The sequence below is a fragment of the Oceanicaulis sp. HTCC2633 genome, from assembly GCF_000152745.1.
In the GTDB taxonomy this organism is placed as follows: Bacteria; Pseudomonadota; Alphaproteobacteria; order Caulobacterales; family Maricaulaceae; genus Oceanicaulis.
The window spans coordinates 1,153,145-1,204,731 of sequence record NZ_CH672428.1; the positions used below are offsets into that span (position 1 = coordinate 1,153,145).

The window sequence follows — 51,587 nt, forward strand, 5'->3', positions numbered from 1 at the left end:
TAGCCGCCCTTGTAAGGCACGCCCTGACCGCGATCGAGTTCGAGAGTCCAGGTGGTGATGGCGTCCAGGAAGTAACGGTCGTGGGTGACGATCAGAACGGCGCCGGGATAGTTCTCCAGGTGATTCTGGAGCCAGGCGACGCTTTCGGCATCGAGGTGGTTGGTCGGTTCGTCGAGCAGCAGCATGTGCGGCTTGGACAGAAGAAGCTGGCAGATCGCCACGCGGCGGCGCTCACCGCCCGAGAGGTTCGTCACATCCGCATCCGGCGCCGGGCAGCGCAGGGCGTCCATGGCCATCTCGATCTTGGAATCGATGTCCCACGCATCGCGCGCGTCGACCTGCTCCTGCAGCTCGGTCATCTTCTCCATCAGCTCGTCGGAGTAATCCTCAGCAAGCTGCATGGCGATGGCGTTGTAGGCGTCATAGATCTGCTTGTCCTCAGACCCCTCAATGACGTTCTCCCACACGGTCTTGTCGGGGTTGAGCTTGGGCTCCTGCGGCAGATAGCCCACGCGCACGCCCTTTTCCGCCCAGGCCTCGCCGGTGAAGTCATTGTCCTGACCGGCCATGATGCGCAGCAGCGAGGATTTACCCGCGCCGTTGACGCCCACGACGCCGATCTTGGCGTCCGGCAGGAAGTGCAGCGAGATGCCGGAGAAGACCTGTTTCCCGCCGGGATAGGTCTTCGCCAGATTGTCCATGTGATAGACGTATTGATACGCGGCCATAGGCGCAGCGCTCCATTGATGAGGGGCTGAAACTTTGCGCCCGCTATACCGGAGATAGGGGGGCGGATGCAATCGGGGCTGTAGGCCAGACCGCGCAACGCTTTCCAGAGTGTAACGTGAAACCGCGCGAGCGACGTGTCAGGCTTTCCCCAAACGGGGGAGATGCTCATGAACGCCTTGATCGCGCTGGCGCTGGCCGCCGCGCAGCAGACCGCCCTGCCGAACTCGGTTTCGGTCAGCCGGACCGGGGAGGACTGGAGCACGGTCACCCTCACGCTGGGCTTTGACGCGGAGGCGGGCGACAGCCTCGCCTTGCGCTTCCCCGAGCAATGGGGACCCGCGGAAAACCTGACGCAGCTTGTCAGCGATGTGGCCGTCAGCGGCCCGGATGGGCCTCTGGCGTTCGAGCGGGCTGGCGCGTCCCTGTCTGTAACCGCCCTGCCCGCTGGCCCGATCGAGGTCCGCTATGACATAGCGCAGGATTATGAGGGTGAACCGCAATGGGGCGCACAGCGCCTGCCCGGCATGCGGCCCGTCCTGCAGCCGGACTACGCCTTCTTTGCGGGCGGCGCGGTGCTGCCGTCTTTTGACGAGGCGACAGATGACGTCCGCGTCATCCTGCCAGACGGCGGCAGGATCAACCGCCCCGTTGATGAGGCAGGCGAAAGCGCGCCTGTCTCTTACGCCGCGCTGACCAACGGCCTGTTCGCTTTTGGGGCGTTCCGGATGGAGACAACCGATGGGGACGGCCTCGCTTTGCGCTCGGCGATCCGGGGCGACTGGGCGCTCGATGACACGACCTTGCATGCCGTGACAGCGGACACGCTGGGCCAGGCGGCGAGCCTGTTCGAGGACCCGGCGTTTGCGCAATACTTCGTCATGGTGACGCCGCTGCCGGAGCTGCCTCAGGGCTCGGCGGTGATCGGATCGGGCTTTGATGAGGCCTTCTTCCTGCTCGCCACGCCCAATGCCGATCCTGAAAACCTCATCCACACGATCACCCATGAAGTCCTGCACGAATGGATTCCGCGCCGGGCCGGTCAGACCGATGAGGCGACCGATCCTGCCCGCGCCTGGTTCACCGAAGGCTTCACCGAGTATTTCACCCAGCGCCTGCTCCTTCAGACCGGCCGCATCACGCTTGATGAGTTCGCGGCCAACATGGACGCGCTTTGGACGGCCTACAGGACATCGGACGTGAACACACTGCCCGCCGAGGCGCTCAATGAGCGCCTGTTTGAGAGCGAACAGACCGAGCGCCTGCCCTATCAGCGCGGCGCCTTGCTGGCCCTGCATTGGGATACGATCCTGAAAGCGGAGGGCGATGAAGGCCTGACCCGCGTGCTCGCCACTCTCATTGACCGCGCCGACGCGCTGGAAGGGGACGGACACGCGCGCACCCTCTCAGACGCCGCGCTGCACGCCGCCCTGCGCGACGCGCTCGGCCAGCAGTTCGACGCGGATTACCAGCACTACATTGTCGAGGGCGGGCTGATCGATCTGCGCACGCTGACCCTGCCGGAGTGCCTGGAAGCCGACGCCCACGCCCATCTGCGGATCAAGCCGGCTTCTGAAGCGCTTGAGGCGTGTGCGGCAGGGATTGTGGGGAAATAGTCGCGAGCCACTCAGGGCATTCTCAAGAGCCGAAAATGGCGTATGGTTTCTCCAATAGGGGGAAATCACATGAAACGGCTCATTCTTCCAGCCCTGCTTCTGGCCAGCCCGCTCCTTGCCGCCTGCGAGCCTGAAACGCCGCGCACGGTGACAGTGACCGCCGAAGGGTGGGCAGTGGAACCCGCGCACTATGCTGTGGTCGAAGTTCACCTCGGCGCACGCGCGGAGACTCAGGCTGAGGCTTTAGAACAAGCGCAAGCCCTTTTCACGACGTTAAACAGTCAATTGCCCCGATTAGAAGGCATGGAGAGCTTCGCCCTGAGCACTCAAGAACTTGATATTCAGCAAGACTGCCCAAGGGGCCAGAACCGCAATATCTACAGGGGGACACCATGCGAGGCGGAGGGATATGTGGTGACTCAACGCATCACAATTACAATTTCGCCGGCAGCTCTAGCTGGAAACATGGCGAGCCTTGCCAACGAGCTGGGCGCAGCCGATGCCAGCATTTACGACTTTCTCGCTGGAGATGCGGAGAGCGTTGACAGAAGAGCGTTGCAGGATGCCTTGGCGAACGCCCAGCACAGCGCCAATGCCTTGGCTGAGGCCTCCGGTCTCGAGCTTGGGGACATCATCTCCATTCAACCCGCATACGGGCGCGTAGATGTGAATCGCAGGCGTGTTGATGAGGAAACAATCACCGTAACCGCGCAGATGCGCGCGCCCGTTCAAGAATTGGATATCTCGCCCTCGGATATCCGGGCAGGTTCAGAAATCACCGTCGTCTTCGAACTCGCCGATCCGGTCCCAGCCTCTAACGACTAACCCCTACTCCGGCCGCTCCACATTCGCGCAGGCGTATTCGGCGATATGGCCGGAGATGGCGTTCGGGTCGATGGGCTCGAAATGGTAATTGCGGTGGTCCGCGTTCATCTCGTCCACCGTATGGCCCTGCCCCAGATAACGCACGAGGCCCTCGCGGCAGTTGATCTCGCGCTGCACGAAGGTCTCCCCGCGACGGCCCACGCGGCGGGTGACGATCTCCAGATTGCCGCCGCGGATCGGCACCAGCATCAGCACGTCATAGCGCGCCGCCGGATCATTCGGCACGTCGATCACGGGGAAACGCTGGGCCTGCGCACTGACGGCGAGGCTGGCGGAGAGGGCGAGAGTGACGAGTACAGGCATGGACGCCTCCCAGAAATTGAACGCTTCCGGACATTCTCAGTCTCGCCGAAGAATGCTTAAGATCAGTTACGAGGCCGCCCCGACATTGTCCCCCGCGCGCCCTGCCTGTAGCTTCGCGCCCGACAGAACAAGAGAAGGGGAGTTCTCATGCGCCACGCCCTGTCCACCTGCGTGTGCCTGCTGGCCTTGATCGCCTGCGCGCCATCCACAGACATCCAGGCCTCCGAGCCCGCAGACCCGGCGGCCCTGAGCATTGATGATGTGTTCGGCAGCGCGAACCTCGCCGGCGCCACGCCGCGCGGCCTGCGCTTTTCACCTGATGGCGAGCGCGTGACCTTCCTGCGCCCCAAGGATGACGACCGCACGGTGACCGATCTCTGGGCGATGGATCTCAGCGATGGCCGGACCTACATGCTGGTTGATTCCGCCGTGCTGGCGCCCGATGAGCGGGAGCTGTCCGAGGCCGAGATCCAGTATCGCGAGCGCGCCCGCATCTCCACCTCCGGCGTCGTCAGCTATGACTGGGACGAGACGGGCGAAGCCATTCTGGTGCCGCTCGATGGTGATGTCTTCTACGTCGATGTGAACACCGGCGAGGCCGAGCGCCTGATGCAGACCGAGGCGTTCGAGACCGACGCCCGCGTCAGCCCGGACGGGTCCTATGTGAGCTTCATCCGCGACCAGAACCTCTGGGTGCACGATCTTGAAACCGGCGAGGAGCGCGCCCTGACCACCGAGGGCGGCGATGCGATCAGCTGGGGCGTCGCCGAATTCGTCGCCCAGGAAGAGATGAGCCGTTACACCGGCTATTGGTGGAGCCCGGATGGCCGCTATATCGCCGCGGCGCGCATTGACGAGACCCCGGTCGAGATCGTGCCCCGCTTCGGCATCAACGCCGAGGGCGTCACCGTCACCGACCAGCGCTATCCGCGCGCGGGCACGCCGAACGTGCTGATCGAGCTGCATGTCATCGATGTGGCCACCGGCGAACGGACGCAGGTCGATCTCGGGGAAGAGACCGACATCTATCTCGCCCGGGTGAACTGGAGCCAGGACAGCGGCACGCTGTACGCCCAGCGCCAGAACCGCGCCCAGACCGTGCTCGACATTCTGGCCGCGAACCCGGAGACCGGCGCGACCGAGACCGTCCTCACCGAGCAGAACGACGCCTGGATCAACCTCACCAATGATTTCCGCGCGCTCGAGGATGGCGGCTTCCTGTGGACCTCCGAACGCACGGGCTTCCGGCACATCTATCATGTGAGCGCGGACGGCGCGGTGCGCCCCCTGACCTCGGGCGAGTGGGTGGTCGATGATATCGCGGGCCTGTCTGAAGACGGCGCGACGGTCTATTTCGAAGGCTGGGTGACGAGCCCGCTCGAGCGTCATCTGTACGCCGTGCCCTTTGAGGGCGGCGAGCCGGTCCAGATCACCGAAGGCGAAGGCCGCTGGAGCGTGAGCCTCGGTCAGGGCGGCACGGGCTTTATCGGCAGCTATTCCGATCCCGACACCCCGCCCCAGACGGCGCTCTACGACATTTCCGGCGAGCGCGTGGCCTGGATCGAGGAAAACACCATCAATGAAGACCACCCCTATGCGCCGTTCCTCGCGAGCCATCTGGTTCCCGAATTCGGCACGGTCCTCGCCGATGACGGGGAGACCGAGCTCTACTGGTCCATGCTCAAGCCGGACCATTGCTCGGCGGCCAATCCCTGCCCGGCCATCGTGCAGGTCTATGGCGGACCGCACGTCCAGACCGTGTCCGGGGGCTGGGTCGGCGCGCGTGATCAGCTGTTCGCGGACGAGGGCTATATCCTCTTCAAGCTCGACAATCGCGGCAGCTGGAATCGCGGCCTCGCTTTTGAAGCGGAGCTCCATGACCGTATGGGCACGGTCGAGGTGCGCGACCAGCTGACGGGGCTCGATTACCTTGAAAGCCTGGATTTCGTGGACAATGACCGCATCGGTCTGTGGGGCTGGTCCTATGGCGGCTACATGACGCTGATGACCACGCTGCAGGCGCCGGGCCGGTTCGACGCCGCGGTTTCGGGCGCGCCGGTGACCGACTGGTCGCTCTATGACACCCATTACACCGAGCGCTACATGGACACCCCGCAGAACAATGAGAGCGGCTATTATGAAGGCTCCGCCTTCGCCCATCTCGACGGGTATGAAACCCCGACCCTGCTGATCCATGGCATGGCGGATGACAACGTCACCTTCGACCATGCCACCCGGCTCTATGCCGAGCTGCAGGAACGCGGCGAGCTCTTCGAGATGATGACCTATCCCGGTCAGCGTCACGGTGTGCGCCCGCCCGCCCTGCAACGCCATCTGTGGACCACGATCTACGACTTCTTCGGCCGCGAACTGGCCGAGGAGGACCAGGAGTAAGTCTATCGGCGGACCAGACGCGAAAACCCCGGAGCCAAGCTCCGGGGTTTTTGTTTGCGCAGGCGCAAGCCGCCTCTAGAGTGTGCAAGCACACGCAATAGGGGATGCGAAACATGATGAAGACGATGGGTGTAACGGTTCTGGCAAGCTGCCTGCTCTGGGCTGCACCTGCACCCGCACTCGCTCAATCGGCCAGTTCAGCGCCAACCTTGGACATTATGGTCAGAGGCAAGGGCTCAGTTTCTCAAGAGGCGCAAGAAGGGGTTCTTCTTATTAGTGGTAACGTTAGTACAGATTTTGATTGGGGCGCGTTTCGATCTGGCCTGATAGAGCAAACAAATGTCACGGCGTTAGAACGAAGCAATGGATGGGTTTTGTACCCACCACTGAGCTCGGCAGATGAAGCTTCAGAGCAAACTCCTGTTTTCAGTTACTTTGAAGGCTCCGCTGATGAAATTTCAGCAGCTCTGAGTTACATCTCCGATGCTGACCTGGATGTTTCCACATCCATTCAATGGATCACAAACCCAACACCAGAGACTGAAAGCCGAGCTGTTGAACGAGCGACAGCTGATGCCCGCAACAGAGCCGTCATCGTAGCTTCGTCTGCTGGATGCAACTTGGTCCGCCTCAGCTCGATAGAACTCATCAGAATAGAACCAAGTGAAAACAGTGAAAACAATGATGACGCGCTCATCAGCCCTAGCAGCTTGAGTGAATCGTCTGAGCATTCAACGCACGTCACGGCCACACAACCACTCGCTTTTTTTGAAGCTCATATTTCAGCGTCATTCTTGGCCCAGTGCCCATAAACAAATAAACCCCATTACAGCCTTCCCTCACTTCTGCATTCTGTCATCCCGGACGCGAAGCGATCCGGGATCTACCGAAACCGCTCTGTTTTGATCACAGCAATGAAACCGGTAGATCCCGGCTCAGGGCCGGGATGACACTCAGAGGGAATAGAAGAAGCACCCCCATCCCCGCCGCAAGACGGCGAGGGCATGAGCAGGGCGCGCGGGAGCAGTCCGGGCGATTATGGGTCTGTTGGTTTTGTTATGGAGCCCGATAAGGCTCCCGCGCGCGGTGGTGTTTTCTACGGCCTCGACCGGCTTGCTGACGCCATTTCTACGCAGCCTGTCCAAGCTGGACGTTTGTCAGACGTCCGCCCAAGGGATTCCTGCCCCAGGGGCGCGGCTCCAACAGGATCGCCGGAATGTACGAAGTCCCGCCTTTTCGCTGCAGCGCGGTGCGTTAAACCGCGCCCGCTCGGGACACCACCACCCCTCCCGAACCCAACGCGCCGGCCGCCCGCTCTGAAGGAGTGGGGGCAGTATGGGGGAAGAGCGGGAGGGGGAGGATAAGTTGAGGGTTGTCCTCGAAGAGTGCGGATGAAAGCAGCGTCGCATGGGCCTCCGGATCAAGTCCGAAGGCCGAGTGGTTCAGGCTCTACTCTCGGTCCTCGGGCTTGACCCGGGGACCCATGAGCCCCTACCCCGCCTGCGCTTCGAGCCATAGATCGAAGCGGTCATGGCCCCAATACTTGTCCGCGCCATCAATCAGGAAGGGCACGCCGAAGACGCCGTCTGCGTCGGCTTGCTCGCTATAGCCGTCCAGGATCGCGTTGAGCGCCTCGCCGGTCGGCAGGGCATCGGGATCAAATCCCTCCCATTCCGCCATCATCGCCGCTTTGCCGAGCACGTCCGGCTTGGAGATATCGAGCCCCTGCCCCCAGCGCAGGTCGGAGACCGCCAGCGCGAACGCCATGCCCTGCCCAGCGGCGCTTGCAGCGTGAAAGGCAGCGTTTGAAGGCGCGTAGTCAGGATCAAAAGGGTCGGGCAGCGCCAGCGGCAAGCCCTGACGCACCGTCATGCGGTAGACGTCCTGCACCAGGTAATCGCGCTTTTTCGGATTGGACAGCGGATCGACGAAACCGCTCTCCGGGCTGAGGATGAAGGGGATCAGGTCACCCGTGAACCCGGCCCGCGCCAGCTTGTGCAGGCCCAGGCGTGAATAGGGGCTGCGGAAACCGAAATAGCATCGCAGGCCTGAGGCGGTCGTGTCGTTCATGTCGCAAATTCCCGGGCGCGAGGAGAAATTGATCATCTGCAGCTTAACAGCCACGCCGCAGGGCGCTAACGTTCTGTTAACAGCATCGCGTATGGCGGCCAGTCACATTTGAATGAGCCGCGATGCAGGTCGAGGGGGCCTCTGCCATGGGCGTCAGAACCGAGGGGGATGAGCGGCGATGACATCGGAAGTCATGATCATGAACCGGCAGGCCGTGGTGCTGGCCGCGGACAGCGCCGTCACCTATGGCGGCGGGCCAGGCTCGGTCGTCACGCTGGAAGCGGAGAAGATCCTCCAGCTCGGCCCGAACATGGCGCTGATGGTGTATTCGCGCGGCGACGTGCTGGGCCGGTCCTGGTCGCATATCGCCCACGCCTTCAAGCGCGCCCAGGGCGAGCTCGACTTTGACAGCGTGCAGGCCTGTGCGGACGCCTTCTTCGCCTTCATCGACAATAACCGCCAGCTCTTCCCCGAGAAGGAGGAGCGCGAGGAGCTCGAGGACCTGATGCGCGCGGCCATGCTGACCGTGCTCAATCACGCCCGCAATCTTCGCACCCATGCGCCGGGCCAGTACGAGACCGACGCCGCAGCCTTCGAGGGCGCGCTGGATCTGTATCGCGCGCACCTGCTGCAGGATGAGGGCGGGGCGGAGCGACCAAGCCTTGAAGTCTTTGCGGCTCTGGATCGCGACCGCTTCTACCAGCAATACGCCAGCATGCTCGACAGCCTGATCGGCGAGGCCCTCGGCGAATTCGGCATGCAGGAGAGCATCCGCAACAAGCTCTATGACTTCGCCTATCTGATCATCACGCGCCCCGCCTTCCTCGAGCCCTATGCCGGGCTTGTGTTCGCCGGATTCGGCGAGGGCGACGTCTTCCCCGTCTATTGCCACTATTATGCGTCGATCATGGTCGATGGCGTCATCAAGCGCGCTCATGACGAGACGACCCAGGTCGGCGTGGAGAACGGGCCGAACGCGTATCTGCGCACGTTTGCGCAGGCGGAGATGACCCATGCCTTCCTGCGCGGGGTCCATCCGTACATGTTCGATGTGATGGCCTCGATGAACATGGTGACCAATGAGGCCGCCAGCGAGATCGCCCTGCGCAAGGCCGGCCTCGACGAGGCCGAGATCAGTCGGGTCATGGGGGAAATGCGCGACTCAGAACTGCTGTCCCTGTCCGCCGAATTCATCCACACCGCGCGCACGATTTCACAGGAAGAATTCATCGACCCGTTCATCGCCGTGGTCGCCGCTTCGGGCAAAAAGCAAATGGGCGAAACCGCCAAGGCTCTGGTGGAGCTCAACATTCTCAAAAGCGACCTGCACCAGACCCAGACCGGCGTGGGCGGCGAAGTCGATGTCGCAATGATCTCGCGCACCGGCGGATTTGAGTGGTATGCTAAAAAATCGTAAACTGCCCCTCCACCCTCACACGTCCTTGAGGAGGTGATGATGAGCGAAGACCCCACACGCCTGAACATCGAACGGGCCCGCGAAGCTCTGGCCCGCGCCCGCCTTGATGATGTCGCCATGGCGGTGCGCGCCCCGCGCCCGGCGGACCTGTCCCGGCTTGAGGAAACCCAGGCGCGGGCTGAAAATCTCAGCGCCCGGGCGGACGCCTTTCGCGACACGGTGCGCTCGCGCATGGGCCTGTCCGCCTATACAGGCGGCGCGGCCAGCTTCACCTCGGGACTGTCGGGCATGGACGCAGCGCTCTGCGACGCTGATGTCTGCGCTCCGGCTCCGCCTGCCATGACTGACGCCTCGCGCGCCGCGCTGATGGGAGAGGTCGAGCGGGCGCCCGCGGTCGCACAACCCTCCGTCGCCGACAATGCCAGGGAGTCCCGCAGCGCCGAGCCCCGAGAGCCGCGTCGCCGCCGCTTCTTCTGGCTGTTCTAGGCCGTCAGCAGGATCTTGCAGATCGCTTCAAGACCCGCCTGATCCTCGGCGTCAAACGCGTCGAGTTCGGCTGAGTCCACGTCCAGAACGGCAGCGAGCGCTCCATCGGCGTCAAGGACCGGCACGACGATTTCCGATCGAGACCGGCTGTCGCAGGCGATGTGGCCCGGAAACGCTTCGACGTCCCGCACCAGCTGGGTCTCGCCGCTCTGCGCAGCCGCGCCGCACACGCCGCGACCGAACGGGATCCGCAGACAGCCCAGCGTCCCCTGATACGGGCCCACCACAAGCTCCTGAGGTTTCTGCGGATCCACCACGTAGAAGCCGGTCCAGAAAAAGCGCGGGCCGAAATTGTGCGCCAGCAGACAGGCCGCCGTGGCGTATCGCGCGGTCCGGCTGGTCTCACCGGCGACGATCGCGGCGATCTCCTTGCCGATCCGGACATAGGCTTCGGCCTTGGTTTCACCCTCGACCGCGGTGCTCATTTCTTCGGCCATAACAGGTTCCTGCATGCTGTGACGTCATTATTGCGCGCACATCTAGGCGCAGGATCGTCCTGACGCCAGCACCCGTCTGTAAAGAAGTGTGATCACGTCTTTCTCACGCGCTCGTGCAAAGCTGTGTAAAGCGGTAAACGGATACATCGCGTATGCCTGCCCTGACCGGCGATTGTGCCGATGAGATGGGAGTTGATCATGCGTAAAGCCTTGTTCCTCGCCGCCGCTCTGGCGGCTGCCGGCGCCGTCCTTCCTGCGGACGCCGCCTGGGCGGAAGACCCGATCTATACCGGCCGATTCAGCAATACCGCCGTCGGCGGTTACGACGCCGTCGCCTACCATACCGAAGGCCAGGCGATCCGCGGCGAGCGTGAATTCTCAACAGAATGGCGCGGCGCCGAGTTCCGCTTCGCCAGCCAGGCCAATCTCGACCTGTTCCTGTCCGACCCCGAGGCCTATGCCCCGGCCTATGGCGGGTATTGCGCCTGGGCGGTCTCGGAAGGCTATACAGCCAAGGGCGATCCCAATGTCTGGAACATCGTCGATGGCGTTCTCTACCTGAACTACAACGCCCAGATCCAGGACCGCTGGAGTACCGACATTCCCGGCCATATCGAGCGGGCGAATGCGAACTATCCCGGCCTTGTGGACGAGTAGGGAACGGATATGGCCGGCTCACTCCTGCGCAAAATCCCCGCTTACGTTCTGGGCGTCTGGATCTCCGCGATCTTCCTGGATTCCCTGCGCTTCAAGTTCACGGGTCACGAAACGCCCCGACACATCTTCGAAACCCTGCGCGACTGGTCGGGCATCGCGCTCTTCTATCCCGCGGGTCCCTGGATCATCGGACTGGCGGAGCTGACCGCCTCCTTGCTGGTGCTGGGTGTTCCCTTCATCATCCTGCTGACCACGCGAAAACCGGTCCAGGCCGCGCTGAGTCAGACCCTGGGCGGTCTGCTGGCCCTCGCGGTCATGAGCGGGGCGATCGTGTTTCACCTCTTCACGCCGCTTGGGATCGAGACCCCGACCGCCTGGGACAACGGTCAACCGACCGATTGGAGCCCCGCCCTCTTCATCGCCGCTTGCCTCACATGGGTCGCAGGCGCGATGCTGGTTCTCCTGCGTGGCGGTGAAGCCCTGCGCATCCTGAAAGGAAATCCTGACTGATGAGCCCCGCCCCCGCCTCCGACACGCAGACCCGGGACAGTCACAGCCTGTTTGCGGCGCTGGAGGCGGAACTGGCGCAGGGCGCAAGCCGCGGCGCGGACAAGCTTGCGCCACATGCGGCTGGCGGGCTGGAACGGGCGGCGAGACATCTCGCTCAATCCCGCAGCCCGCTCGCCCTGTTCACAGGGTTTTACGTCGCCCACGCTGCAAAACCCGCAGCGGAAACCGACGGGCCGCTGACCGTAATGGCGATCGCAGAAGCGCTCTTCGCCCTGGGACGCGAGGCGGTAATCATCACCGATGCGCCCTGCGCGCCCGTGCTCTATCGCCTGGTGGCCGAAGCCGGCCTGCCGGCGGATGTGCTGTATGTTCCCGAAACGCCAGACATGCTCGACCCTGCACTCAGGGCGCGTGGGGTCGACACCGTGTTCGCCATTGAGCGCCCCGGACGCGCGATCGACGGACGCTGTTACTCCATGCGCGCTCAGGACCTGACAGCCCATACGCTCGCCTTTGACGCGGTCTTCAGTCCCCGGTCTGGCTATACGCGTCTGGCGGCGGGGGATGGCGGCAATGAAATCGGCATGGGCGCCCTGCCGAAATCTGCGCTTTTCAGCCATATCGCCGATGGCCAGACCATCGCGAGCGCCACCGGCGCCGACGCCTTGATCGTGACCGGCGTCAGCCACTGGACCAGCTACGCGCTCGCCGCCGCCATGGCCGCTGTCGCGCCGGGCGATTCCGCGGTCTGGCGCGACGCTGTCAGCGATGCCCGCGAATGCCACCGTCTCTCAGCAGCGCTCAGCGCAGGCGCGGTGGATGGCGTGACAGCCGAATCCGCGCCGACGATTGACGGCCTGCCCCTCGAAATTCACCTCGCCAAGCGGGACCGCCTGTTCGCCCTCGCACGCTGACTGGACGCGCCGTCAGAGCCTCCCGCTCCTGCGATTATGTCACGCACGATGGAACAACCGGTCAGGGTGTCTCGTTGATCCCGTAATGCGAATGCGCAAAACGAGGACCCTCCCCATGGCTCAACTCACCACCATCAACCCCGCCACCAACGAAACGCTCAAGCAGTATGACCTGATGTCGGATCAGGACGTCGAGCAGGCCATCGAACTCTGCCATGCGGCCTATGAAGACTGGCGGCTGACCTCACTGGCCAAGCGGGCCTCGGTCATTCGCGCCATTGCGGACGCCCTGCGCGCCCGCAAGAACGAGTACGCCGAGCTGATGACCCGGGAGACCGGCAAGCGTTTTCAGGACGGACAGGCCGAGATCGAACTGTGCGCCAGCATCTGCGAGTACACGGCGGATGAAGGGCCCTCGGAACTCGCCGATGAAACGCGTGAACGTCCGGACGGCAAGGGGCTCGTCACCTATTCGCCCATCGGGGTCATCTATGGCATCCAGCCCTGGAATTTCCCCTGCTACCAGGCTGTGCGCTATTCCATCGCCAACCTCATGGCGGGCAATGGCGTCCTGCTCAAGCACGCGGAAAGCTGCACCGGAAGCGGGCTGTTGCTCAAGCAGATCTATGAGGAGGCCGGCTTGCCCAAAGGCCTGTTCACGGTGCTGCTGATCGACCATGACCAGTCCGATGACGTGATCGCCCATGACAAGGTGCGCGGCGTGACCCTGACCGGCAGCGAGGGCGCCGGCAAGACCGTCGCCAGGAAGGCCGGGGAACACCTGAAAAAGACCGTGCTCGAACTGGGCTCCAATGACGCCTATGTCGTTCTGGAGGACGCGGATCTTGATCTTGCGGTTGAGACCTGTGTTCAGGCGCGCCTGTTCAACAACGGCCAGACCTGTGTGAACGGCAAGCGCTTCATCGTCACGGACAAACACTATGACGCCTTTGTCGACCGTTACGCCACGGCCATGGCCGAAATCAAAATGGGCGACCCCATGAAAGAGGAGACCGAGCTCGGCCCCATGTCCCGTGTTGAGCTGCGCGACCAGCTTCACGACCAGGTCCGCAAGAGCATCGAGAACGGCGCCCGGGCTCTGTGCGGCGGTGAAGTGCCGGACAAGGACGGCGCCTATTATCCCGCAACCGTGCTGGTGGACGTCAAGCCGGGTCAGCCCGCCTATGATGACGAATTGTTCGGTCCGGTCGCATCGGTCATTCGCGCCAAGGACGATGAAGACGCCATGCGCATCGCCAATGACAGCCGCTACGGTCTGGGCGGCGGCATCTTCTCGCAAGACAAGGACAAGGCGCTCAAGCTGGCGCGCGACCATTTCGACACCGGCATGGTGATGATCAACGGCTATGACATCGCCACGCCCAACCTGCCCTTCGGCGGGGTCAAGAATTCCGGCTATGGCCGCGAGCATGGCGGCTTCGGCATGAAGGAGTTCGTCAACGCCAAGGCCGTCTCGGTCCTGAACTAGACCCAGAGCCTAACAGCAGAATCAGGCCCGCCCGCACGATCCGGGCGGGCCTTCTCATGGGAGCGATCCAGTCGGCCGCTCGCACCATGACCAGCGCATCATTGATCTGTCGGTTGTGATTGAGCTGATGCACGATCACGACGTCATGCTCGGAAACTGCGTGCTGGGCTACAAAGTCGGGATACAATTCCAGGGACCGCCCCGCCCCTTCAAGCGTCGGCGTGGATGGGGCGGCGTCACAACCTGTCAGAGCCAGGGCCGCAACGCCCGACAACAATCCGTATCCAAGCTTCATGTGCTGACCTTCCATGCTGGGGGACAGTCTAGCCTCCAGCACGGAAAAATCCTTGCGATTGCACCGGTCAAAGCCCGCCTGAACGCATAATCCCCCCGGCGCGGAGGCCGGGGGGATCAGCGGAACGCAGACAGCTCAGGATGGGTGGAGCTAGAAGCTGGTCTCCCAGCTCAGCAGACCGTTCGTGCCGGCGAAGAAGAGCACCATCGCCACCGAGGCGATGATCACAACACTCCACAGCTTGGCGAACCAGCTCTGGGCGCTGGTCCAGACCACGAAGGCGTTCCAGACCGTCGCCGCCAGCGCAAGATACAACAGGAACTGCGCGGCGATGGCGATGTAGAGCTGGCTGATGAAGCCCGAACCCAAGCCCGTCAGGTTCGCGAACATGGTCTGGAAGGTCAGCCCCCAGATCAGCAGAAAGGCGAAGACCAGCACAATGCCGCCGCGAGCGGCGCGATAGGCCAGCGCCTCCCGCCCCGTCAGCGGGAAGGCCCGCTTGTAGCGCCAGCGCACGATTGCGCGGACCGGCCAGAGCGCCAATGTCGCCAGAAGCGCCAGGATCGCCAGAATCAGGACCGGGGTCACCAGTGAAGCCGTGCGCCACCAGGGCGCAGGGATCAGATGCATGATCGGAGAGACCGGCTCGAAGGTCACATATTCGACCTGACCGTCCTCATCGAGAACGGCGGCCATGCGTTCATACCCGCCCACATGTCGCCAGACGAACGGCTCGACCTCTCGCCAGACCACGGGTGGGCCGAACAGCGGAAAGACCAGATCCCCGTCTTCATTCTGCGTAATCGTCGATTGCCCGGCGAAACGCAGGATGGCGGCGAAATTGGTCTCGATGGTGCGCGAGCTCTCATAGGTCCCGGCGACCAGCGCGCCGTGCTCCATCGCCGTATCCAGGCGCGGCCCGACCGGCTGGGTGACTTCGGGGAAATAGCGTTCCTCGAACCGCGTGGTCACGGCGAAGCGCAGCGCCCCCGCTTCACCGGCCGGCCCGGTGCTGTACACCGTGACATAGATGCCCACGCCGTCATCAAGCATGACGTTGAGGTCGGAGTGGAAGAAATTGGTGTCGCCGCCATGCCCGCGAATGCGCAAATCGCCCTTGTCGAGCTGCCAGAAGCCCAGCGCCATCGCGTTCAAGGGGGGCGTCAGCGGGTAGAGCGTCTCATACATCTGCTCCCAGGTTTCCGCCGACATGACCTCGGGATTGCGCTCGAGCAGCGCAATCATGAACCGGCCCATGGCCTCGCCGCTCGCGGCGACCGAGCCGGCGGGCGACATGGGCACCAGCTCGTAATACTGGGCCACGCCATCAGATGCGCTGGCATACCCATTGACCATGAAAGGCTCGAACTCGGCCGGCAGAGGCTGGCGGAAGGTCGCCCGCTCCATGCCCATGGGGGCGAAGACATGCTCGTCCACATAGTCCTCAAAGCCCTGCCCCGTGACGCGTTGAACGATATAGCCTGCGAGCGCCGTGCCGTAATTGGAATAGCCCGGCGTTTCACCCGGCGGGAAGATCCGTGAGGGCGGCGGCGCCTGTTTGAGAAACTCCTCCAGCGACAGGTTGAGCGCAGGATCCCCGATGATCAGGTTGTAAAGCCGTTCCTGGAAACCGGCCGTATGGGTCATCAGGTTCCGCATGGTGATCGGTGCGTCGAATGCGTCGGGAATCTCGAAATCGAGATAGGTGTTCACATCCGCGTCGAGATCGATCCGCCCCGCTTCCACCTGCTGCATGACCGCAATCCAGGTAAAGAGCTTTGAGATAGAGCCCGGCCTGAACATGTCTCCAGACCCGTCCACCGGCGTGCGCGCCTCGAGGTCGGAGTACCCGAAGCCCCGGGCCGTCAGGATCTCGCCATCCTTCACCACCACAACCTGAGCGCCGACAATATCGGCCACGCTCATGGCATTGGGCATGAAGCCGTCCAGCCAGGCGTCCACATCGGTGCGGGTCAGACTGGCCGGCCCCTGCGAGACAGGCTCTGGCGTTTCAACACGCGGAACCGGGCTGTCGAGCGGTTGCGGATCGGCCCCGCCCTCCTGCGCCAGCGCGGTGGCGCAACTGAGCGCCAGCACCAAGCTTCCAAGCCATTTCATCTGCGTTCTCAAAGACATCAACGCCTCCCGACATTTCAGGTGAAAGCTCATGGGGCGCCGCCCTGGAGCAGGGTGAACAGACCCACGCCGGCGAAATTGCCCAGCACATAGCCAAGAATCCCCGTGAGGATTCCGGGCGCGACCAGGTTTCGCCATTTGAAAAGAATTGCGATCGCCGCCGCGATGGGCGGGCCGGCGATACAGGCCAGAGAGGCGGTGACCATCTCGGCATAGTTCAACTTCAACAACCGCCCGACGGCCAGAACGGCCAGGGCATGCACCACGAAGATGCAGCCCACCATCACGAACATGCCCGGCGCGGCCTGCAGCATCTCGCCCAGATCCGCCCCGGCGCCGATGATGGCGAAGAACAGATACATGAACATCATGGCGATCACGTCCTCGCCCTTCAGTCCTGCGAGCACTGAGCGACCGAGTGTTGCAAGGACGGTCACGATCACCGTCAGGACCAGCATCTCGTAATTGGCGATGCCCAGCGCGGTTGAAACGGCGCCGCTGACCGCAACAGCCGCCGCTGAAACCGCAAGCGCGGACAGAAGACCGAACAGGCTGGCGCCGCCAGCGTCTGCGTCCTCTACGGGAAGGAGGCGTTCGCCAAGCCGGTCCGCCCGCCAGCCATACCAGCGCTGGAACAGGCTCCAGCCCGCGGCAAGATTGAGCAGGAGGATGAAGCCGACGCCGAAGATATTGTCGATGGCGAGCGCAGCCGAGAGCTGGGAGCTGTCCTGCAGGCCCACCGCCTCCGCCACGGCGACGAAATTGAGGGAGCCGCCGGTATAGGTGGCGGCGAACACGCCGGCGATCCGGGCTTCATTGACGCCCAGATCAACGATCAGCGCCGCGAGCGCCGCACCGGCGATCGTGCCCGCCATCCCGGCCAGGAACGCGATCAGGACGCGCCCGCCTTCGGTGAAGACCTTGATCAGGTCCGCCTTGAGCAGAAACAGCGCGATCGCCAGAGGCACCAGATAGGTCCAGATCGTTCCATAGAGCGGCGCGCTTCTGGGAATGACGCCGAACTGCGCCGCGAGCAGCGCCGTCAGCAGGATGATCCCCGCTCCGGAGATGCGACGTCCCCAGGCTGTGCGTTCCAGACCCGCGGCCAATGCGCATATGCCCAGAAGCGCCGCCATGAGACCGAAGATGTTCTCCGCTCCGATCATGAGGCCGCACTCCCACGCTCACGCGCGAACAGGCAGGGGGGGGGCAGGGTCACGCACACCCCCAGAAATTCCGGGTCGGCGCCTCGACCAGCCCCTCATGATAGCGCATGGCCGGCGCAGTATCGGATTTGAGATTGAGCGGTCCGTCCAGATCGACGAAGTCGCAAAGCTGGGCGATGACAAAGGCTGGCGCCATGGACAGGGATGTGCCCAGCATATTGCCCACCATCAGGCCCTTGCCCGCCGCCCGCGCCTCGCGCGCCAGCAGGAGCGCTTCCGTCAGCCCGCCTGTCTTGTCGAGCTTGATATTGATCATGTCATAGCGGCCCAGAGCCTGAGCCAGCTCGCCGCGATGCAGGCAGCTTTCATCCGCGCACAGGGGGATCGGGGACTTGAACCCTTCCAGCGCCGCGTCATCGCCGCGCGGCAAGGGCTGCTCCACCATGGCCACCCCCAGCGCCGCAAAGGGCTCGAGCACGGACTGCAGCATGTCGAATGTGAAGCCCTGATTGGCGTCGATGATGATCTGGACATCCGGGCGCGCCTTGCGCACCGCCATGACCCTCTCTACCGGATCCACGCCGTCGAGCTTGATCTTGATGAGCTTGAAATCCCGAGCGCGTGTGGCCTGTGCGGCCATGAGATCGGGCTGCTTCTGAATGCCCAGCGTGTACGCCGTCCGGCACGGCTGAGGGCGGATGTCCGCCATGTCCCAGACCGATTGACCGGTGCTCTTGGCCTCCAGGTCCCACAAGGCGCAATCAACCGCGTTGCGCGCCCCGCCGGCCGGCATCAGATCCAGCAGCCCTTCCCGGGTGATCCCGGCCTCGATCTCGGCTCGCACCGCCTCGATCTGGTCCAGCATTTCGACGGCGCTTTCCTGAAGATAGTAGACCGGCACGCCCTCTCCCGATCCGCAGACGCCCTCACGCTCCAGGGTCACGACCACAGCCTCGAGACTGTCAAAGACATGCCCTGTGATGACGAAAGGCGCCGTCATGGGCCAGCTTGTGCGATGCACGCTCAAACGCATGGGGAAGTCCTATTCTTCAAGCAGTTTGTCGACGATGCGGGCCGTGCCGTCCCGGATCGGATCGGCGACCGGAAGGCCCGTCTCGCGTTCATAGCGGGTAAAGAGCTCGCGCCGCTCGGCATCGGAGAGCGAGGAGCTGTTCACCGACAGCCCCACAAAGCGCGCTTTGGGATTCACCCGGCGGGCGAAGGTCAGGCATTGCTCGATGGCTTCCGGGATCGGCAGGATCGGAAATTCCTGACGGTCCTGAGCGCCCAGCAGATAGGTGCGCGACGGGTCGTGACAGAGCACCAGCGCATCAGGCTGTGCGCCGTGAAGCAGGCCCAGACTGACCCCGGCGAAGCTGGGATGAGACAAGGCGCCCTGACCTTCGATGACGTCCCAATGGTCCGACGCAGCCGCCGGCGAGAGCATCTCGGCGGCGCCGGACAGGAAGTCGGACACCACGCAATCCATGGGCACGCCCGTTCCGGCGATCATGATGCCGGTCTGTCCGGTGGCGCGGAAATCGGCGTCGAGTCCGCGCCGACGCATTTCCTGTTCAATCGCCAGGGCGGTGTACTTCTTGCCGACGGCGCAATCGGTGCCCACGGTCAGAAGTCGCTTGCCCGGGCGCTTTGTCCCGACCCCGATCGGAATGGTCTTTGGCGGCGTCCGCACATCGATCAGCCGCGCGCCGGACGCGCGCGCCGCCATGGCGATTTCCGGAAAATCTGACAGGCGCACATGCATGCCGGACACGACATCGAGACCGGCGCGCGCCGCTTCAGCCAGATCCTTCACCCAGGCGCGCGGAATTGAGCCGCCCTCGGAGGCGACGCCGATTATGATCGAGCCCAGCCCCTGGGCGGCCGCCTCGGTCACGCTCATATCGCGCAGACCGCCATCGACCTGGCATCCGGCAGCGCGCAACTGCCCAGCGCAGAGCTCGCGTCGCCACTGGATCAGGCCGAGACCTGTCTTGGCGTGACCGTAATCGCGGACATCCCCGAAATAGATCAGATAGGGAGGCTTGAGCTGGACCGCGCTGAGCCCGTCCGGGGCGACGGCTTCGCCGTGGAGTTCGTCATGACTGGCGAGAGACACGGGGTTCCTCCGTAACTGGATTGTCAGACGCTGCGATCCTGAAAATGCCGAGCGTCAGCAATGGCGCGACGACCACTGCGATGAAGGCGTAAGAAAGGGCGCCATAGCCGCCCGCGATGAGGTCGATGATCCCGACGGCCTCGGCCAGGAAAATCGCGATGGCGAGAAATCCGGTGGCGAGCACGAAGCGCGCCCATTGGGGGAGACGGCGTCCGCTGGCCTTGAGCGCGATGGCGACGCGTTCGTTGATGGCGTGGATGATCCCGACCCCGGTTTCCACGAAGGTGCCGAAGAGAACGACCTGGAAGGCCGCCGCGAGCCAGACCGCATTGAGCGAGCCCAGAAGGACCACCACCGGAACCGCTTCGGTCTCGATGCCGGGAAACCGGGCCAGCATGGCGATGAAGACAAGAACGCCGGGCAATATGCTGACCGCCCCGGCGATGGCGCCGGACGTCACCGCTTCCCGCCGCGTCTTCAGGTTCGGAAGGACGAACAGGACGGCGGCGAATGCGACCAGATTGTAAGCGGCGTAGCGCACGCCATCGAGCACCCAGTTGCCCTCGGCGCTCGCGCCTGAAAGGGCGGAGGCTATGGCCTCGCCCTGGGAAACGCTGACCCAGACAAAGAACACGCCGTACAGGCTGAACAGCAGCACGGACCACCAGGTCATGACCTTCGCGATCGCGCCGCCTCCGAAAAAGGCGAGGACGCCAATGGTCAACAGCAATCCCAGCGCGCCAACCACGGTGGGCGCCCCGAAAGCGGTGGCGATCATCTGCCCGGCGGCGGAGCCCAGCACCGACAGGACCAGCAGGGCGATCAGAAGATACAGGATTTCAAACAGACGCCAGAACGGCCCCAGCAGAGCCGAGAAGAAAGTCTTGTAGTCATAGCCCTTGAACACCCGGGCGAACTCGAAGCCGACAGCGAGCAGCACGGCCCAGGTCAACGCCGTCACGCCAAAGCCCAGCAAGCCGCCAAGCGCGCCATGAGACAGGAAGTATTCCGCGATTTCCCGTCCCGTGCCGTAGCCGCCGCCAATAATGACGGACTGGAACACCAGGCCTGGCAAAAGGTAGGTCTTGAAAATGGAGGTCATGTCATTCGCTAACGCATTCATGTCTGGACCCGGCTCGACTGCCGCGCCCCGGTCCGGCGAGCCCAGGGGAAAGCTCGCCGGACACATGTCGCCGCGTCCCCTAGTAGCGCAGGGAGAGGCTCAGCCCGACCGCACGCGGCCGGTTGACGCTCGCGGCGATGATGGGCGCATCAAGCGCGCCGTCCGCCGTCACGAACTGCTGGAGCGGGTTCGATCCGATGCTGACCGCCTCGACATCATTCAGCAGGTTCGTGCCGTACAGGTGCAGACCCCACCGATCATTCGAGACGCCAATCCGCAGGTTCAGCAGCTCCAGGGAATCAAGTTCCGCGGACTCAAAGTTCTGAACGTTGGAGAAGCGTTGCCCGACATACTGGAAGGAGCCGTTGGAGTTCAGGCTCCAGCCTGACGCGCCGATCGGCCGCTCGAAGGAGTAACCGGCGGCAAGCGTGTATTCGGGAATATTGGCCGGAGCATTGCCCTTGCGCAGGTCAAACTGGCCATAGGTCCCGCCGGGCGCGGAAGTGATCAGCTTGCCCTGATCGAACTCGGCGTCGATGACCGAGAGGTTCAGGAAGGTCGACAGGCTGTCATTGACCTGCAGCCGGGTTTCCAGCTCAAGACCCAGAATGGTTTGTTCAGGCCCGTTCACCGTGTTGTTGGCCGGCGTGTTCACCTGGATCTGGGTGTCTTCATAAGTGGTGTGGAAGACGCCGAGATTGGTGATCAGATCACCATCGAACCAGGAGGCTTTCACCCCTGCATCCACCGACAGCACCTGATCATCGTCGAAGGTCAGGTTCTGGAAGAACACATCCTGGCTGCCGCCCGATGCGCCCAGGGCGGCAATGGCGTTGCCGATGCCGCCATTGCGCGCGCCCTGCGCAATGTTGGCGTAGAGCAGCATGTCTTCGGACAGCTCGAACTCCACGCCGGCACGCGGCAGGAATTTTTCAAGCTCGAACTCGAACTCGGTGCCGAAGCCGGCGCCGGTCAAAAGATCCAGCGTGCTGACAAAGCCGATCGGGTTGCTTTCCGTCCAGGGAATGAGATTGCCCTGGCCGTCAAACTGGGGAACGAGGTTCACCACATCATCCTGTTGGAGAATGGCCGTGACGGTGTCGTTCACATAGCGGACGCCGCCAATCAGGCGCAGACGCTCGGTCAGCTCGAACGTGAATTCGGCAAAGGCGGAATACTGTTCAGACTGGGTGCTGGACAAGCGGGTCGCAAGATTCGAGCTCGACGGATTGGTCACGGTGACGAACCCGTCGCCGGTCAGGAATTGACCGCTGACATCCTCGCGATCGCGATAATAGACGCCGGCGGTGAAATTCAGCGGACCGCTGAAGTCTGACACGAACCGGAACTCCTGGGAGAATTGTTCGAACTCGCTGGAGCTCGTGTTGAACGCCGTCGTGTCAATCGTCGGAAAGAAGGGCGCCAGGCCGAAAGAATTGCCTGCGCTGAACAGGGCCGAGGCCGTGCTGCGCTCGTAATAACCGGTGATCGAGGTCACATCGATCGCGTCAAAGCTGTAGGTGACCCGCCCGGCGTACAGATCGAAATCGTCGGTGTAGCTGCCAGAGCGCGGCGACGCCGAGAAGGTCAGGTCCTCGGGATCCGAGCCGGGATCGATCTGGGTGGATTCCCCGAGTTCGTCCCGGGACAGGAAGGCCGAGAGCCTGACTTCCAGCCGGGGCGACAATTGCGCCAGAAGAACGGCGCGACCGCCGCTGGTCTCGAAATCGTTGACGTCCTCTCCCTCGCTGGGATTGTCGATGAAGCCGTCATCGTTGCGATGGAAACCGGACAGGCGCAGGCCGACCTTGCCCGGCACGAGCACCAGCGAGGTCGCGTTCTGGACCGTGTAGGCCGTCCCGCCATCGGTAATGGTTTCATAGCGCCCCGCCGCTTCGCCGGTGATGCGCGGACCGTCCAGATCGGGATCGTTGGTGAAATAGCGGATCACCCCGCCGACCGCGCCTTCACCGAACAGGGTCGGCTGCGGTCCGCGAATGACCTCGATCCGGTTCAGGTCAACAGAACTGAAGTCCCGCAGATTGCCGGCGCCCGTGACCGAGACATCATCGACAAATACGCTGAAGACCGTGCTGGTTTCATATCCGCTGCCTGCGCTGCGCACGCCGCGGATCGCAATGTCATTGGAGTTCTGACGCGTCTTCACGTTCGCCATGCCGGCAATGCTTCGCGCCAGATCCTCGATGTCCTGAATGCCCCGCTCCCGGATTTCCGCTCCCGAAATGCCGGCGACGCTGGCGCCGATATCCTGGACCGTCTCCTCCCGGAACCGCGCGGTCACGGTAATCACATCGTCCGTCACAGACCGGACGTCGGCGTCCGGGCTCGTTTCCTGGGCGGCCACGGGGGCCGCGAACGCAACGCTGGCCAGCAGCGCTATTCTCAGATGATTGGTCATGTTGGTCTCCCCATTTCGCGGCCATGGCGCATATCGGCTCTTTTGGCTGCCTTAAAAAACCTTATGGCAGTTTTATTGCGATGGGAAGGATGAACTCTAATTTCGATAGAACTGTTTATCCCGAGCCGGAGCAGAAAGCTGAAGAGCTGCACAGGCTCAATGCGTTACGCACATACAAAACCGCCCCGCGCACAGGGCGCGGGGCGGTTCCGGATTTCGATTCAGGCTGGAATTCAGGGCTGACCGGGAACCTTCAGGTCCTGGGTATAGAGCTGGTCATGCATGAAGACGGCGTCCAGAACCCGCTCCTCTGAGCTGGTCAGGATCTTGTGAACCTGGGCGCGTATCTCATCCGTTGCATCCTTGCGGATCGCTTCGACCAGAGCGCGTTGATGCTCCCACGAATAGGGCAGTGTCCGGTTCAGTTTCACATACAGCCAGTAAATCCGCATCGTGGTGTCCTCCAGCTGCCGGATCCAGTGGATCAGCAGGGGATATTTCACGTGCTGGGCCATGTAGACGTTGAATTGCTTGTTGGCTTTCAGAAGCTTAAGCGCAATTTCATCGTCATCCAACGGCGCCTTGTGGGAGGTGTCCTCGTTCATCCGCGCAATCAGATCAGCATCCACCTGGGACGCCGCCATGGCGAAGATCTCCGGCTGCAGCATTTTGCGCATGGCGAAATTCTGCTTCACGTCCAGCAAGGTCAGCGGGGCGACGCGCGTGATTCTGGGCGACACGGATACCAGGAATTGCTGGGCGGTCAGTTGCTCCATGATGTTGCGCGCGGTGGTCCGGCTGATGTCGAACATTTCAGTGAGAATGTTCTCGCTGACCTTCTGACTGGGCGCGAGCTTCTGGGTCACGATGGCGTCCATGATGACGTCATAGGCCGAAGCCGGATCCGTCGCCGCCGGTTTCGCCTGCTTGTTCTGCGCCGTCTTGCTCATGATCCGCCCCAGCAGAGATTAGTATGGAGGCCTTATTTTAAAATAAGGCTGTATTAAATGATCTGTTTCCGTTAGCGTACCCACCATACCGGGGATGAGGAAGCAGTTTGTCATGGCCAATCTGACGCACAGGACCGCAGCGAAACAGACTGGCGCAACACGGCGCCGCCTTCTGAAGGGCGGCCTCGCCGCAGCGCTTGCAGCCCCCATGATCAATTCGGGTCAGTTCAAGGTCTTCGCTCAATCTCAGCGCACTTATTCCGCCCGCACGATCGAGCTGATCGAGAACAATGTCGTCATCGACATGCTCTCGATCATCGCCGATCTCGGCGACATGCTCGACGCCATGTACAGTCCGCGTCCCAAGCTCGAAGACGGGTTGGGCGTCACCGACGAGCACCTTGAGAAACTGCGCAGCTCCGGCGTCAATGTCTTCCACCCTGCGGTGGGTCTGGGCGGACGCGACAGCGCCCTCTCCTTCATCGCGAGACTGAACGCCTATGCCGCCGAACGCCCCGACGTGTTCCGCCGCATCGACGCGGTCGAGGATTTCGATCGCGTGATGGAAGAGGGCCGGCTCGGCTATATCGTGGGGGTCCAGAACGCCCATCATTTCGATGCGCCGGACGATGTGAACGAGTTCTACACGCTGGGACAGCGGGTCAGCCAGCTCACCTACAATTCACAGAACCGGATCGGCGCCGGCTCCACCGAACGCGTGGATGGGGGGATCACCCATTTCGGCGCCGCCATCGTGGCCCGCATGAACGAGGTGGGGATGGCGGTGGATGTATCCCATTGCGGCGACCGGACCACGCTGGACGCCTTTGAATTGTCCACCGCGCCTGTCCTGATCACGCATTCGAACGCCCGCGCCCTGGTCGGCGACCATCCGCGGGCCAAGCCCGACGAGGCGATCCAGGCCATGGCGCGCTCAGGCGGCGTGATGGGCATTTCCGGCGTACGCAATTTCGTACGCGACCGCGAACCCACGACCATCGAGCACATGCTGGACCATTACGACTATGTGGCGCGCCTTGTCGGCGTGGAGCATGTGGGAATCGGCACGGACATGGATGCGGACGGATATGACGATGTCTCGCCTGCCGCACATGCCCGACTGACCAGCGGGTATGACGAGTCCTACGCCTTCCGAGGCCGTATCGACACCGATGGTTTCGATACGCCGCAGAAAATCTTCAATCTGACCGAAGGGCTGATCCGGCGCGGTTATTCCGACACCGATATCGCGCTCATGCTCGGCGGCAACTTCAAACGCGTGCTTGGCGAAATCTGGAAATAAAAAACACGCCGCTTCGCGCACCGAGGGGAGAGTACAATGACACGCACTGCATTTGCTGCGGCCGCGACCGCCTTGCTGTTGGGCTCGGCGACTGCGTCCGCTCAGGAACTCACAGCCGAACGAGCGAGCGCGGCGGCCAGGCAGGCCGTCGAGGATTTTGATGTGACCGGGCTCTCCGTTGCGGTCGTGAAGGGCGATGAAATCGTCTTCATGAACAGCTATGGCGTGCGGGATGTCCGTCAGCCGGATGTGCCGGTGACCACTGACACGATCTTTCCCTTCGCCTCGGTCAGCAAGGCCTTCACGACCACGGCGATCGCCATGCTGGTTGATGACGGGGTGATGGACTGGGATGACCCGGTCCGGGACTTCATCCCGGAATTCGAGATGTCCGATCCCTACATCACCGCGGAATTCTCTGTGCGGGACCTCGTCACCCACCGTTCGGGCCTGCCGCTGGGCGCGGGTGATCTGCTGGTCTTCCCCGATGGAAAGCCCGAAGTCTCAGACATTCTGGCTGCGATCCGCAACATCCCGCCGGCCACCAGCTTCCGCTCCGAATACGCCTACGACAATCTGATGTACATCATCGCCGGCGAAGTGGTCGCACGCGCAGCCGGCCAGCCCTGGCACGATGTGATTGACGACCGGATCTTCACGCCGCTTGGCATGGACAGCTGCGAAGCCCTGCCCTCCGAAGCCGCAGCGGCGGAGAACACCGTCACCCAGCACACCCGCGCGCCGGGACAGACCGAAGCCGTCCCGATCGACCCGCTTTACATCATTGGCGACAGCACCTCTCCGGCAGGCGGGCTGAGCTGCTCCATCGCCGACCTCGCGATCTGGGCCCAGTTCTGGCTCAATGAAGGCGTAGGTCCGGATGGCGAGCGCCTGCTGTCAGAAGGCCAGGTTGCAGAGTTGTGGTCGCCCGTTACGCCGCAATCTGTGAGCCCCCTGCTGGCGCAGCTCGCAGACTCCCATTTCTCGCTCTATGCGCATGGCTGGTCTGTGCGGGATTTTCACGGCGAGTATTTCGTCGGCCATAGCGGCGGCCTTCTGGGCGCCTCCTCCTATCTCGGCCTCCTCCCCGATCAGGACATAGCCGTAGTGGTGACCAGCAATGTGTCGACCTACGCCTCGACCGCTCTGGCCCTGCAGCTGCTCAGCGACGCCGCAGCCCCCGAGGCGGAAGCGGACTGGCTGGGCCTTTTGCAAAGCGTCTACGCCGCCAATCGTGAAACGGCCCTCGAGGACTCAGGCGCTGGCGAAACGGCCGATGTCGCTATCGAGCCGGTGCGCGATCTGGATGATTATTCCGGAGAGTATATCGATCCCTGGTACGGGCTTGTGACCATCGAGCAGCGCGAGGACGGCCTGTTCATCGACATGAGCCGGTCCGAGGTGCTGGACGCACCGCTGATCGCCGTTGCGCCGGACCGGTTTGTAGCGCGCTGGCCGGACCGCAGCCTGAATGCGGACGCCTATGTGGATTTCACCGTGGTAGACGGACAGGTCACCGGCATGACCATGCAGGCGGTGTCAGAGACCACTGACTTCTCCTTCGATTTCCACGATCTCGATTTCACCAAGCGCGACTAGGCCGGAAGGCCGGTCCAACGCCTGCAAGGAGGTCCGGACCATGCTCAAGACACTGACCCTGGGACTGGCGCTCGCGGCGGCTTCAGCCCCCGCACTCGCTCAGGGCGCCCAGCCCTATGACATCGTCATCCTCGAAGGACGCGTGATCGATCCCGAAACCGGTCTCGACACGATCCGTAACGTGGCGATCCGCGATGATGAGATCGCGCTGATCACCGAAGACCCGATCGAGGGGGAACTCGTGATCAACGCAACGGGTCTCGTCGTCGCTCCCGGGTTCATCGACCTTCACGCGCATGGCCAGACCCTCCTGGCGGGCCGCGTTCAGGCGCTGGATGGCGTTACGACCGCCCTTGAACTTGAGGCCGGGGTTTATCCTGTTGCGGACTTCTATGCAGACGCCGCCGAAGAGGGCCGCACGATCAATTATGGCGCCGCGGTCAACTGGGCGGCCGCCCGCAACGCGGTGCTGACCGGCGCCGAGCCTGATGAGGCCGGTGCGCTTCACGCCCATGAGGACGGGCCGGACTGGCGCTACACGCCGGCCAGTGCAGAGCAGACCGCCACCGTCCTGGAACGCGTGCGGGACGGTCTGAATGAAGGCGCGCTCGGCATTGGCGTTCTGCTGGGTTATGTGCCCGGATCGGGACGGTCGGAATATTACGCCCTGCACGAGCTGGCCGCTGCCTATGACGTGCCCAGCTTCACCCATGCGCGGTATCTGTCGAATCTCGAACCGGACAGCTCGCTTGAAGGCTTTCAGGAAATGATCGCCGTCTCCGCCGCAACGGGCGCGGACATGCACATTTCCCACCTCAACAGCATCAGCCTGCGCGACATCAATGTCATTCGCCCCATGATCGAGGCGGCTCAGGCGCACGGCGTGAACATCACGGTGGAAGCCTATCCGTATGGCGCAGGTTCGACCTCCATCGGGACAGCGCTGTTCGAAGGCGCAGACTGGCAGGCCCGGTTCGGCGGCATCGAGAAATCCGATTTCACCCTCGCCGGAACGCCCTTGAGCGATGAGGCCTTCGACCGCCTGCAGGCGGAGGCCCCGGACACCACGATCGTGGTGCACTTCCTCGATATCGAGAACGACCCCGCCGACCGGGCCATCCTGTCCCAGTCCATCCTGTTTCCGGGCGGCTCCATCGCGTCTGACGGCGGCGACTGGATGGTGAACGGAGAGGTCTTGCCGGCGGAGACCTGGCCGCTGCCTGACAATGCGGATTCTCACCCGCGCAGCGCCGGCACCTTCTCGCGGTTCCTGCGTGAATATGTGCGTGAGCGCGAAGCGATCAGTCTGAGTGAGGCCTTGGCGAAAACCAGCCTCATCCCCGCCCGGATCCTGGCGGACGCCGTGCCCCAGATGCGCCGCAAGGGACGCCTGCAAGCGGGAATGGACGCGGACATCGTGATTTTCGATCTCGCCACGGTCAGCGACCAGGCGACCTATGAGGCGCCCGCCCGGACATCGACTGGCTATTCCTACGTGATCGTCGGCGGGACGCCGGTCGTTCGCGAAGGCCGGCTCGATACCGAGGTCCGGCCCGGACGACCGGTCCGGCGACCGACGCAATAGCCCAGCTCCGCCCGGACACCGCCGAACAAGGCGGGCCGGCGACCCGTCACATGGGGAGAGAAGTGTGACCTGGAAACAGAAGAGAACCGTCTGGCGTGGCGCCATCGCCGCCTTCGCCCTGATCACAGCCTTGCCGGCCCCTGTCCTGGCGCAAGCCGGGGGCGCAGGGGGCGCGCTCAGCGAGATGCAGCCTGCTCATCTGGCAGGCCTTCAAGACTTCGTTGATGGCGTGATGGCCCAGCAGATCGTCAGCCATGAACTGGCGGGCGCGACCCTGGCCGTGGTGCATGAGGGCGAGATCCTGTTCTCGGCCGGCTACGGCTTTTCCGATATCGAGGCAGGCGCGCCAGTGGACCCGGCGCAGACCCTGTTCCGCCCGGGATCGGTGTCCAAGCTCTTCACCTGGACCGCTTTGATGCAACAGGTTGAAGCTGGGCGCGTGGCGCAGGACGCGGATGTGAACAGCTATCTCGATTTCGAGATTCCGCCCTTTGAGGGCGCGCCGGTCCGCATCGTCGACCTGATGTCTCACAGTCCGGGCATGAGCGATGTGAGCGGCATAACCGCGCCCACCGTCGAAGAACTCACGCCCTACGATCTCTGGATCAGGGACAATGTGCCCGAGCGCTTATGGGCGCCCGGCAAGGAAGCGGCCTATTCCAATTACGGCACGGCTCTGGCCGGTTACATCGTCGAACGGGTGTCCGGCGAGCCGTTCGCCGATTATGTCGAGCGTCACATCTTCACGCCGCTGGGCATGACCTCCACCAGCTTCCGCGAACCCTTGCCCGAGGCGCTTCAGCCGCGCATGGCCAGGGGATACGAGCTGGAGAACGGACGCCTGGTCGAGCAGCCTTTCGAGCTGTTCAGCAATATCATGCCCGCGGGCTCCGCCTCCTCGACCGCACATGACATGGCGCGCTTCATGCTCGCCATGCTCAATGACGGCGTCTATGAGGGCGCGCGCATTCTCGAACCGTCTTCGGTGTCCACACTGTTCAGCGACAGTCTGCGCAACGCACCGGACCTGCCGGGCATGGCGCACGGCTTTTATGTGGTGCGCGAAGCGGGCCCCCGGCTCGTCGGGCATGCCGGCAATACCGGCGACTTTCACTCCAATCTGATCCTGGCGCCGGAACACGGCTTCGGTTTCTTCGTGTCCACAACAGGCGGCGCTGAAAGTTCGGCGGCGCGCACCGACCTGTCCAACGCCATTATCGGACGGGTCTTCCCCGAGACCCCTGCCCCGCGTCAGGCGCGCCCCGCCGGTGAAGTATCTCCGGCAGGGACCTATCGCGTGAACCGCCGCAATTATTCGCGCCCGCCGAACGAAGCCTATGACATTACAGTCGAGCGCGTCGGCGAAGACGGGCTGGAAATCACCAATCAGGGCGAGACGACCTATTGGGAGCGGATCGGACCGCTGACCTATGAAAAGGTCACGGGCGCGCGCAATGGCGGACCCTATGAGCGCATCCAGTTCCATGGCGGCGACGAGACGCTCGTCCTGTCCTTCAATTCCCAACCTTACATGGCCTATCGCCGCCTTGCGGCCGAGGAGCAAGACTGATGACCCTGCCCGATTTGAAAACCCTCGCCTCCGTGGTCGCGCTGTCGGCGGCCGCATTCGGAACCCCGGCGCTGGCGCAGGACGCGCCTGAGCTGACTCAGCCCGAGAACTGGAGCCTCGAGCAATCAGACAGCGTATCGGTCGTCACCGCCCCCGAAGGCAATCTCGACATAGCGGTGATCGAGGTCGGACCGGCCGAGGACGCGCTGGCCGCCGCTAACGCCGCCTGGGCGCTTTATGATGCGGACGCCGGACGCGAGGTCGAGCTGACCACCAACGCCGCGCCGGACAATGGCTGGGAAGAACGCGTCTCGATCAGCTATGTCACCGCCCCGTCCGAACAGGCGATCGTCAGCGCCCTGGCCCTGCGTCAGGGCGAAAACTGGACGGTGATCATCGTCAACGGCGCCCAGTCGACCGCCAATGTTCGCTCCGCCGCCCTGTCCCTTGTGCGTGATTCCGTTCGCGCGGAAGGCTTCGAGCAGGAGGATTTTTCCGGTCAGACCGCCCATCCGCTGACCGCGGAGCGCATCGCCGCGCTCCGCGATTTCGTCGCCGAAGCCGCAGAGCTGCTTGATGTCCCCGGCGTCGGGCTGGCGCTGATTGATCAGGGCGAGGTCGTCTATGAAGGCGGGGTCGGCGTGCGCGAGCTGGGCGGTGATGCGCCGGTGACCGCAGACACCAAGTTCATGATCGCATCCAACACCAAGGGCATGTCCACGCTGCTGCTGTCCATCCTGGTGGATCAGGGCTTGCTGGACTGGGACCAGCCTGTGGTCGATCTCTATCCGTCCTTCCGTCTGGGCTCGGATGAAACCACCAACGCCACGCTGGTCCGTCATCTTCTCTGCGCGTGTACGGGCCTGCCGCGCAAGGACTGGGGCTTCATCCTCGCGGATCTTGATACGCCCGCTTCAGACGTCTTCCGCCAACTGTCCGAAACCGCGCCGACGAGCGCTTTCGGAGAACTGTTCCAGTACAACAACAATATGGCGGCGGCCGCAGGCTATGTGGGCGGTGCGCTCGCCTATCCCGACATGGAGCTGGGCGCCGCTTATGACCGCGCCATGGAAGAGCTGATCTTTGAACCGCTCCACATGGATGACACCACCTTCGATTACGCTGAGGGTGAAGCGGGGAACTGGGCGCCGCCGCACGGGCTGAACATCGACGGCGAACAGACCGTAATGTCCAACTATTTCAATCAGAGCGTCTATCCCTATCGTCCGGCGGGCGGGGCCTTCTCGACGGCGTCGGATATGGCCCATTACGTCCAGCTTGAGCTGTCCAGGGGGCTTACGCCGGAGGGCGAGCGTCTCGTCAGCGAGGAAAACCTGCTGGCCCGGCGCGAGCCCGGCGTTCAGGTCGGAGAAGGCGTCTGGTACGGCATGGGTCTGTTCAATGAGGAGCATTGGGGCGTCCCCGTCGTCACCCATGGCGGCACGCTCGTCGGCTATCACAGCAACTGGTACGCCCTGCCCGAGGCCGGCGTCGGCGCGGTGATCCTGACCAATGCCGATACAGGCGCAGCCATTCTGCGACCCTTCCTGCGCCGTCTGGTGGAAGTGCTCTATGATGGCCGCCCTGAAGCCATGGCGGAAATCGAGGCCATGGCGGCAAGCCTGCAAGCCCAGGCCAGCGCTCGGCGCGAAGGCCTGACCCTGCCCGGCGACCCCGAAGTGCTCGACGCCCTGGCGTCTCGCTATGAAAGCCCGGGCCTGGGGCCCCTCAGCATTTTCGAACAGGATGGCGAGACCTGGGTCGAGGCCGGCGCCATTCGCGCCCCCATCGCCACGCGTGTGAACGCGGACGGCACCGTCTCCATCGTGTCGGTGGGCCCCGGCATCATCAGTCTGGAAGCGGAGATCGGCGAACAGGACGGGCTTCGCACACTGACAGCGCGCGATAGTCAGCACGAATATGTCTATGTGGAGGCTGAAACCTAGACGTCGGCTTACGGTCGTCAGACATCTGGGCCCGGGCCGGTTCTGATCCGTTGGCCCGGGCTTTTTTGTTTGAAACTCTGAGCTGGCCCTCGTCGGCCCCGATCCGCTCCTGCCCCTCTCACACGCGAGGGAAGGGCCCGCCCCTTTTTCTGCACCGCAATCGACACAGCTTAGGGGCTGAGAGGCGGGTCGCCCGCTTCGGAACCGGAATTCAGAGACGCCAATCGAGGAGACAATCATGGCGAGCTACGCAATCTTCGGCGGTGCAGGCGGTGTCGGCTCGGCGCTGGCACGCAAACTCACCTCCAATGGTCACGAAGTTCACCTAATCGGGCGCACGGAAGACAGCCTGTCCGAACTCGCCGAGGAGATTGGCGCGAGCTACGCCGTCGCCGACGCCACCGACTGCGATGCGGTTGAACAGGCGATCGGGCAAGGCCCGGACTCGCTGGACGGCATGGCCTATGCCGTGGGCACGATTGATCTCAAACCCTTGCGCCGCGTTACCGCAGAGGACATGCGCCACGCCTTTGACGTCAATGTCATCGGCGCACTGAACGCCGCCCGCGCCAGCCGCGAGCGTATGGGAAAGGACAGCGCCATGGTGCTGTTCTCGTCTGTGGCCGCCCAGAAGGGGTTCCAAAACCATACCGCTATCGCCTCGGCCAAGGGCGCGCTCGAAGCGCTGACCCGTCAGCTGGCCGCCGAGTACGCGCCCAAGACGCGCGTCAACGCCATTGCGCTGAGCCTCACCGACACGCCGCTCGCTTCAGCTGTGCTCAAGAGCGACGCCATGCGCGACGGCATCGCCAAGAGCCACGCCCTGCATCGCCTGGGTCAGCCCGAGGACCCGGCCGCCTTGGCCCGCTTCCTGTTGTCCGAAGAATCGAGCTGGATGACGGGAACCATCCTGAATGTGGATGGCGGACGGACCGCGCTCGCCTGATCCCGAACCAATCACAAGCCGTCCAGGACTCCCCCTTTGTAGCCCACCTGAGAGTGGCGTTTCTTGTCCGGTCACTGGACATTTCGACCGCAGCGCCGCGATGATGCGTGTCATACTTGCCGCTCCAGAGCCATCCGGCTTCGCCGCAACGCCTCATCAAAACGCCTTCAACACCGAAAGCGCCCGCTATGACATGCCTGAACACACACCTCGCCCTTTGCCTGACCGTCACGCTGGCCGGCTTCATGACGGGGATGTCGGCCCAGGCGCAGGAGTCGTCTCCGCCGGTATTTCCCATGAGCGAGGTCGAGCACAGCCATCCCGAGCTTCCGCCCATCCTGCCTTTGCGCGACCGGGCCGAGGTGATCGATCGCATTCTCGAGGAGCGGCTGGACACGATCATCCCGCAGATCATGCGCGAACAGGGCGTCTCCATGTGGGTGCTGATGGCGCGGGAATATTTCGAGGAGCCGGTAGTGGAAAGCCTGCTGGATGCGCGCAGCATGGCGGCGCGCCGCCGCACCATCCTCATCTTCTCAGATCCCGGCGAGGGCCAGCCCATCGAGCGGCTGACCGTCAGCCGCTATGGTCTGGCGGGCCTGTTCGAACCGTCTTGGGATCCCGACGAAGAGCCGGACCAGTGGCAGGCCGTGGCGGACATCATCGCAGACAGAAACCCCGCCACTATCGCCATCAACTTTTCCGATCTGACCGCCTTTGGCGACGGCATGACGCTGAGCCAGTACCGGCTCATGATGAACGCCCTGCCCGCCGACTATCACGAGCGCATCGTCTCGGGTGAAACGCTCGCCGTGCGCTGGCTGGAAACCCGCACACCCTCGGAGCTTGAAATCTATCCCGGCGTGGTGCGCATCGCCCACGCCCTCATCGACCAAGCCTTTTCCAATGCCGTGATCACGCCGGGCGTGACCACCGCTGACGACGTCGTCTGGTGGTATCGCGAGGAATTGTCCCGCCTGGGCCTGGAACCCTGGTTCCACCCCTCCATCGGCATCCAGCGCGAAGGCGCCGACGCCATGCTGCGCGACGATACCGTGATCGAACCGGGCGATCTTCTCTGGACCGATTTTGGCATCACCTATCTAAGGCTCAGCACCGACACCCAGCATCTCGCCTATGTGCTCAGGCCCGGCGAGACCGAAGCGCCCGCAGGGCTGCGCCAAGGCCTCGCCGCCAGCAATCGGGTTCAGGACATTCTGATGTCGCATTTCGAAACGGGGCTGAGCGGCAATGAGGTGCTCGCGCGGGCGCGCGAAGAGGCGATTGCGGAAGGGCTCGACCCGTCCATTTATTCCCATCCCATCGGCACGCACGGCCATGGCGCCGGCCCGGCCATCGGCTTCTGGGACAATCAGGACGCCGATCCGCGCGGCGCCGGATTGATCAACGCCAACACTGCCTGGTCGATCGAGCTGACCTCCTATAACGCCGTACCCGAATGGGGCGGCCAGATCGTGGATTTCCGCACCGAGGAAGACGCCTTCTTTGACGGTGAAACCATACGCTTCCTCGACGGCCGCCAGACCGAGATCAAGCTGATCGGTTCGGGACAATAGGTTCACGGAGCCGGAGCAGGAGATCGGTTTACCCCGCCTGAATAGGGTGGCGCCGTCATATTCGGCATCACCCCGGAATGAGGCGGCTGACCTGAGCGTGGGGCGCGGAAGACTCTCACCCCCCCTGCCTTCCGGACATCTCCGATCAGCCTCCCTGATGAGGGGCGCCTTGTCGTTTATCGGGTAAATCAGGGTGTTCATGACATTCTTGGGCCAGGCCGCTTTCTGGCGCCTGGCCGGCGCCCTATCCAGCCCTTGTTACGTGGAAGTCTCTCAAGGCTTTGCGGCAGATCAGGCTGGGGGGCCATCAGTTCATGATGCAGGAATCCGCAGCGTCACAGGCTCTGCCTGTGCACTCGTCCGCTCTGTCGTGAACACTCACGCCTGACAACAAGAGCTTCCCTGAGATTTTGGGTCCCGCGCCGCTGAGACGGCGCGAGGGAGAGGGACGATTATGAACAGCTGGGTCTGGAATGCGGCGCGCACGGCCGTCATGGCGCTCGCGGGAGTGTTGTGTGGGACCGCCTGGGGGCAAACCACGGACTTCAACACGGGCACGAACGGCTTTGTGATTGACCAGAGCACGAGCGGCTCCTTCTCGACCACCGTACAGGGCTGGACGGTTGTGGTCGCGACCGATCCCGGCGCCACCACGACGCGGCTGCGGCTCGGGACCAGCACGCTGACAGGCGCGCCCAGCGCGGGCTGGATTCGCGGCGAAGGCAGCGCGGGCCTGTTCAACTCGCTCGAATTCCGGTCCGCCAGCCAGTTCGACCTCGACAGCATCTGGACCGCGGCCACCGCCTCGACAACCATTCAGCCGCTGAACGCGTCCTATGCGCCGATCGGCTCGGCCGTGGCCTATTCTCCGGGCTCCAGCCAGACCGAGATCAATCTGAGCGCCAATACGGATTTTGACGGCATTTACGGCTTCCGCATCGTGCCCTCGGACGGCAACACCCTGCAGCCCATTTCCCAGGTCACCATCAGCAATGTGGGCACGCCGCCCACCGTCACGCTCGCCGCCTCTCCGGCCAGCATGGGCGAGACGGGCGGCAGCTCGACCGTCACCGCCACCCTGTCGGATACGGCCTCCACGGCGACCACGGTGAACCTCGCCTTCAGCGGGACGGCGTCCGGCGGCGGGACCGATTACACCGCGAGCAATACCTCCATCACCATCCCCTCCGGCAGCACGACCGGCTCGGTCACCCTGAGCGCGGCTTCGGACGCCATCGCGGAAGGCAATGAGACCATCATCGTCGACATTTCCAGCGTCAGCGGGGGCGATGGCGCGACCGAGAGCGGAACGCAACAGGCGACCGTCACCATCACGGACGATGACAGCGCCGCCGTCACCATCGCCGATGTGTCCCAGGCCGAGAACGGGGGCGCAGTGACCTTTACGGCCACCCTGTCTGCAGCGGTGCAGGGCGGGTTCACCGTCGATGTGTCGACGGCGGACGGCACCGCCACGGTGGCGGACGGGGACTACACCGCCGTTTCGGGCCAGACCCTCACCTTTGCCGGGACATCGGGCGAAACACAGACCTTCACGATCACGCCCGGCGCGGACACCAAGGTCGAGCCGAACGAGACCGTGACGATCGCCATGAGCAATCTCACTGGCGCGTCCGGCACGGTCGACATCAGCGACACCGCCACCCTGACGATCAGCAATGATGACAGCGCCGCCGTCACGATCGCTGACGTCTCCGCCAATGAGGACAATGGCGCGATTACTCTTACCGCCACGCTCGACAATGCCGTGGCGGGCGGCTTTACGGTCGATGTTTCAAGCGCAGACGGGACGGCGACAACCGCGGATTCAGACTACACGGCCCTATCCGGCCAGACCCTGACCTTCGCCGGGACGGCCAGTGAGACCCAGACCTTCACGATCACCCCGACCTCGGACACGAAGCTGGAAGCGAACGAGACCGTCAGCGTGTCGATGAGCAATCTCGCCGCGACGGCCCTTAGCGTCACCATCACCGACACCGCCACGGTGACCTTCAACAATGACGATACGGCGGCTGTGACCATCGCCGACGCCTTTGGCGACGAGGATGCAGGCGCGGTCACCTTCACCGCTACCCTGTCCAACGCCGTGCAGGGCGGCTTCACGGTCGATGTGTCCACCAGCGATGGAACCGCGACGACGGCCAACTCAGATTACACCGCGGTTTCGGGGCAAACCCTCACCTTCGCAGGCACGGCCAGCGAAACGCAGACCTTCACCGTCACGCCCACCAGCGATAGCGCCATCGAGGCCGCCGAGACGGTGAACATCGCCATGAGCAATCTGGCGGGCACCAGCCTGGGCGTAGACATCAGCGACACCGCCACCCTGACGATCAACAATGATGATGCGGACGCCACCGCGCCGCGTGTTCAGTCGGTCACGCGGTCCAACCCAACCACATCGCCCACCAGCGCAAGCACGCTCGACTGGGCCGTGGCGTTCAATGAAACCGTGAACAATGTGGACAGCACGGACTTCGTGGTGAGCGGCGCCAGCGTTGCGCCCTCCATCACGGTACTGGGTTCAGGCGCGAGCTATACGGTGCGCGCCACGGGCGGCAGCCTGAGCGGGATGAACGGCACGGTCACCCTGAGCTTCGCCCCAGGCCAGAACATCGCCGATACATCGGCCAATGCGCTGAGCAACACCACGCCGATCGGCGCCAATGACAACACTTTCCTTATCAGCAATCCGACGCCGCCCGCTTTCAGCCTGGCCTTTTCCCCGTCGAGCATGGCTCAAGGCGCCGCCAGCACGCTGACCTACACCCTCGACAACAGCGCCAATGTGGTGAACGCCACATCGCTGGACTTCACCAACACCCTGCCCGCGAATGTGATCGTCGCGGCGACGCCCAACGCCTCAACCAGCTGCACAGGGGGAACCCTGACCGCTGCGTCTGGCGCGGGAAGCATCAGCTATAGCGGCGGAACCGTATCCGCCTCCGGCAGCTGCACGGTGTCGGTGAACGTCACCTCCAGCACGGCCGGAAACTACACAAACACGACAGGAAGCCTGACGTCATCGCTGGGCAATAGCGGGACCGCATCTGGCGGACTGACCGTGACGGACGGCACGTCGCCGACCGTCACCTCCATCACGCGCCTGACCCCCGCCAGCGAAACCACAGACGCGGACGCCGTGACCTGGCGCGTGGTTTTCAGCGAATCCGTGGTCAATGTCGGCGCGGCGGACTTCACCATCAGCGGGCCCTCCGGCGCGTCCACAGGCGTGACCGGGTCGGGCAGCACCTATGACGTCACCGTCTCGGGCGGCGACATGGCCGGTTTGAACGCCACCATCACGCTGAACATCGCGGGCGGCAATGACATTGCCGATGCGTCCGCAAACGCGCTCGCCAGCACAACGCCTTCCGGAACCGACGAGCGCAGCTACATCATTAGCAATCCTAATGCGCCCGGTTTCACCGCCGCCTTCTCACCCAATACGGTCGCGGTCGGCGGCACGGCGACCCTGACCTTCACGATCAACAATGGGAGTAACGTGGTCCCTGCAACGGCGCTCGGCTTTACAACCACCCTGCCCTCCGGACTGACCCTCGCCTCCTCGCCAAACGCCGCCACCACCTGTACGGGCGGCGCGCTGACAGCCTCTGGCGGGGCCAGCAGCCTCAGCTATGGCAGCGGCTCGGTTGCAGCCGGCGCGACGTGTTCCATCAGCGTCGACGTCATTCCGGATTCAGCGGGCGCCTTCACCATTACATCCGGCGCCCTGACCTCTTCACTGGGCGCGAGCGCCTCAGCGACCGCCTCGCTCACGGCGACTGATGCGACGCCTCCGGTGCTGACGGCGTTTCAGAGACAAAGCCCCAGCGACGCGCTGACCAATTCGGATACGCTGGTGTTCGCCATCAGCTTCAGTGAAGCAGTGTCTAATGTCACTGCCGATGATTTCAACAATCCGGGCACAACGGCGACAGGCGTGCTCTCCGGTTCCGGCGCCAACTACTCGCTGACCCTTTCGGGCGGAGATCTGGCGGCGCTGGACGGCTCGGTCAGCCTTAATCTTTCCGGCGGACAGGACATCACGGACCTAGCAGGCAACGCCCTGCCAGCGGGCGAACCCGGCGTCGACCAGAGCTACACTCTGGACAACACTTCGCCTGGCGTGACGCTTTCCACGGCCTCGAACGCCCCGGCGTCGGGACCCTTTACGCTCTCGATCACCTTCACGGAGGCTGTGACAGGGTTTGCTCTTGGCGACCTGACGGTGAGCAATGGCGTTGCGTCAGACCTGACTTCGCTCAGTCCTTCGGCTTACACAGTGACGATCTCGCCAAGTGACGATGGCGTCGTGACGGTGGATCTGGGCGCCGGCGTCGCAACAGACGCCGCCGGAAACTCCAACAGCGCCGCCGCGCAAGTGTCGCGCACCACTGACAACACAGCGCCGAGCGCAGAGATTAGCGGTCCGTCTGATGCAGCTCTGTCCGGTCCGTTCGCAGTGACGATCACCTTCTCCGAGATCGTATCCGGCTTCACCCTGGACGACATACAGGTAGGCAACGGATCGGCGTCTGACTTCAACGCCACCTCAGAACAGATTTATACGGCTCTCATCACCCCATCCGATGACGGCCCCGTCACAGTGGACGTGGCGGCCAATGCGGCTGAAGACGCGGCCGGGAACGGGAATCTGGCGGCAGACCGCTTTGCCACTTTCAACGACGCCACATCGCCGACTGTCACTCTGACCCGGGCCGGAAACGGTCTCGCTGCGGGCCCCTTCGACGTGACGATCAACTTCTCCGAACCGGTGAGCGGTCTGGCTCTGGAAAACCTGGCTGTCAGCAATGGCGCAGCTTCCGCCCTGACCGGCTCTGAGGCGCAGTATGCAGTGACAATCACGCCAACGACCGATGCCGAAGTGACGATTGACCTGGCGGCGGGTGTCGCCGTGGATGCAGCCGGCAACCCCAACCTTGCCGCAGACACGCTGAGGGTCAGCGTCGACAGCACGGCGCCGGTTCTGACCATCGACCTGCCCGGCGCCACAACGGAAGGCGCCTTCACCGCCCGCTTCACCTTTGATGAGAGGGTGAGCGGCTTTGAAGCATCCGACATCATTGTCACCAATGGCGCCGTTTCCGACTTCATGATTGAAAGCGATCGCAGCTTCACTGCTCTGATCACGCCCGCCACCGCAGGCCTGATCATGGTTGAGGTCGCGAGCGCGGCCGCGTCCGATCAGGCTGGCAATGGCAATGAAGCCGCCCAAGCCATCATAGAAGCGATCACCGGCACACAGGATGTGGAGATCGTGATCGACCAGACCACGGGCGATGTGACCGATATCAAGGCGGAGGTCCGGATCGGCAATCCGGGCAGCCAGTCGCTGAACTTCCGTATCGAGGTCGACGTGCCCTGGATCGCGGTTGACCCTGTGTCCGGGGTCATTCCGGCGCTTGGCGATATCTTGCTGAATGTGCAGGTCCTGCCCGAAGCGGTCGATCTGCCCGCGGGCGTCTATTCGGGCGTCATCACGGTCGTTCGCGACCTGCCTGCAAGCCCGTTGATGAGACCCAGCGCGACGGGCCGGGCGGCGACGGAATCCATCATTGTGGAGATCCCCCTGACCGTGACCATCGAGGAGCGTTTCGGCTCCATCCAGCTGGTTGCGACAACGCCGGGCGGCGTCCAGCGCGACGCCACCTTCCTCTACGCCTCCAGCGATGCGGATCTTGACGGCCTCCAGCTGACGACGGTTGGCGGCTCCGCCGCCTCCGCCAGCTTTGAAAAGGAAGCGGGCCTCTATGACGTCAGCCAGTCCGCGCCTGAAGGCTGGCGTCTCGATGAAATCAGCTGCTCGGGCGATACGGATGACGGCTCGGTCATCACGCTGAGCGACGAGCGGGTCCTGATCGACCTTGATCCGAACGAAGCCATAACCTGCACATTCTCCAATACCCGTGACGAGGATGCGGTCCGGCTGGCGACCCAGCGCGCCATCAACAATTTCATGATCCGGCGCGCTGATCGCATTCTGGCGGCGGCTCCGGATCTGTCCCAACGCCTGCGCGAACGCGAGACCGATACCCCCGGCCGGTTCAGCGCCCATATCGAGGGCGGCCGCAAGGCGCTGAGCCTGGCGACCAGCCTGTCTGGCATTCGCAATCATGTGCAGGCAGCCCAACCTCAAATGCCGGGGACTGCGGACCTTCATGACCAGGATCGTCACAGACTTGACGTCTGGATGCGCGCTGATTTCAGCGCCTTGTCCGATGATCGCGACGGGGGAGATGTGTCCAGTGATTTCGGTCTGTTGCAGATCGGCGCGGACTGGACACTGGGTGACAGTGCGTTGGTAGGGGTCATGGTCCAGCGCGACTGGATGGATGATCGCTCAGGCGAGATCGCGGAAAGCGCCGGGGCCTTGCGCGGGGCTCGCGTCGAGGGCGAGGGCTGGATGGCCGGGCCTTATATGGTCTGGAGTCTCGCCGACGGCGCCTGGCTCGATATGCTGGCGATGTGGGGCCAGTCACAGAACACTGTCGATCCGCTTGGCCTTTATGAAGATGAGTTCGACACGGACCGGCTGATGATCCGCGCCAATCTGAGCGGGGAATGGCAATCGGCCAACTGGCGTGTCCGGCCCTCGATCTCCCTGGCGCATTTCGAGGAGACACAGGGCGGTTACACGGATTCGCTGGGCATCGAGATTCCCGAACAGACGATCCGGATCGGACGGCTGCAGGCGGGACCGGAGGTCTCCTATCGCTTTGAACGTCGGAACGGCAGCTGGTGGGAGCCGGGTCTGAGCCTGAACGGCGTCTGGGATTACGACCCTGCCGCCCTGATGGATGAGCTGGGCCAGCGCATCTCCACAGGCGCGCTGCGGGCGGATGCGGGTCTGAGCCTGCGGGCCAGATTGTCAGACGGCGCAATGCTGTCAGGCGAAGTCCGGCTCGACGGACTTGGGAACGGCGATTTCTCGGCCAATAGCGGCCGCCTCGAAATCCGACTGCCCTTCTAGACCCCTTTGCACGCGCATGAAAAAAGGGGCCGCATCGCAAAGGCGATGCGGCCCCCTGCCTTTGCAGCTCAGCCCATGAGGGCCTGAAGCTTGTCCTTGAATTTGCGCCCGACTGGAATGACCTGGCCGTTGCGCAAATGAACCAGAAGCCCGCCCCATGACGTGCGTGAGGTCTGGATGCAATCGCGAGCGGGGACGATGTAGGAGCGATGGACGCGAATGAAGCCTTCCTCCGCCATCTCTTCCTCAAAGGCGCTGATGGATTGCCGGTGCAGCAGGCTGCGCTCGCCAATATGCAAGCGTATATACTCCGCTTCAGCGGACACGTATTCGATCTGGGATGGCTCCACCCGGATATTCTGTCCGCCATTGCTCACCCAGATGGACACAGGCCCCTGGCTGGAGCGCGACCGGGTCTCGCGCAATCCCTCAAGATGCGATTGCAGTTTCTCCAGACGGCTCATCGCTTCACGCGAGCGCAGAAGCTGCCGTGCGCGAGACAACGCCAGCTCGAGCCGGGCGGGCCGGATGGGCTTGGTCAGGAAATCGATCGCGCCCGTGTCATAGGCCTGGGCCGCCATGGCCGGAAAGGCCGTCGCAAAAATGAACAAGGGCGGCTCATCGCGGAAGGTGGCTTGCGCCAGCGCCTCCACAACATCGAAGCCATCGAGCTTGGGCATCTCGATATCCAGAAAGACCAGCTCGGGTTCCTCAGCCTGGATCAGGGCGATCATGTCCTCGCCATTCTGCGCCTCGCCGCAGATCTCGATATCCTCATCAAGGGCGAGCATCTTGCGCATGCGTTCACGCGCCAGCGGCTCATCATCCGCGAAGCAGACTCTCATCCTGGCTCTCCTTGAAACGCAATGGCAGCGCCAGAACAGAGCGGAAGCCGCCCGCAACCGGGCCCGCTTCAAGCGCCGCCTGATCGCCATACACGGCCGCCAGACGATTTCTGATATTGTTCAGGCCTGTCCCCGTGCCTGCTCGGACGCTCGCATCGGGCGCCTCGGCACACCGGTCCGAAACCTCGATCACCAGTGAATCCGCCAGTTTTGACACGGCGATACGAACGGTCACGGTCGTCGTGTGCGCGGAGACGGCGTGCTTGATGCTGTTCTCGATCAGGGGCTGGATCATCAAGGTTGGCGCCAGCGCCTGCTCCAGCGCCTCGGGCAAAACCACTTCGACCTCCAGCCGGTCGGGAAAACGGATCCGCTCAATATCGAGATAGCGCAGCTGGGCCTCTATCTCGTCCCGGACCGGTGCCAGCTCGGCCTGAGGCGCGATCAGGGCGCGCTCATAATAGCTCGCCAGCATGTCCACCATGCGCTCAGCCTCCTCCACACGCCTCGACGTCAGCAAGGCGGAGACCGAGTTCAGCGCGTTGAACAGGAAATGCGGATTGACCTGATAGCGGAGCGCGCGCAGCTCGGCCTGTCGCTGGGACTTCTCGGCCTGGATCGCATCCGCTTCACGCTGCCTCAGCTGCCGCGCATACAGGAACGCCACCAGCACGACGCTCTGGGCGAAGAAAATGTGCACGCTCGCCGACCAGGCCACCAGGCTATGCAGAAACAAGGGCTGATTGGCCGCCGAAAATGTCGTGATCATCCACCAGTTGAAGACCGCGAAGGGGATGGCGGTGACAGTGGAGGCCAGCACTACGAGGGCGGCCGTCAGCCAGACTGATCGCCCCCAGAAAAAGCGCAACACGGCATACATGCACAAGGACAGACAGGCGCCCACGCCGATCACGACGAGACGCCCGGGAAGAAAGCCGAGCACATCCCTGACGCGCACAAAGTCGAGCACGATCCGGGTGAAGAAATAGAACCCCCAGCACAGCATGATCAGCCCGAACGCAATGAGCGTTTCTCTGACGAGCGGCGAATTGGGCATGAAAGACGGCCTTTGCCGACGGTCCGGTATCTGTGTGGTCCCCATCCGGCAATACTAGACCGGACCGTGCAGGCCATTCAATTTGCCCGCTAGGTCGTTCACCCGATAAATCAGGTCGTTGGTGGCATTTCCAGCCTCTGATCGCGCTCATGGCCGCGTTCATGACTTTGCGCTGGCGCGCTCCCCCCGCACGCAGAGTATGTCCCGCTTCAACGGGCGGGCTTCCAAAGCCACGCCCAAGCACAGAGGGGAGAATGTTCAAGCATGCAACAGTTTTCATTGATTCAAGCCGGCCTGGTGAAGGACCGAGGCTTGAGACTTCGGCTCCTGTCGAGCGCCCTTGGGTGCGGCCTGCTGGCCCTGCAGCCTGGGGCCAGCGCTCAGGACGCCCCGAGCCAGAGCATCCATGTCGAGACCGATGGGGACGTGGATATCGTCGTGGACGCGCCTCTGGTCACCGATCAAGACGGCAAACCGGCGATCCTGGGGCGGTCCTTTCTGGGCGGCGTCACCATCAACAGCCATGACGTGCTGACCCATGGCGCGATGTCCGACGGCATTTTCGCGCAATCCTTCGCCAATGATGGCGAAGTCCTGATTGTCAGCGGCGATGTGGAAACGACCGGCATCGGCTCAAGGGGCATTGTCGCTCGCAATGAGGGCGCTTTCCCCAGCAGCCGGACACAGGTTTTCAGCGGCAATGTGACGACTGCCGGCGCCGACGCCATAGGCATTCACGCTACCGCCATGGCGGGCGTTATCACGCTTGAAAGCCAATCTGTCACGACCAGCGGCGACAGCGCCATCGGCATTCAGGCGCACGCTGAGTCCGGCGATGTCCAGCTGCTGAGCAATGAAGTGAAGACATCCGGCTTGAACGCCGTCGGCATCCAGGCTGAAGCCAGCGACTTTGTCATTGTCGACAGTCTCGCTGTGACCACCTCTGGCGACGGCGCCCATGGCATTGTCGCAGAGGCCGGCATGAGCGCCTATGTGCGCAGCGAATCCGTACAGACCGAAGGCGAACAGGCGCACGGCATCGTGGCGTCCAGTACAGGCCAGATCGCCTATGTGGAAAGCGAGACCCTGGCGACCCGGGGCGATGGCGCGATCGGCATCCTGGCCCGCTCCAATGGCAGCGTGGCCGTCCGCAGCGGCAGCGTCTCCACACAGGGGGAAGCCATAGCAGGCGGCGATGGGGGCGACTTGCCGCCCGGTGATGGCGGAGACCTGCCTCCTGGCGATGGCGGCGATCTGCCTCCGGGCGATGGAGGCGGCGATCCCTTCCCGCCCAGTGAACCGGTAGACACCCTGCCGGCGACGCCCAATGGCGCCGCCATAGGCATCCTGGCGATAAGCGATGGCGCCGATGTCTTTGTGGAAAGCGGTTTCGTCTCAACCGCAGGCTCGGGCGCGACCGGCATTCATGCCTCGGCACAAACCGATACGATAGTGATCAGCGATGAAATCCAGACATCAGGTGAAAGCGCGATCGGGCTTCTGGCTCGCAGTCGTTTTGGTGACGTTAGCGTTAGCAGCGGCGCTGTATCAACTCAGGGAGATTTCTCCACCGGCATCTCACTCCTCAGTGAGTCCGGAAACGTCCTTGTACTAAGCGAAGCGCTCTCCACAGCAGGCTTTGACTCCGCGGGCATTCGGTTGACAGCGGACAAGAACGTCATTGTTGACAGCCAGTTGGTCGAAACCTCCGGAGATTCCTCGAGCGGCATCCAGGTTCTCACCCAGACGGGCGAAGTCGACATCATCAGCGGCGACATCATAACACAGGGCGAGGATAGCGACGGGATTTCCGTCATCGGTCTGGGCGGCGGATCAGACGTCCGGATCAGCTCAGGAAGCCTCTCGACGGTCGGCGACGGCGCTGACGGCATCTTCGTCAACACCTTCGGTGATGTCAGCATCGCGGCGGACACCATCGCCACGGCCGGCGTAAGCGCGGCCGGCATTTATGCCGATGCAGGCGGAGACCTGTCCGTTCAGGTCAATGACGTCACCACGGACGGCGCCTTGTCCGCTGGCATAAGCCTGCAATCGAGCAATGGCGGCGTCACCGTCAATGCAGGCCGGATCTCCACAACCGGCGACAGTTCCGCGGGCATTGAAGCGGTCGCCTTCAATGGTGACATCGCCATCAACGTGACCGAGATTGATGTCTCCGGTGACCGGTATATCCCCGGAGATGGCGGCGGCGAACTGCCTGTGGATCCCAATCCCGGCGGCGGCCCGGCTTCGACCATGATTAATGGCAATGTCATCGGCATCGCCGCCAGCAGTTTCAATTCCGACATCTCCGTAACGGCTGACAAGGTCACTGCCAGCGGCTTGAACACGAATGGCATCAATGTATTTGCGACCGGCGGTCGCGCCGATGTCACCGCTGGAACCGTGGACGTTGACGGCGTGGGCGGCGTCATTGGGTTACGGGCCCGCGGCGATCTGGGCGCACACGTCATCGTCGACAGCGTCACGGCGGTCTCAACGCTTGAGAACACGGCGCCGGGAGAAACCGATCCCTTTGGCGAGGCCATTTCCGTGGGCGCCGTCACCGGTCAGGCCCGCGTGCAGGCCAATAGCGTCCGCACCGAGGGCACCAAGATGACCGGGGTGGAAGTGATCTCCGTCAACGCCTCGATCCTGGCCGAGATCGGTGATGTCGTCGTGATCGGTGAAGGCGGCGGGGGCGGCATCCGCACGCTCAGCGGCGCTGACGAAGGCGACGGGGGAAGAACCGATATCCGCGCCAACTCCATCGTGACGGACGGCGATTACATAACGGGCGTCCGAGCCGTTTCTCTGAAGAACTTCAACGATATCCGTGTGGGTCAAATCCAGACAGACGGACGGCATTCCGTCGGGGTGTTCTCGGCGAGCCAGTCAGGCGCGAACATTGAGGTCGGTGAGATCGTCACCACCGGCGATGTGTCCGATGGCATTCAGGCCATCAACCGCACCGGGCTGAATGGCGGCGAAGGTCCGCTCATGCGCGATCCGGATGAGTATATCATCGGGGACGGCGAACCGGATGAAGGTCCGGGTTCCGGCGAGGACGGTGTGTCCTTCGGGACCGGCGAGGCCGCAGCAAATGAACCCTTGCCCGGTGCGATCCCTGATGGAGACATCGTGATCACTGCCGGTTCGGTAAGCACGTCGGGTGATTCCTCACGCGGCATTGCGGCCCATGCCAATGGCGATGTGATCATCGTCAGCGGCGCCGTCACCACTACGGGCGAACGCACCCGTTATTTCTCCACCACGGATTACCAGTTCGGCCTGAGCGTGAGTGGTCTGTTCGAATTCGAAGGTCCGGCCTCCCACGGCATCGACGCCCGCAGCGATTACGGGGCTGTCGCCATAGAGAGCCAGTCGGTCACGACGCTGGGCGCCGGCGCCCACGGGATTCGCGCACAAACGGCCGAAGGCGACATCACAGTCCAGGCGGGCGACATCTCGGTGTCCGGGCAGGATGCTGACGGCCTGCATCTGGTCAGCCAGACCGGCGATGTCACCGCCACGGTCGAGGGCCATGTCCGTGCCGAGCTGGGGGCCGGCGTTCGCATCGCCAGCGCCGGCGCCATCGAGCTGATTATCGCTGATGGCGGTCAGGTGGACAGTGCGGACGGCGCGTTCGCGATCGTGATCGAGCCCGGCCTTGTGCCAGACGATCCGATCATCCCTGAAGACCCGGTGAGCGTGCTCGCGGCGCAATCGCTGGGCGGCACGGCGACCCCGGTCACGAGCGGCGCTTCGCTGACCGTGGATGAAGGCGGCGTTCTGCAAGGCCGCATCCAGCTGACGGACGGGGATGACACGCTTCAGATCGCCGGGCGCTTTCTCGCCTCCGGAACCAGCCTGTTCGGCGACGGCGAGGATGTCCTGGTCAATACCGGCTCGGTCTTCGTGACTGATGGCGCCGCGGCCTTTGACGGTCTCGAGCGTTTTGAAAACCAGGGCCTCTTCAGCCTGGCCAATGGGGATGCCGGCGACAGCCTTGATCTGTCAGACATCGCCTTCATGGGCGGCGAAGGCAGTGTGCTGGCGTTCGACGTCCTCAGCGACGGCGCCGGTGGCGTCCTGGCCGATGACATCACCTTCGGGCTGGTTCAGGGCACGACCGAAGTGGAGATCGCGGCCGAGGCCGGGCTGACACTTGACGCCAGCGTGGACCTGATCACCTTCACCGAACCTGTAGCGGATGACGCTTTCCGCATAAGCGCAGGAACCGCGGACGCCGGGTTCATGCAGTGGACGCTGCGCCAGTCTGCGAACCGTCTCACCCTGGCCGCCAATCCCGACGTGGAGGTCTTTGAGATTGTCCAGGCCGGCGGCGTCGCCACAGACCTCTGGCATGAAGGCGTACAGGTCATCCGCCAGCAGGCCGCCCTCTCTCGTTCAACACAAGGCGGAAGCGGCGACGGCCTTTCAGGCTGGATCGAGGCCGCGAGCACGGACCGGAACGGCGCAGACATGAGCCTGAGCACGCAATATGCCGGGGCCACCTTGTCCCAGACCCTGTCTCGCGATCTCAGCGCCAACTCGGTCTCAGCGGGCCTGACCTGGCGCACCGGCGCGGCGCATTTCGGAGCCGCATTGGGGTATGTCGATGGCCGCGCTCAGTTTGACGGCACAGGCAACGAGATGGAGATGGAGGCGGTCAGCCTGTCTGGCTATGGCGGCTGGAGCACCCAGCGCTATTTCGCCAACGTGATCGGCAAGCTCGATACCGGGACGCTCGACCTTAATGTCGTCAGCGCGAATGAGCGTAGCAATGTGGATGTCACCACCTGGGGTCTGAATGGCGAGCTGGGCGCCCGTTTCCAGTCCGGTAATGCCCATGTCGAACCGACAGTGTCGATGAGCTGGGTCTCCGCCTCCCTGGACGAGGCGGCGTTCTCCACCGGCACCTTCGATCTGGAAGACGGCGATAGCCTGAAGGCCGAGATTGGCGCCCGGGTCGGTCACGCCTTCACTGCCGGCGCCTGGACGGTTCGTCCGAGTGCAGCGGCCTATCGGGTGGAAGAGCTCGCAGGTGAGAACACGGCCCGTTATGCCTCTGGCGCGAGCCAGCTGGCTTTGCAGGACGAGCCGGCCGGATCCTACACCCGTCTGGAACTCGGAGCCTCTTTTGAGACGGGCGCGGGCCTGGTGCTGAGCCTCTCCGGGGAAGCCTTTGACGGCGACCAGTCCGGTGGGGCCATCCGCTTGGGAGGACGGATGCAATTCTAGGAGCGCCCAAGCTGCTCCTTCCCTCCCTGCCCCCGTCGAGGTTCCCCCACCTCGACGGGGGCTTTTCGTATCCGGATTCAGGATGGTCTCTTCTCGAAGACGTTCTCAACGCCTCAGGCGTCGTGTGCGCTGCCCGGCGGTTTCAACAAAATGGTGGTCTTGGGATGACGCCGCGATGACGCGAGACGCTTTATTGACCGGCTTCGGCGCCTTGGAGCGACTGGGTCGTGTGCTGACGGATAATCTCTTCTGTCAGCACCTGCGGGAGGATCACGCCTTCATCAATCCCCGCCCCCTGCTCGAAATAGAGATAAAGAGGCACCCCTGCGCGCCCGTACTCGGCAATGAAGCGGGAAATCTCCGGATCCTCACGGGTCCAGTCGCCCACCATCAAGCGAATGTCATTGCGCTCAAAATGGTCAAGCGTGGCCTGCGTCCTGAGCGCCGTCGCTTCGTTCACTTTGCAGGTGATGCACCAGTCAGCCGTGAAATAGAGAAAGACCTTCTGATCGTCTGCGAGCAGCGATCCCAGGGCCTGCCGGGAGAAGCCCTCTCCTCCTTGGCTTTCAACGAGCTCGGCGGATGCAGAAGCGTCTGAGAGCCAGGCCAGGGGAAGCACGCTGCTCGCCCCCAGAACGATCAGGCTTGCGCCCAGGGTCTGGCCAACCCGCCCTCCATGGGACAGCGCCTTGGCCGCAGCGGCCAGCGCCAGGCATGCCAGAAGGCCTATGGCCATTCCATCATGACTGGTCTGCGCGCCGAGCACCCAGAGAAGCCAGATCGCGGTTACAAACATGGGAAAGGCGAGAACCTGCTGCAGGGCCTGCATCCATGGGCCAGGCTTCGGCAACAGGTGCTGCGTCGCCGGGGCGTGCGTGATAACGAGATACGGCAGGGCCAAACCGCCGCCCAGAGACACAAACACCGCCAGTGCGCCCAGAGGGGATGCAATCATCGCATACCCCAAAGCCGACGCCATGAATGGCGCCGTGCAAGGGGCCGCCACAAGAACGGCGAGCATGCCGGTCAGGAACGCGCCGCGCAGGCCCTGACGCGTCTGAAGAGCGCCCCCGAGCCGCTGCAAGCTGCCCCCGAGCTTCAGAACGCCCAAGAGGTTCAAACCCACGCCCGTCATCAGAAGCGCCAACCCCATGACGACGACGGGATTCTGCAATTGGCTGCCCCAGCTGGCAGCTGGCATGACGCTTCTGCCGATCAGGACCGCCAGTCCGATCAGTCCGAAACATGACAACACACCTGCAGCATACGCCCAGCCATCCGCCCTCATCGCGGCCGGCTTCAGGCTGGCGGTGCGCGCGAGAGCGATCGCTTTGAGTGACAGCACCGGCAAGACACAGGGCATAAGATTCAGAATCAGCCCGCCCAGAAAAGCGAACATGATCGCCTTCCATACGCCTTGAGCCGTTGCAGAGGCGGCGACCTCACTGGAAGGGCTCTGCGCATCCAGCGGCAGAGCAACACTCACACCCCGATAGGCGCCCTCCCCGTCGGTGAAAGCGAGAACGCCGGAAAGGCGAGACCTGTCCCCCTGATAGAAAGGGTCAGCCCGCACGGAGAGCTCATGCTCGGTTGAGGAAACCCGAGTCACCGTCTGTGGATCCGCGTGCCATATGACGGGCTCTACAGGGAAGAAGTACAGATCATCGATGACTTCCGGAGCGATGATCTGCAGCCTGAATTCACCCTGCGCGGTGCTCGCATCAAACCGCCACTGATCAGCGCTCTCCGGGAGGGTCAGAACGTCCGGGTTCATTTCTGGTCGTGAGGTCTCTGCTGAAGCGGACACCTCGACATCGAGCGACAGGCTTGCGCCACCCTCAACACAGTCCCGTTCACGACAGGCAAGCCACTGAAGCTCGAGCTCTACGCTCTTGATGTCGCCCGGACGCGCAGTGTTCGGCGCCACAATCCGGAACGGCAGAAAAAGGGTTTCATCATAGCCATAGCCAAAAACACGCCCCTCCCCGTCCATGATCCGACGCGGCGTTGGCCACCCCTCGGCTTCGACGCTCCACCCCTCTGGCGCCTCCCACCGTGCGACAATGGCTTCACCCGCACCGGGATTGATCCAGAACGTGCTCCAGCCGGGCTGATGCTCCAGCCTGATGCGCACATCGGCGGCGCCACCCGGCTCCATGCGGACAGACACGGGGCTAAGGGTCGCCTCTACCGGCGACGCATTTTCGGGAAGAGGCTGTGCGCGGCTGGGCGCGAGGCAAGAGAGCGACAGGGCCAGGGCGACAGCCAGCATGCGAACAGCGTTCTGAAGCCTGCCTGGGACGCGCCTCAAGCTCAACCGGTTGCGCCTAGTCTTCAACACGCAGCAAAACCCGGATCGGGTGTTCGATAGGCGGCAGACACGTGTCGCCGTCGCAGGTCTGGTATTCCACCATGCCTCGGATCAGCATGTCTCCGGATGGCGTGCGGGGGTGAAACCTCACAGGCTGAAACAGGCTGACGACCTCACCTGTCAGGATATCGTAAGCGCCAAAGGAGATGGGCTCGGGAAACCGGGCGTCGGCGAATTGCGCATACTCATGATCGCGCATCGACACGGACGTCTCGACAAGCCCCTGACCGGCATTCACCCCTGTGGGGGCGTACAGATACCAGCCCCTTTCCAGTTCAACGCGAACCTCGATCTCGAACGGCGTCCCGGGCGCTACCGACTCAGGCGCAACGACCTCGACATTGACAGGCTGGG

General features: G+C 63.4%; 34 protein-coding genes (1 of these 34 cut by a window edge). 19 read left to right on the plus strand and 15 right to left on the minus strand.

What is annotated here, in order from left to right:
- On the minus strand, positions 1-728 hold the 5' end (the start) of the coding sequence (gene ettA / locus OA2633_RS05570; protein WP_009801515.1) for an energy-dependent translational throttle protein EttA. 937 nt of this gene lie to the left of the window's left edge; the window shows 728 of its 1,665 coding nt (coding positions 1-728); the start codon lies at positions 726-728; its stop codon lies off the left edge, out of view.
- Between the two features lie 168 nt (positions 729-896).
- Here ettA and OA2633_RS05575 point away from each other — a divergent pair, with 168 nt between their 5' ends.
- Both OA2633_RS05575 and OA2633_RS05580 read left to right on the plus strand, forming a co-directional pair.
- On the plus strand, positions 897-2,342 hold the full coding sequence (locus OA2633_RS05575) for a hypothetical protein (protein WP_162010970.1): 1,446 nt from the start codon (positions 897-899) through the stop codon (positions 2,340-2,342).
- A gap of 69 nt (positions 2,343-2,411) precedes the next feature.
- Positions 2,412-3,167, plus strand: a complete 756-nt coding sequence (locus OA2633_RS05580) for an SIMPL domain-containing protein (protein ID WP_009801517.1) — start codon at positions 2,412-2,414, stop codon at positions 3,165-3,167.
- Between the two features lie 3 nt (positions 3,168-3,170).
- Here the strand turns inward: OA2633_RS05580 and OA2633_RS05585 are convergent, their stop codons facing one another.
- Positions 3,171-3,530: a hypothetical protein gene (locus OA2633_RS05585; protein ID WP_009801518.1), complete on the minus strand. Its 360-nt coding sequence runs from the start codon at positions 3,528-3,530 to the stop codon at positions 3,171-3,173.
- A gap of 147 nt (positions 3,531-3,677) precedes the next feature.
- On the opposite strand from OA2633_RS05585, the gene OA2633_RS05590 reads away from it, so the two are divergent.
- Together OA2633_RS05590 and OA2633_RS15770 are read left to right on the plus strand one after the other, a co-directional pair.
- A complete protein-coding gene (locus tag OA2633_RS05590) occupies positions 3,678-5,924 on the plus strand; it encodes a S9 family peptidase (protein ID WP_009801519.1) in 2,247 nt (748 codons plus the stop codon).
- 113 nt (positions 5,925-6,037) lie between these two features.
- Positions 6,038-6,736: an SIMPL domain-containing protein gene (locus tag OA2633_RS15770; RefSeq protein WP_162010971.1), complete on the plus strand. Its 699-nt coding sequence runs from the start codon at positions 6,038-6,040 to the stop codon at positions 6,734-6,736.
- Positions 6,737-7,415: 679 nt separating this feature from the next.
- On the opposite strand, the gene OA2633_RS05595 is transcribed toward OA2633_RS15770, so the two are convergent.
- Complete coding sequence (locus OA2633_RS05595; RefSeq protein WP_162010972.1) at positions 7,416-7,994, minus strand: DsbA family protein; 579 nt, start codon at positions 7,992-7,994, stop codon at positions 7,416-7,418.
- A gap of 178 nt (positions 7,995-8,172) precedes the next feature.
- On the opposite strand from OA2633_RS05595, the gene OA2633_RS05600 reads away from it, so the two are divergent.
- Positions 8,173-9,411: a hypothetical protein gene (locus OA2633_RS05600; protein WP_009801521.1), complete on the plus strand. Its 1,239-nt coding sequence runs from the start codon at positions 8,173-8,175 to the stop codon at positions 9,409-9,411.
- Positions 9,412-9,450: 39 nt separating this feature from the next.
- A complete protein-coding gene (locus OA2633_RS05605; RefSeq protein WP_156776135.1) occupies positions 9,451-9,897 on the plus strand; it encodes a hypothetical protein in 447 nt (148 codons plus the stop codon).
- Here OA2633_RS05605 and OA2633_RS05610 read toward each other — a convergent pair.
- On the minus strand, positions 9,894-10,394 hold the full coding sequence (locus tag OA2633_RS05610) for a GAF domain-containing protein (protein WP_009801523.1): 501 nt from the start codon (positions 10,392-10,394) through the stop codon (positions 9,894-9,896). The genes OA2633_RS05605 and OA2633_RS05610 overlap by 4 nt on opposite strands.
- A gap of 198 nt (positions 10,395-10,592) precedes the next feature.
- Here OA2633_RS05610 and OA2633_RS05615 point away from each other — a divergent pair, with 198 nt between their 5' ends.
- The 4 genes from OA2633_RS05615 to OA2633_RS05630 all read left to right on the plus strand — a co-directional run bounded on the left by OA2633_RS05615 (position 10,593) and on the right by OA2633_RS05630 (position 13,964).
- The gene (locus OA2633_RS05615) at positions 10,593-11,051 is read left to right on the plus strand and encodes a YHS domain-containing (seleno)protein (RefSeq protein WP_009801524.1); all 459 of its coding nucleotides are present in this window, start codon (positions 10,593-10,595) and stop codon (positions 11,049-11,051) included.
- Between the two features lie 9 nt (positions 11,052-11,060).
- Positions 11,061-11,561, plus strand: coding sequence for a hypothetical protein (locus tag OA2633_RS05620; protein WP_009801525.1), 501 nt, complete (start codon positions 11,061-11,063; stop codon positions 11,559-11,561).
- Positions 11,561-12,475: a glutamate cyclase domain-containing protein gene (locus OA2633_RS05625; RefSeq protein ID WP_009801526.1), complete on the plus strand. Its 915-nt coding sequence runs from the start codon at positions 11,561-11,563 to the stop codon at positions 12,473-12,475. The genes OA2633_RS05620 and OA2633_RS05625 overlap by 1 nt, the downstream gene beginning before the upstream one ends.
- Before the next feature lie 115 nt (positions 12,476-12,590).
- Complete coding sequence (locus OA2633_RS05630) at positions 12,591-13,964, plus strand: NAD-dependent succinate-semialdehyde dehydrogenase (protein ID WP_009801527.1); 1,374 nt, start codon at positions 12,591-12,593, stop codon at positions 13,962-13,964.
- Positions 13,965-14,409: 445 nt separating this feature from the next.
- On the opposite strand, the gene OA2633_RS05635 is transcribed toward OA2633_RS05630, so the two are convergent.
- The 7 genes from OA2633_RS05635 to OA2633_RS05665 form a co-directional block, all read right to left on the minus strand.
- The gene (locus tag OA2633_RS05635) at positions 14,410-16,377 is read right to left on the minus strand and encodes a serine hydrolase (protein ID WP_009801528.1); all 1,968 of its coding nucleotides are present in this window, start codon (positions 16,375-16,377) and stop codon (positions 14,410-14,412) included.
- A gap of 47 nt (positions 16,378-16,424) precedes the next feature.
- Positions 16,425-17,561 (minus strand): DUF819 family protein, encoded by a 1,137-nt coding sequence (locus OA2633_RS05640; RefSeq protein ID WP_009801529.1) that lies wholly within the window; start codon positions 17,559-17,561, stop codon positions 16,425-16,427.
- Positions 17,562-17,610: 49 nt separating this feature from the next.
- Positions 17,611-18,594 (minus strand): N-acetyl-D-Glu racemase DgcA, encoded by a 984-nt coding sequence (gene dgcA / locus OA2633_RS05645; RefSeq protein ID WP_040612491.1) that lies wholly within the window; start codon positions 18,592-18,594, stop codon positions 17,611-17,613.
- A 9-nt stretch (positions 18,595-18,603) separates the two neighbouring features.
- Positions 18,604-19,680, minus strand: coding sequence for a DUF1611 domain-containing protein (locus tag OA2633_RS05650; protein WP_009801531.1), 1,077 nt, complete (start codon positions 19,678-19,680; stop codon positions 18,604-18,606).
- Positions 19,661-20,782, minus strand: a complete 1,122-nt coding sequence (locus tag OA2633_RS05655; protein ID WP_156776139.1) for a hypothetical protein — start codon at positions 20,780-20,782, stop codon at positions 19,661-19,663. The genes OA2633_RS05650 and OA2633_RS05655 overlap by 20 nt, the downstream gene beginning before the upstream one ends.
- A gap of 100 nt (positions 20,783-20,882) precedes the next feature.
- Complete coding sequence (locus OA2633_RS05660) at positions 20,883-23,222, minus strand: TonB-dependent receptor (RefSeq protein ID WP_009801533.1); 2,340 nt, start codon at positions 23,220-23,222, stop codon at positions 20,883-20,885.
- 233 nt (positions 23,223-23,455) lie between these two features.
- A complete protein-coding gene (locus OA2633_RS05665) occupies positions 23,456-24,172 on the minus strand; it encodes a GntR family transcriptional regulator (protein WP_009801534.1) in 717 nt (238 codons plus the stop codon).
- Between the two features lie 112 nt (positions 24,173-24,284).
- Between OA2633_RS05665 and OA2633_RS05670 the strand changes: the two genes are divergently transcribed.
- The 8 genes from OA2633_RS05670 (at position 24,285) to OA2633_RS05705 (ending at position 41,716) form a co-directional block, all read left to right on the plus strand.
- Positions 24,285-25,475 (plus strand): dipeptidase, encoded by a 1,191-nt coding sequence (locus OA2633_RS05670; RefSeq protein ID WP_009801535.1) that lies wholly within the window; start codon positions 24,285-24,287, stop codon positions 25,473-25,475.
- Between the two features lie 36 nt (positions 25,476-25,511).
- Entirely contained in the window at positions 25,512-27,074 is a 1,563-nt protein-coding gene (locus OA2633_RS05675; protein WP_009801536.1) for a serine hydrolase, read from the plus strand.
- A gap of 40 nt (positions 27,075-27,114) precedes the next feature.
- The gene (locus tag OA2633_RS05680; RefSeq protein WP_009801537.1) at positions 27,115-28,659 is read left to right on the plus strand and encodes an amidohydrolase family protein; all 1,545 of its coding nucleotides are present in this window, start codon (positions 27,115-27,117) and stop codon (positions 28,657-28,659) included.
- 64 nt (positions 28,660-28,723) lie between these two features.
- Entirely contained in the window at positions 28,724-30,229 is a 1,506-nt protein-coding gene (locus tag OA2633_RS05685) for a serine hydrolase (protein WP_009801538.1), read from the plus strand.
- On the plus strand, positions 30,229-32,175 hold the full coding sequence (locus OA2633_RS05690) for a serine hydrolase (RefSeq protein ID WP_009801539.1): 1,947 nt from the start codon (positions 30,229-30,231) through the stop codon (positions 32,173-32,175). Before OA2633_RS05685 ends, OA2633_RS05690 begins: the two co-directional genes overlap by 1 nt.
- A gap of 238 nt (positions 32,176-32,413) precedes the next feature.
- Complete coding sequence (locus OA2633_RS05695) at positions 32,414-33,121, plus strand: SDR family NAD(P)-dependent oxidoreductase (protein WP_009801540.1); 708 nt, start codon at positions 32,414-32,416, stop codon at positions 33,119-33,121.
- Positions 33,122-33,309: 188 nt separating this feature from the next.
- Positions 33,310-34,698: a M24 family metallopeptidase gene (locus tag OA2633_RS05700; protein WP_009801541.1), complete on the plus strand. Its 1,389-nt coding sequence runs from the start codon at positions 33,310-33,312 to the stop codon at positions 34,696-34,698.
- Between the two features lie 454 nt (positions 34,699-35,152).
- Complete coding sequence (locus OA2633_RS05705; protein ID WP_009801542.1) at positions 35,153-41,716, plus strand: Ig-like domain-containing protein; 6,564 nt, start codon at positions 35,153-35,155, stop codon at positions 41,714-41,716.
- A 68-nt stretch (positions 41,717-41,784) separates the two neighbouring features.
- Here the strand turns inward: OA2633_RS05705 and OA2633_RS05710 are convergent, their stop codons facing one another.
- Both OA2633_RS05710 and OA2633_RS15245 read right to left on the minus strand, forming a co-directional pair.
- Positions 41,785-42,561 carry a LytTR family DNA-binding domain-containing protein gene (locus OA2633_RS05710; protein ID WP_009801543.1) on the minus strand — a complete coding sequence of 259 codons (777 nt, stop codon included), beginning with the start codon at positions 42,559-42,561 and terminating at the stop codon, positions 41,785-41,787.
- Entirely contained in the window at positions 42,539-43,618 is a 1,080-nt protein-coding gene (locus OA2633_RS15245; RefSeq protein ID WP_009801544.1) for a sensor histidine kinase, read from the minus strand. The genes OA2633_RS05710 and OA2633_RS15245 overlap by 23 nt, the downstream gene beginning before the upstream one ends.
- 312 nt (positions 43,619-43,930) lie before the next feature.
- Between OA2633_RS15245 and OA2633_RS05720 the strand changes: the two genes are divergently transcribed.
- The gene (locus OA2633_RS05720) at positions 43,931-48,862 is read left to right on the plus strand and encodes an autotransporter domain-containing protein (protein ID WP_162010973.1); all 4,932 of its coding nucleotides are present in this window, start codon (positions 43,931-43,933) and stop codon (positions 48,860-48,862) included.
- Positions 48,863-49,052: 190 nt separating this feature from the next.
- Here OA2633_RS05720 and OA2633_RS05725 read toward each other — a convergent pair whose 3' ends face one another.
- On the minus strand, positions 49,053-51,032 hold the full coding sequence (locus tag OA2633_RS05725; protein WP_162010974.1) for a thioredoxin family protein: 1,980 nt from the start codon (positions 51,030-51,032) through the stop codon (positions 49,053-49,055).
- A 157-nt stretch (positions 51,033-51,189) separates the two neighbouring features.
- Positions 51,190-51,587: protein-disulfide reductase DsbD domain-containing protein (locus OA2633_RS05730; protein WP_009801547.1), on the minus strand; the 398-nt coding region annotated here is incomplete at its 5' end.

Coding starts and splice junctions, on each gene's coding strand:
- OA2633_RS05630 (WP_009801527.1), top strand. CDS start 12,591: ATGGCTCAACTCACCACCATCAACCCCGCCACCAACGAAACGCTCAAG.
- OA2633_RS05595 (WP_162010972.1), bottom strand. CDS start 7,994: ATGAACGACACGACCGCCTCAGGCCTGCGATGCTATTTCGGTTTCCGC.
- OA2633_RS05640 (WP_009801529.1), bottom strand. CDS start 17,561: ATGATCGGAGCGGAGAACATCTTCGGTCTCATGGCGGCGCTTCTGGGC.
- OA2633_RS15770 (WP_162010971.1), top strand. CDS start 6,038: ATGATGAAGACGATGGGTGTAACGGTTCTGGCAAGCTGCCTGCTCTGG.
- OA2633_RS05665 (WP_009801534.1), bottom strand. CDS start 24,172: ATGAGCAAGACGGCGCAGAACAAGCAGGCGAAACCGGCGGCGACGGAT.
- dgcA (WP_040612491.1), bottom strand. CDS start 18,594: ATGCGTTTGAGCGTGCATCGCACAAGCTGGCCCATGACGGCGCCTTTC.
- OA2633_RS05655 (WP_156776139.1), bottom strand. CDS start 20,782: ATGACCTCCATTTTCAAGACCTACCTTTTGCCAGGCCTGGTGTTCCAG.
- OA2633_RS05695 (WP_009801540.1), top strand. CDS start 32,414: ATGGCGAGCTACGCAATCTTCGGCGGTGCAGGCGGTGTCGGCTCGGCG.
- OA2633_RS15245 (WP_009801544.1), bottom strand. CDS start 43,618: ATGCCCAATTCGCCGCTCGTCAGAGAAACGCTCATTGCGTTCGGGCTG.
- OA2633_RS05605 (WP_156776135.1), top strand. CDS start 9,451: ATGAGCGAAGACCCCACACGCCTGAACATCGAACGGGCCCGCGAAGCT.
- OA2633_RS05590 (WP_009801519.1), top strand. CDS start 3,678: ATGCGCCACGCCCTGTCCACCTGCGTGTGCCTGCTGGCCTTGATCGCC.
- OA2633_RS05660 (WP_009801533.1), bottom strand. CDS start 23,222: ATGACCAATCATCTGAGAATAGCGCTGCTGGCCAGCGTTGCGTTCGCG.
- OA2633_RS05585 (WP_009801518.1), bottom strand. CDS start 3,530: ATGCCTGTACTCGTCACTCTCGCCCTCTCCGCCAGCCTCGCCGTCAGT.
- OA2633_RS05635 (WP_009801528.1), bottom strand. CDS start 16,377: ATGAAATGGCTTGGAAGCTTGGTGCTGGCGCTCAGTTGCGCCACCGCG.
- OA2633_RS05675 (WP_009801536.1), top strand. CDS start 25,512: ATGACACGCACTGCATTTGCTGCGGCCGCGACCGCCTTGCTGTTGGGC.
- OA2633_RS05615 (WP_009801524.1), top strand. CDS start 10,593: ATGCGTAAAGCCTTGTTCCTCGCCGCCGCTCTGGCGGCTGCCGGCGCC.
- OA2633_RS05580 (WP_009801517.1), top strand. CDS start 2,412: ATGAAACGGCTCATTCTTCCAGCCCTGCTTCTGGCCAGCCCGCTCCTT.
- OA2633_RS05610 (WP_009801523.1), bottom strand. CDS start 10,394: ATGGCCGAAGAAATGAGCACCGCGGTCGAGGGTGAAACCAAGGCCGAA.
- OA2633_RS05710 (WP_009801543.1), bottom strand. CDS start 42,561: ATGAGAGTCTGCTTCGCGGATGATGAGCCGCTGGCGCGTGAACGCATG.
- OA2633_RS05625 (WP_009801526.1), top strand. CDS start 11,561: ATGAGCCCCGCCCCCGCCTCCGACACGCAGACCCGGGACAGTCACAGC.
- OA2633_RS05620 (WP_009801525.1), top strand. CDS start 11,061: ATGGCCGGCTCACTCCTGCGCAAAATCCCCGCTTACGTTCTGGGCGTC.
- OA2633_RS05680 (WP_009801537.1), top strand. CDS start 27,115: ATGCTCAAGACACTGACCCTGGGACTGGCGCTCGCGGCGGCTTCAGCC.
- OA2633_RS05575 (WP_162010970.1), top strand. CDS start 897: ATGAACGCCTTGATCGCGCTGGCGCTGGCCGCCGCGCAGCAGACCGCC.
- OA2633_RS05690 (WP_009801539.1), top strand. CDS start 30,229: ATGACCCTGCCCGATTTGAAAACCCTCGCCTCCGTGGTCGCGCTGTCG.
- OA2633_RS05600 (WP_009801521.1), top strand. CDS start 8,173: ATGACATCGGAAGTCATGATCATGAACCGGCAGGCCGTGGTGCTGGCC.
- OA2633_RS05700 (WP_009801541.1), top strand. CDS start 33,310: ATGACATGCCTGAACACACACCTCGCCCTTTGCCTGACCGTCACGCTG.
- OA2633_RS05705 (WP_009801542.1), top strand. CDS start 35,153: ATGAACAGCTGGGTCTGGAATGCGGCGCGCACGGCCGTCATGGCGCTC.
- OA2633_RS05670 (WP_009801535.1), top strand. CDS start 24,285: ATGGCCAATCTGACGCACAGGACCGCAGCGAAACAGACTGGCGCAACA.